At 62.9% G+C, this 51,434-nt stretch carries 69 protein-coding genes, 1 tRNA gene and 2 pseudogenes (2 of these 72 cut by a window edge); 21 read left to right on the top strand and 51 right to left on the bottom strand.

The genetic code is table 11. From position 1 onward, the window contains the following. Nucleotides 1–412, top strand: the final stretch of a protein-coding gene (locus B5V02_RS07840; RefSeq protein ID WP_111543546.1) for an HAL/PAL/TAL family ammonia-lyase. 1,106 nt of this gene lie to the left of the window's left edge; 412 of the gene's 1,518 nt are visible here — the last part of the coding sequence; the start codon falls outside the window, past its left edge; its stop codon occupies nucleotides 410–412. Here the strand turns inward: B5V02_RS07840 and B5V02_RS07835 are convergent. From B5V02_RS07835 to B5V02_RS07785, 11 genes are all read right to left on the bottom strand, one after another. Then, nucleotides 377–1,177 carry a 3-methyl-2-oxobutanoate hydroxymethyltransferase gene (locus B5V02_RS07835; RefSeq protein WP_111543545.1) on the bottom strand — a complete coding sequence of 267 codons (801 nt, stop codon included), beginning with the start codon at nucleotides 1,175–1,177 and terminating at the stop codon, nucleotides 377–379. The genes B5V02_RS07840 and B5V02_RS07835 overlap by 36 nt on opposite strands. A gap of 34 nt (nucleotides 1,178–1,211) precedes the next feature. Further along, nucleotides 1,212–1,526, bottom strand: a complete 315-nt coding sequence (locus B5V02_RS07830) for a MocE family 2Fe-2S type ferredoxin (protein ID WP_111543544.1) — start codon at nucleotides 1,524–1,526, stop codon at nucleotides 1,212–1,214. Nucleotides 1,527–1,537: 11 nt separating this feature from the next. Then, nucleotides 1,538–2,632, bottom strand: coding sequence for a fatty acid desaturase family protein (locus B5V02_RS07825; protein ID WP_111543543.1), 1,095 nt, complete (start codon nucleotides 2,630–2,632; stop codon nucleotides 1,538–1,540). Between the two features lie 61 nt (nucleotides 2,633–2,693). Beyond that, nucleotides 2,694–3,878: an aldose 1-epimerase family protein gene (locus tag B5V02_RS07820; protein WP_111543542.1), complete on the bottom strand. Its 1,185-nt coding sequence runs from the start codon at nucleotides 3,876–3,878 to the stop codon at nucleotides 2,694–2,696. A gap of 58 nt (nucleotides 3,879–3,936) precedes the next feature. Next, complete coding sequence (locus B5V02_RS07815) at nucleotides 3,937–4,851, bottom strand: sugar phosphate isomerase/epimerase family protein (protein WP_111543541.1); 915 nt, start codon at nucleotides 4,849–4,851, stop codon at nucleotides 3,937–3,939. A 42-nt stretch (nucleotides 4,852–4,893) separates the two neighbouring features. Next, nucleotides 4,894–5,982, bottom strand: a complete 1,089-nt coding sequence (locus B5V02_RS07810) for a Gfo/Idh/MocA family protein (RefSeq protein ID WP_111543820.1) — start codon at nucleotides 5,980–5,982, stop codon at nucleotides 4,894–4,896. Nucleotides 5,983–6,017: 35 nt separating this feature from the next. Further along, complete coding sequence (locus tag B5V02_RS07805; RefSeq protein WP_111543540.1) at nucleotides 6,018–7,079, bottom strand: ABC transporter ATP-binding protein; 1,062 nt, start codon at nucleotides 7,077–7,079, stop codon at nucleotides 6,018–6,020. Nucleotide 7,080: 1 nt separating this feature from the next. After that, nucleotides 7,081–8,172 carry an ABC transporter ATP-binding protein gene (locus B5V02_RS07800; RefSeq protein WP_111543539.1) on the bottom strand — a complete coding sequence of 364 codons (1,092 nt, stop codon included), beginning with the start codon at nucleotides 8,170–8,172 and terminating at the stop codon, nucleotides 7,081–7,083. After that, nucleotides 8,169–9,128, bottom strand: coding sequence for a carbohydrate ABC transporter permease (locus B5V02_RS07795; RefSeq protein ID WP_111543538.1), 960 nt, complete (start codon nucleotides 9,126–9,128; stop codon nucleotides 8,169–8,171). Before B5V02_RS07795 ends, B5V02_RS07800 begins: the two co-directional genes overlap by 4 nt. Next, on the bottom strand, nucleotides 9,125–9,985 hold the full coding sequence (locus B5V02_RS07790) for a carbohydrate ABC transporter permease (RefSeq protein ID WP_111543537.1): 861 nt from the start codon (nucleotides 9,983–9,985) through the stop codon (nucleotides 9,125–9,127). The genes B5V02_RS07795 and B5V02_RS07790 overlap by 4 nt, the downstream gene beginning before the upstream one ends. Nucleotides 9,986–10,066: 81 nt before the next feature. Beyond that, nucleotides 10,067–11,680, bottom strand: a complete 1,614-nt coding sequence (locus tag B5V02_RS07785; RefSeq protein WP_111543536.1) for an extracellular solute-binding protein — start codon at nucleotides 11,678–11,680, stop codon at nucleotides 10,067–10,069. Nucleotides 11,681–12,009: 329 nt separating this feature from the next. On the opposite strand from B5V02_RS07785, the gene B5V02_RS07780 reads away from it, so the two are divergent. Beyond that, entirely contained in the window at nucleotides 12,010–13,038 is a 1,029-nt protein-coding gene (locus tag B5V02_RS07780) for a LacI family DNA-binding transcriptional regulator (protein ID WP_111543535.1), read from the top strand. A gap of 52 nt (nucleotides 13,039–13,090) precedes the next feature. On the opposite strand, the gene B5V02_RS07775 is transcribed toward B5V02_RS07780, so the two are convergent. The 10 genes from B5V02_RS07775 to B5V02_RS07725 all read right to left on the bottom strand — a co-directional run bounded on the left by B5V02_RS07775 (nucleotide 13,091) and on the right by B5V02_RS07725 (nucleotide 22,166). After that, nucleotides 13,091–13,543, bottom strand: a complete 453-nt coding sequence (locus tag B5V02_RS07775; protein WP_111543534.1) for an aconitase X swivel domain-containing protein — start codon at nucleotides 13,541–13,543, stop codon at nucleotides 13,091–13,093. Next, on the bottom strand, nucleotides 13,540–14,790 hold the full coding sequence (locus B5V02_RS07770; RefSeq protein ID WP_111543533.1) for an aconitase X: 1,251 nt from the start codon (nucleotides 14,788–14,790) through the stop codon (nucleotides 13,540–13,542). Before B5V02_RS07770 ends, B5V02_RS07775 begins: the two co-directional genes overlap by 4 nt. A gap of 237 nt (nucleotides 14,791–15,027) precedes the next feature. Then, nucleotides 15,028–16,089 carry an ABC transporter ATP-binding protein gene (locus tag B5V02_RS07760; protein ID WP_111543532.1) on the bottom strand — a complete coding sequence of 354 codons (1,062 nt, stop codon included), beginning with the start codon at nucleotides 16,087–16,089 and terminating at the stop codon, nucleotides 15,028–15,030. After that, on the bottom strand, nucleotides 16,089–16,877 hold the full coding sequence (locus B5V02_RS07755) for an ABC transporter permease (protein ID WP_111543531.1): 789 nt from the start codon (nucleotides 16,875–16,877) through the stop codon (nucleotides 16,089–16,091). The genes B5V02_RS07760 and B5V02_RS07755 overlap by 1 nt, the downstream gene beginning before the upstream one ends. After that, complete coding sequence (locus tag B5V02_RS07750) at nucleotides 16,877–17,740, bottom strand: ABC transporter permease (RefSeq protein ID WP_111543530.1); 864 nt, start codon at nucleotides 17,738–17,740, stop codon at nucleotides 16,877–16,879. Before B5V02_RS07750 ends, B5V02_RS07755 begins: the two co-directional genes overlap by 1 nt. A gap of 67 nt (nucleotides 17,741–17,807) precedes the next feature. Next, nucleotides 17,808–18,869: an ABC transporter substrate-binding protein gene (locus B5V02_RS07745; RefSeq protein ID WP_111543529.1), complete on the bottom strand. Its 1,062-nt coding sequence runs from the start codon at nucleotides 18,867–18,869 to the stop codon at nucleotides 17,808–17,810. 58 nt (nucleotides 18,870–18,927) lie between these two features. Then, nucleotides 18,928–19,902, bottom strand: coding sequence for a PfkB family carbohydrate kinase (locus B5V02_RS07740; RefSeq protein WP_111543528.1), 975 nt, complete (start codon nucleotides 19,900–19,902; stop codon nucleotides 18,928–18,930). Continuing rightward, complete coding sequence (locus B5V02_RS07735) at nucleotides 19,899–20,939, bottom strand: ADP-ribosylglycohydrolase family protein (RefSeq protein ID WP_111543527.1); 1,041 nt, start codon at nucleotides 20,937–20,939, stop codon at nucleotides 19,899–19,901. The genes B5V02_RS07740 and B5V02_RS07735 overlap by 4 nt, the downstream gene beginning before the upstream one ends. 3 nt (nucleotides 20,940–20,942) lie before the next feature. Then, entirely contained in the window at nucleotides 20,943–21,668 is a 726-nt protein-coding gene (locus tag B5V02_RS07730) for a GntR family transcriptional regulator (protein WP_111543526.1), read from the bottom strand. 228 nt (nucleotides 21,669–21,896) lie between these two features. Continuing rightward, nucleotides 21,897–22,166 (bottom strand): DUF982 domain-containing protein, encoded by a 270-nt coding sequence (locus tag B5V02_RS07725; protein WP_111543819.1) that lies wholly within the window; start codon nucleotides 22,164–22,166, stop codon nucleotides 21,897–21,899. Between the two features lie 74 nt (nucleotides 22,167–22,240). Between B5V02_RS07725 and B5V02_RS07720 the strand changes: the two genes are divergently transcribed. The 3 genes from B5V02_RS07720 to B5V02_RS07710 all read left to right on the top strand — a co-directional run bounded on the left by B5V02_RS07720 (nucleotide 22,241) and on the right by B5V02_RS07710 (nucleotide 24,208). After that, nucleotides 22,241–22,498 carry a hypothetical protein gene (locus B5V02_RS07720; protein ID WP_111543525.1) on the top strand — a complete coding sequence of 86 codons (258 nt, stop codon included), beginning with the start codon at nucleotides 22,241–22,243 and terminating at the stop codon, nucleotides 22,496–22,498. 161 nt (nucleotides 22,499–22,659) lie between these two features. After that, on the top strand, nucleotides 22,660–22,947 hold the full coding sequence (locus B5V02_RS07715) for a hypothetical protein (RefSeq protein WP_111543524.1): 288 nt from the start codon (nucleotides 22,660–22,662) through the stop codon (nucleotides 22,945–22,947). A gap of 190 nt (nucleotides 22,948–23,137) precedes the next feature. After that, nucleotides 23,138–24,208, top strand: a complete 1,071-nt coding sequence (locus B5V02_RS07710) for a sensor histidine kinase (RefSeq protein ID WP_111543523.1) — start codon at nucleotides 23,138–23,140, stop codon at nucleotides 24,206–24,208. Nucleotides 24,209–24,214: 6 nt separating this feature from the next. On the opposite strand, the gene B5V02_RS07705 is transcribed toward B5V02_RS07710, so the two are convergent. From B5V02_RS07705 to B5V02_RS07695, 4 genes are all read right to left on the bottom strand, one after another. Continuing rightward, the gene (locus B5V02_RS07705) at nucleotides 24,215–24,700 is read right to left on the bottom strand and encodes a pyridoxamine 5'-phosphate oxidase family protein (RefSeq protein WP_111543522.1); all 486 of its coding nucleotides are present in this window, start codon (nucleotides 24,698–24,700) and stop codon (nucleotides 24,215–24,217) included. A 19-nt stretch (nucleotides 24,701–24,719) separates the two neighbouring features. Continuing rightward, on the bottom strand, nucleotides 24,720–24,893 hold the full coding sequence (locus B5V02_RS40490) for a hypothetical protein (protein ID WP_167458398.1): 174 nt from the start codon (nucleotides 24,891–24,893) through the stop codon (nucleotides 24,720–24,722). 271 nt (nucleotides 24,894–25,164) lie between these two features. Further along, nucleotides 25,165–25,329 carry a DUF3309 family protein gene (locus tag B5V02_RS07700; RefSeq protein ID WP_111543521.1) on the bottom strand — a complete coding sequence of 55 codons (165 nt, stop codon included), beginning with the start codon at nucleotides 25,327–25,329 and terminating at the stop codon, nucleotides 25,165–25,167. Nucleotides 25,330–25,570: 241 nt separating this feature from the next. Then, complete coding sequence (locus B5V02_RS07695) at nucleotides 25,571–26,251, bottom strand: methyltransferase family protein (protein ID WP_167458397.1); 681 nt, start codon at nucleotides 26,249–26,251, stop codon at nucleotides 25,571–25,573. A 39-nt stretch (nucleotides 26,252–26,290) separates the two neighbouring features. Between B5V02_RS07695 and B5V02_RS40485 the strand changes: the two genes are divergently transcribed. Next, nucleotides 26,291–26,731: a hypothetical protein gene (locus B5V02_RS40485; protein ID WP_167458396.1), complete on the top strand. Its 441-nt coding sequence runs from the start codon at nucleotides 26,291–26,293 to the stop codon at nucleotides 26,729–26,731. A 102-nt stretch (nucleotides 26,732–26,833) separates the two neighbouring features. On the opposite strand, the gene B5V02_RS07685 is transcribed toward B5V02_RS40485, so the two are convergent. Next, nucleotides 26,834–27,751: a LysR family transcriptional regulator gene (locus B5V02_RS07685; RefSeq protein WP_111543519.1), complete on the bottom strand. Its 918-nt coding sequence runs from the start codon at nucleotides 27,749–27,751 to the stop codon at nucleotides 26,834–26,836. A 145-nt stretch (nucleotides 27,752–27,896) separates the two neighbouring features. Here B5V02_RS07685 and B5V02_RS07680 point away from each other — a divergent pair, with 145 nt between their 5' ends. Further along, nucleotides 27,897–28,634 (top strand): SDR family oxidoreductase, encoded by a 738-nt coding sequence (locus B5V02_RS07680; RefSeq protein WP_111543518.1) that lies wholly within the window; start codon nucleotides 27,897–27,899, stop codon nucleotides 28,632–28,634. A gap of 186 nt (nucleotides 28,635–28,820) precedes the next feature. Here the strand turns inward: B5V02_RS07680 and msrA are convergent, their stop codons facing one another. Together msrA and B5V02_RS07670 are read right to left on the bottom strand one after the other, a co-directional pair. Continuing rightward, nucleotides 28,821–29,339, bottom strand: coding sequence for a peptide-methionine (S)-S-oxide reductase MsrA (gene msrA / locus B5V02_RS07675; protein ID WP_111543517.1), 519 nt, complete (start codon nucleotides 29,337–29,339; stop codon nucleotides 28,821–28,823). A 133-nt stretch (nucleotides 29,340–29,472) separates the two neighbouring features. Beyond that, nucleotides 29,473–31,017: a glycosyltransferase family 39 protein gene (locus B5V02_RS07670; protein ID WP_245445768.1), complete on the bottom strand. Its 1,545-nt coding sequence runs from the start codon at nucleotides 31,015–31,017 to the stop codon at nucleotides 29,473–29,475. Nucleotides 31,018–31,210: 193 nt separating this feature from the next. On the opposite strand from B5V02_RS07670, the gene B5V02_RS07665 reads away from it, so the two are divergent. Further along, the gene (locus tag B5V02_RS07665; RefSeq protein ID WP_111543515.1) at nucleotides 31,211–31,918 is read left to right on the top strand and encodes a hypothetical protein; all 708 of its coding nucleotides are present in this window, start codon (nucleotides 31,211–31,213) and stop codon (nucleotides 31,916–31,918) included. A gap of 74 nt (nucleotides 31,919–31,992) precedes the next feature. On the opposite strand, the gene B5V02_RS07660 is transcribed toward B5V02_RS07665, so the two are convergent. The 10 genes and pseudogenes from B5V02_RS07660 to B5V02_RS41460 form a co-directional block, all read right to left on the bottom strand. Further along, complete coding sequence (locus B5V02_RS07660; RefSeq protein ID WP_111543514.1) at nucleotides 31,993–32,466, bottom strand: hypothetical protein; 474 nt, start codon at nucleotides 32,464–32,466, stop codon at nucleotides 31,993–31,995. A 602-nt stretch (nucleotides 32,467–33,068) separates the two neighbouring features. Then, on the bottom strand, nucleotides 33,069–33,392 hold the full coding sequence (locus B5V02_RS07650) for a hypothetical protein (RefSeq protein ID WP_111543818.1): 324 nt from the start codon (nucleotides 33,390–33,392) through the stop codon (nucleotides 33,069–33,071). Further along, a complete protein-coding gene (locus B5V02_RS07645; protein WP_111543512.1) occupies nucleotides 33,392–33,577 on the bottom strand; it encodes a hypothetical protein in 186 nt (61 codons plus the stop codon). Before B5V02_RS07645 ends, B5V02_RS07650 begins: the two co-directional genes overlap by 1 nt. After that, nucleotides 33,562–33,789: a hypothetical protein gene (locus tag B5V02_RS07640; protein ID WP_111543511.1), complete on the bottom strand. Its 228-nt coding sequence runs from the start codon at nucleotides 33,787–33,789 to the stop codon at nucleotides 33,562–33,564. Before B5V02_RS07640 ends, B5V02_RS07645 begins: the two co-directional genes overlap by 16 nt. Nucleotide 33,790: 1 nt before the next feature. Continuing rightward, nucleotides 33,791–34,012: a hypothetical protein gene (locus B5V02_RS07635; protein ID WP_111543510.1), complete on the bottom strand. Its 222-nt coding sequence runs from the start codon at nucleotides 34,010–34,012 to the stop codon at nucleotides 33,791–33,793. After that, nucleotides 34,012–34,428: pseudogene (locus B5V02_RS41080) on the bottom strand (putative peptidoglycan-binding domain-containing protein); the annotation flags it as partial. The pseudogene B5V02_RS41080 and the gene B5V02_RS07635, both read right to left, overlap by 1 nt. A gap of 33 nt (nucleotides 34,429–34,461) precedes the next feature. Further along, nucleotides 34,462–35,127 (bottom strand): annotated as a pseudogene (locus B5V02_RS41075) (phage terminase large subunit family protein); the annotation flags it as partial. A gap of 236 nt (nucleotides 35,128–35,363) precedes the next feature. Beyond that, nucleotides 35,364–36,059 carry a terminase large subunit domain-containing protein gene (locus B5V02_RS07625; RefSeq protein WP_245445766.1) on the bottom strand — a complete coding sequence of 232 codons (696 nt, stop codon included), beginning with the start codon at nucleotides 36,057–36,059 and terminating at the stop codon, nucleotides 35,364–35,366. Beyond that, on the bottom strand, nucleotides 35,998–36,405 hold the full coding sequence (locus tag B5V02_RS07620) for a hypothetical protein (RefSeq protein ID WP_245445764.1): 408 nt from the start codon (nucleotides 36,403–36,405) through the stop codon (nucleotides 35,998–36,000). Before B5V02_RS07620 ends, B5V02_RS07625 begins: the two co-directional genes overlap by 62 nt. Beyond that, nucleotides 36,398–36,880 (bottom strand): hypothetical protein, encoded by a 483-nt coding sequence (locus tag B5V02_RS41460; RefSeq protein ID WP_245445762.1) that lies wholly within the window; start codon nucleotides 36,878–36,880, stop codon nucleotides 36,398–36,400. The genes B5V02_RS07620 and B5V02_RS41460 overlap by 8 nt, the downstream gene beginning before the upstream one ends. Before the next feature lie 630 nt (nucleotides 36,881–37,510). Between B5V02_RS41460 and B5V02_RS07610 the strand changes: the two genes are divergently transcribed. Both B5V02_RS07610 and B5V02_RS07605 read left to right on the top strand, forming a co-directional pair. After that, complete coding sequence (locus tag B5V02_RS07610; protein ID WP_111543506.1) at nucleotides 37,511–37,780, top strand: hypothetical protein; 270 nt, start codon at nucleotides 37,511–37,513, stop codon at nucleotides 37,778–37,780. Nucleotides 37,781–37,890: 110 nt separating this feature from the next. Beyond that, nucleotides 37,891–38,196 (top strand): hypothetical protein, encoded by a 306-nt coding sequence (locus tag B5V02_RS07605; RefSeq protein WP_111543505.1) that lies wholly within the window; start codon nucleotides 37,891–37,893, stop codon nucleotides 38,194–38,196. Nucleotides 38,197–38,208: 12 nt separating this feature from the next. Here B5V02_RS07605 and B5V02_RS07600 read toward each other — a convergent pair whose 3' ends face one another. Further along, a complete protein-coding gene (locus B5V02_RS07600; RefSeq protein ID WP_111543504.1) occupies nucleotides 38,209–38,667 on the bottom strand; it encodes a DoxX family protein in 459 nt (152 codons plus the stop codon). 285 nt (nucleotides 38,668–38,952) lie between these two features. Between B5V02_RS07600 and B5V02_RS07595 the strand changes: the two genes are divergently transcribed. From B5V02_RS07595 to B5V02_RS07575, 4 genes are all read left to right on the top strand, one after another. Beyond that, nucleotides 38,953–39,321, top strand: a complete 369-nt coding sequence (locus tag B5V02_RS07595) for a VOC family protein (RefSeq protein ID WP_111543503.1) — start codon at nucleotides 38,953–38,955, stop codon at nucleotides 39,319–39,321. A gap of 166 nt (nucleotides 39,322–39,487) precedes the next feature. Then, entirely contained in the window at nucleotides 39,488–39,667 is a 180-nt protein-coding gene (locus B5V02_RS07590; RefSeq protein ID WP_111543502.1) for a DUF3606 domain-containing protein, read from the top strand. A gap of 142 nt (nucleotides 39,668–39,809) precedes the next feature. Then, nucleotides 39,810–40,256, top strand: coding sequence for a GFA family protein (locus tag B5V02_RS07585; protein WP_111543817.1), 447 nt, complete (start codon nucleotides 39,810–39,812; stop codon nucleotides 40,254–40,256). Between the two features lie 352 nt (nucleotides 40,257–40,608). After that, on the top strand, nucleotides 40,609–40,854 hold the full coding sequence (locus B5V02_RS07575) for a DUF982 domain-containing protein (protein ID WP_111543501.1): 246 nt from the start codon (nucleotides 40,609–40,611) through the stop codon (nucleotides 40,852–40,854). Between the two features lie 21 nt (nucleotides 40,855–40,875). Here B5V02_RS07575 and B5V02_RS07570 read toward each other — a convergent pair whose 3' ends face one another. The 3 genes from B5V02_RS07570 to B5V02_RS40030 all read right to left on the bottom strand — a co-directional run bounded on the left by B5V02_RS07570 (nucleotide 40,876) and on the right by B5V02_RS40030 (nucleotide 42,776). Continuing rightward, complete coding sequence (locus B5V02_RS07570; protein WP_111543500.1) at nucleotides 40,876–41,172, bottom strand: hypothetical protein; 297 nt, start codon at nucleotides 41,170–41,172, stop codon at nucleotides 40,876–40,878. A gap of 169 nt (nucleotides 41,173–41,341) precedes the next feature. Further along, nucleotides 41,342–42,418 (bottom strand): sensor histidine kinase, encoded by a 1,077-nt coding sequence (locus B5V02_RS07565; RefSeq protein ID WP_111543499.1) that lies wholly within the window; start codon nucleotides 42,416–42,418, stop codon nucleotides 41,342–41,344. 154 nt (nucleotides 42,419–42,572) lie between these two features. Further along, complete coding sequence (locus B5V02_RS40030; RefSeq protein ID WP_146606026.1) at nucleotides 42,573–42,776, bottom strand: hypothetical protein; 204 nt, start codon at nucleotides 42,774–42,776, stop codon at nucleotides 42,573–42,575. Nucleotides 42,777–42,884: 108 nt separating this feature from the next. Between B5V02_RS40030 and B5V02_RS07560 the strand changes: the two genes are divergently transcribed. The 4 genes from B5V02_RS07560 (at nucleotide 42,885) to B5V02_RS07545 (ending at nucleotide 44,265) form a co-directional block, all read left to right on the top strand. Continuing rightward, nucleotides 42,885–43,178 (top strand): hypothetical protein, encoded by a 294-nt coding sequence (locus tag B5V02_RS07560; protein ID WP_111543498.1) that lies wholly within the window; start codon nucleotides 42,885–42,887, stop codon nucleotides 43,176–43,178. A gap of 135 nt (nucleotides 43,179–43,313) precedes the next feature. Further along, nucleotides 43,314–43,604: a hypothetical protein gene (locus B5V02_RS07555; RefSeq protein ID WP_111543497.1), complete on the top strand. Its 291-nt coding sequence runs from the start codon at nucleotides 43,314–43,316 to the stop codon at nucleotides 43,602–43,604. 106 nt (nucleotides 43,605–43,710) lie between these two features. Next, nucleotides 43,711–43,784: transfer RNA gene (locus tag B5V02_RS07550), tRNA-Gln, on the top strand. 148 nt (nucleotides 43,785–43,932) lie between these two features. After that, a complete protein-coding gene (locus B5V02_RS07545) occupies nucleotides 43,933–44,265 on the top strand; it encodes a hypothetical protein (RefSeq protein ID WP_111543496.1) in 333 nt (110 codons plus the stop codon). Nucleotides 44,266–44,456: 191 nt separating this feature from the next. Here B5V02_RS07545 and B5V02_RS07540 read toward each other — a convergent pair whose 3' ends face one another. Both B5V02_RS07540 and B5V02_RS07535 read right to left on the bottom strand, forming a co-directional pair. Continuing rightward, entirely contained in the window at nucleotides 44,457–44,687 is a 231-nt protein-coding gene (locus B5V02_RS07540) for a hypothetical protein (RefSeq protein ID WP_111543495.1), read from the bottom strand. Then, nucleotides 44,684–45,127 carry a hypothetical protein gene (locus B5V02_RS07535; RefSeq protein ID WP_146606025.1) on the bottom strand — a complete coding sequence of 148 codons (444 nt, stop codon included), beginning with the start codon at nucleotides 45,125–45,127 and terminating at the stop codon, nucleotides 44,684–44,686. The genes B5V02_RS07540 and B5V02_RS07535 overlap by 4 nt, the downstream gene beginning before the upstream one ends. 91 nt (nucleotides 45,128–45,218) lie before the next feature. Between B5V02_RS07535 and B5V02_RS07530 the strand changes: the two genes are divergently transcribed. Further along, a complete protein-coding gene (locus tag B5V02_RS07530; protein WP_208647050.1) occupies nucleotides 45,219–45,443 on the top strand; it encodes a helix-turn-helix domain-containing protein in 225 nt (74 codons plus the stop codon). Between the two features lie 10 nt (nucleotides 45,444–45,453). Here the strand turns inward: B5V02_RS07530 and B5V02_RS07525 are convergent, their stop codons facing one another. Then, nucleotides 45,454–45,759, bottom strand: coding sequence for a hypothetical protein (locus B5V02_RS07525; RefSeq protein ID WP_095081959.1), 306 nt, complete (start codon nucleotides 45,757–45,759; stop codon nucleotides 45,454–45,456). On the opposite strand from B5V02_RS07525, the gene B5V02_RS07520 reads away from it, so the two are divergent. Beyond that, nucleotides 45,758–45,937: a hypothetical protein gene (locus B5V02_RS07520; protein WP_111543493.1), complete on the top strand. Its 180-nt coding sequence runs from the start codon at nucleotides 45,758–45,760 to the stop codon at nucleotides 45,935–45,937. The two genes, B5V02_RS07525 and B5V02_RS07520, sit on opposite strands and share 2 nt — an antisense overlap. A 211-nt stretch (nucleotides 45,938–46,148) precedes the next feature. Here the strand turns inward: B5V02_RS07520 and B5V02_RS40475 are convergent, their stop codons facing one another. The 3 genes from B5V02_RS40475 to B5V02_RS07515 all read right to left on the bottom strand — a co-directional run bounded on the left by B5V02_RS40475 (nucleotide 46,149) and on the right by B5V02_RS07515 (nucleotide 47,121). Next, nucleotides 46,149–46,316, bottom strand: a complete 168-nt coding sequence (locus B5V02_RS40475) for a hypothetical protein (protein WP_167458394.1) — start codon at nucleotides 46,314–46,316, stop codon at nucleotides 46,149–46,151. Nucleotides 46,317–46,433: 117 nt separating this feature from the next. After that, nucleotides 46,434–46,571, bottom strand: coding sequence for a hypothetical protein (locus B5V02_RS40470; protein ID WP_167458393.1), 138 nt, complete (start codon nucleotides 46,569–46,571; stop codon nucleotides 46,434–46,436). A 253-nt stretch (nucleotides 46,572–46,824) separates the two neighbouring features. Then, nucleotides 46,825–47,121 carry a hypothetical protein gene (locus B5V02_RS07515; RefSeq protein WP_111543492.1) on the bottom strand — a complete coding sequence of 99 codons (297 nt, stop codon included), beginning with the start codon at nucleotides 47,119–47,121 and terminating at the stop codon, nucleotides 46,825–46,827. Between B5V02_RS07515 and B5V02_RS07510 the strand changes: the two genes are divergently transcribed. Continuing rightward, nucleotides 47,120–47,617, top strand: a complete 498-nt coding sequence (locus B5V02_RS07510; RefSeq protein WP_245445760.1) for a GYD domain-containing protein — start codon at nucleotides 47,120–47,122, stop codon at nucleotides 47,615–47,617. The genes B5V02_RS07515 and B5V02_RS07510 overlap by 2 nt on opposite strands. Before the next feature lie 503 nt (nucleotides 47,618–48,120). On the opposite strand, the gene B5V02_RS07505 is transcribed toward B5V02_RS07510, so the two are convergent. From B5V02_RS07505 to B5V02_RS07495, 3 genes are all read right to left on the bottom strand, one after another. Continuing rightward, nucleotides 48,121–48,555 carry a hypothetical protein gene (locus tag B5V02_RS07505; protein ID WP_146606024.1) on the bottom strand — a complete coding sequence of 145 codons (435 nt, stop codon included), beginning with the start codon at nucleotides 48,553–48,555 and terminating at the stop codon, nucleotides 48,121–48,123. A 72-nt stretch (nucleotides 48,556–48,627) separates the two neighbouring features. Next, complete coding sequence (locus tag B5V02_RS07500) at nucleotides 48,628–50,934, bottom strand: hypothetical protein (protein ID WP_146606023.1); 2,307 nt, start codon at nucleotides 50,932–50,934, stop codon at nucleotides 48,628–48,630. A gap of 170 nt (nucleotides 50,935–51,104) precedes the next feature. Then, nucleotides 51,105–51,434 carry the 3' portion of a hypothetical protein gene (locus B5V02_RS07495; RefSeq protein ID WP_111543489.1) on the bottom strand. 84 nt of this gene lie beyond the right edge of the window, so 330 of the gene's 414 nt are visible here — the last part of the coding sequence; the start codon falls outside the window, past its right edge; it ends in the stop codon at nucleotides 51,105–51,107.

The following is a 51,434-nucleotide window of genomic DNA, read 5'->3' as shown; positions in this document are numbered from 1 at the left end:
CGGCGCCTCGGCCGGCTTCGTGCCGCTGCAGAAGACGGCGACATCGATCCTGGCCGCCATCCGCCACAGGGCCAATCCGGTGATGCTCGACTTCCTGCCCGTCTCGGAAGGCGTCGAGGACCATGCAACGCAGACACCTCTGACTGTTGCGAAATGCGCCGGGATGGTCGCGCTGTGGCGGCGGCTGATCGCCTTCGAATTGATGGCGGCCGCACAGGCGATCGACCTGCGCGACCGGTTCACGCCAGCGCCCCGTACCGCCGCTGTTCACACGGCGATACGCGCGCTGGTCCCCGCCCTGAAAGAGGACCGGCCGCTCGGCATCGACGCCGAAGCACTCTATGCCGCCCTCGCCGGCGGAGGCTGGCAGGTGAATCTACGCCCGGCCGACCTTGTCCAGGAACAGGCGTAGCTCACCCGGATCCATGTGCACCACATGCCTGTCCTCGGGATAGGCAAGGTTGTTGACGTCGGCGACGTACTCCGAGAACGCGGCGATGCGCTCGGCCTGCAAGCGATCATATTCGGCGGCGAAATTGCGATAGACCTTGGAGTGGCGGGGCATGTGGCCACGGTTCTGGCCGAGGATGTCGTCGGCGAACAGATACTGCGCGTCGCAGCCGGTGCCCGCCCCCATCGACAGCATGATCAGCGACGTCCGCTCCGAGATCGCCTTGGCCACCTCGACCGGCACCACTTCGATCTCGGCGCCGATGGCGCCGGCGGCCTCCAGTTGCTTTACCGCTGCGAAGACCTCCATGGCGGTGTCGGCGGTTTTGCCGACCGCCTTGAAGCCGCCCGTCCAGGTGGCGCGCGACGGGATCAGGCCAACATGGCCGATGACCGGGATGGCGTCGTCGGCCATCCGCTTGATCGTGGCGTAGCCGGCGCTGCAATAGACCGCGTCGGCGCCGGCCTTGTAGAGCCGGAAGGCCCAGCGCAGGAAATCGTCGGCGGTGCCGATCTCGAAAAAGTTCTCGCCCGGCATGGTGAACAGGCTGGGCGCCGCATCGCGGTATTGCGGGTTGAGCACCAGTTCGGGCGGCACCGAGACGATGTCGACCCCTGCCCGTTCGGCAGCCTCGGCCTCGTCCATCGTCAGCACACGCAGCATGGTCAGCTGGCGCTTGCCCTTCATGGCGCGCAGGTCCGCCACCGTCGGTCTTTTTCGGCTCATCGAAAGAATTCCCTCTGTTATGTGCTGCGGCAGGTCAGCCGATCTGGATCATCACTTTGCCAGCCTCGACCTTCACCGGATAGGTTTTGAGATTGACGCAGACCGGTGCGCCCTTGGCGGCACCAGTTTTGTAGTTGAAGCGGCCATTGTGCTTGGGGCATTCGATGATGTCGCCCATCACCAGCCCGTCGGCCAGATGTGCCTTCTCATGCGTGCAGTACCCGTCGGTGGCGAAGAACTCGTCGTTCGGGCTGCGATAGATGGCAAAGGTGCGTCCGCCATGGTCGAACCGGATGACGTCCTCTTCCTCGACATCATCGACGCCACACGCTTCAACCCAGACGGCCATCTGGTTCTCCCCTATTCCGCTGCCGCCGGGACGGTCAGGGCGTGGAACTCCTCCCGGTACGGCCGCGCCGTCGGTGGCAGCTCGCGCTTGAGGAAGTAGTCCTCGTACTGGAGTTGTTTGATGAGCACCGGCCAGACTTCGCGATAGGCATGCCACATCGAAGGGTTCGGCTCCGGCAGATCATGCTTGATCAGTTCATGCAGCTTCGGCAGCGCGTGATAAGGCACCATCGGGAACATGTGATGTTCGACGTGGTAGTTCATGTTCCAGTAGATGAAGCGGCTGATCGGGTTCATGTAGACGGTGCGCGTGTTCAGCCGGTGGTCGGTGACATTGTCAGCCAGCCCGATATGCTGCAACAGCCCGGTCAGCACCATGTGCCAGCTGCCGTAGAGGCGCGGCAGGCCGATCAGCACCAGCGACAGGAATGACCAGAGGTAGAGGGCCAGCGCGATCGTCGCGACATAGATGGCGACATGCCAGCGCGCGGCGATCACCGCCTTGTGCTGCTCCATCTCGGGTACGAAGCTCTTTTCGTCGGGCGAGAGGTTGCCGAACGCGTTGCGCACCAATGTCGGCAGCGAATAACGGAAATCGAGCACGCCGGTGAAGGCGAGTGCGGCGCGCAACAGGTCCGGCGGACGCATCACGGCGATCTCGGCGTCGCGGCCGACGATGATGGTGTCGGTGTGATGACGGGCATGGCTCCAACGCCAGGTCACCGGATTGCGCATCAGCATGAAGCTGGCGATCTGGTACACGACGTCATTCATCCAGCGTGTGCGGAAGGCGGTGCCGTGGCCGCATTCATGCCACCGCGAGTCGCTGGAGGAGCCGTAAAGCACGCCGTAGACCAAGAAGAACGGCACGCACCACCATGTGCCCCAGAACCAGATGCCGCCGGCAGCCGAGCCGAGGATGGCGGCGATCCAGATGATGGTGTCGCGGATCGCCGGCCCGTCGGAGCGCTGCATCAGCTCCTTCATCGTCTTGCGCGGCACATCGGTATGATACCACTCGGCCGAGGCCAGCCCGGTCTCGATCGCGATCCGCGTGCTTTCGCCAACCAGGCTGTAGTCGCGCTTTGTCTTGCCAGCCGTCATCATGGCCTCCGGATAGTGAACCGGGCGGGCTGATCAGCCTGCCCTTCCTGGCGGCACGCGCCCGTCATCGACCTGTGCCCCCGAGGATCGGAAAATTACCTGATGGCATCGGGTAATCCTCTTGCGGCTGTGTGGCGATCGCCGCGATCCGTCGCTCGCATGCAGCGATCGCGCCGGCGCCGTCGAGCACCCGAAACACCGCATCATAAGAGCGGCTGTCGCCATGCTCCAGCCAGATCATCTCGCCACGTTCGCGGGCAGCGAGATTGCCCAGCACATGATGCGTCGAGGGCTCTATTCCCAGCGCATACTGCCCCGCCTGGAAATTCTGCCATTGATAGGCGCAAGGCAGCTGGTCCTTGCGCGTCACCAGTTCAAGGCCAAGCCCGATGCGGTCGTTGACCACCGCCACAGGCACGTCGCCATTGGCATCGGCCGCCATGTCATGCTGCCAGACCTGTTCGCTGAAACCCAACTGTGGCGCCGGCATCGTGCGGTAGCCGACCTTCTGTGCCCGGTAGCGCTCGCCCTCATGGCTGGCCCAGACGACCTCCCGGATCGGCGCCAGATAGCGCGAGCCTTCGTCGAGCAAGGGATGGCTGATATTGACGTGGTAGAAATACATATGCGGCGTGCGGTTGAAGCCGTGATTGACGACACGGTCGAAGAGCCGGATCTCGTTGCCGCCGACATCGGCCTCGATGCGCCGCAGCAGATGCAGGTCCTCGCCGAACACCGCCGACTGCTGGATGATGCCTTCGGCCCACAGCACGCAGCGGTCGCCGTCCCAGGTCTCGCCATAACCGGTCAGCCTGGCCGGAATGGTGCCGACGCGGCCATGCAGCGAGTGGACCACGGCCTTCTTGCCTGGGTAGTTGTAGTTTTCGGCCGGCACTTCTTCCTGGCCCAATATGTGGTCGAGACCGCACGTCACCAGCAGACCGGAGAACGACCGAGCCCAGCCCAGCCCCCCTTCCCCCTCATACTCGTGCAGACCGGGGCTGCGAAAACCGCTCGGCGAATGCCAGCCGATGGCCTGGCCCTTGAAGTCGCAGTCGGCGATATCGAGCGCCCGGTCGACCAGCGCGGTGAAGCGCAGGCCCGAGCCGGTGCGGAACTCCAGCATGCGGACGCCGCGTTCCACACCGTCGCCGAGCGTCATCAGCCGCACGCCGGCGAATTGCGACAGCATGCCCGAGCGTTCACGGACCTGCCGGCGCGACAGCGTCTTGCCGTAGAGCTCTACCATGTCACGGCCGCTTCTTCACTTCACTGTCGTCCCTTCAACCGGCGGCGCGGAGTGACTATCACAGGCCGTTGGCGCGGAACTTCCCGTCGAGGAACTTCTTGGCGCGCGGCGCGTCGTCTTCGGCCAGATGCTCGATGATGACCGGGATGTTCGGATGCTTCTCGGCCAGCCGTTGAAGGTAGAGGTCGTAGTTCAGCGAGCCGAGACCAGGCGCCGGCAGTTCGATCTCTCCGACGCCACGGAAGGTGTGGCTTTCCATGGCGTTGTCGTCACCGATATCGGCGTGCTTCTCGGACTTGTCGCTGCCCGAACGCTTGACGTCCTTGGCGTGGGCAATCTTGATCTTGTCGGTCAGCGTGTCGAACACCTGATTCAGGATCTGGTCCATCCTGTCGATGTTGTGCGTCTCGAAATAGTTGGTCGGGTCCATCAGCAGGCCGAGGCCGGGATGGTCGACCTGGGCGAACATCCTCACCGTCTCCTCGACCGAACCGACGACGTTGTTGACATAGGTTTCGAGCAGGAAGACCGCGCCATGGTCATAGGCCGTCTGCGCGAGGTCGGCGACCACCTTGCGGCATTCCTCGAAACCCTCCTCGGTCTTGTTCTTGGGGTGATGCACCCAGTCGGATTCGGTGTTGTAGGTGCCGGTTTCCGAGATCACATAAGGGCTGCCGAAATGGCGGGCGTTGCGGATGATCTCCTTCAAATAGCCGACACGCTTGTCGCGCTCGGCCTTGTCCGGATGGATGATGTTGGTGTAGCCCGACACGCAGCAGATCGGCAGATTGTGTTCGCGAAACGCGTCGCGGACTTTTTTGGCCTTGTCCTTGGTGATCTGCCCGGCCGACAGGTCGACATCCCTGAAATGCAGGTCGAGTTGCACCGTGTTGAAATCGAGCCCGCGGATCTTCTTCGCCGTCTCTTCGAGACCGTACGGGAAATAGCCCGTGAAAATACCTGCCTGCATCATGGTGTGAATTCCTCCCTATAAGCGATTCAGTTGACTGGTGTTTCAGTTGATCGGGATTTCGGAAAGCTTGACCGTGCGGCCCTCGTCGATCGAGCGATAGCCCGCCTCGACCAGCGCCATGGTCTTGACGTTGTCGGCGACGGACAGTGCCGGCGGCGTGCCGGTCTTCACTGCATGCTGCAGCTGTTCCATCACGCCGATGAAGGCATGCGGGAACCACATCGTGTCCCAACGGGGCGTCACCCACGCGCCACCGGTCGTCTCGGTCGAGGCGTAGGTCAACGTCGAGGCAGAGCCCGTCGGCCAGCCGATGGTGCCCTTGGCGACACCCTTTGTGCCGTCGACGCGCCAGTTGATGTGCTGGTCGTCCTTGTAGCCATCCTGGCGCGGGCCGGACCAGACATCCTCTAGCGACACGGCGAGCACACCGGACGGAAAGCGCAGCGTCGACACCGTGATGCCGTCGGAATGGTCGAAGCGCGTGCGCGGGTCCTTGCGCGTCAGCGTAGTGATCTCGTCGGGATCGCCGAACAGAAAGCGCAGCACGTCGAGGTGATGCACGCTCATATTGGCGAGCGTCAGCCGGTCGTAGTCCTCGAGGAAGCTCTGCCAGTGCGGAATGGCATGCATGTCGATCTGCGCGAAGACGATGTCGCCCAGCGCGCCACTGTCGATGATCTGTTTCAGCACGCGCATCGACTGGTCGTAGCGCATGTTCTGGTTGACCGAGAGGATCTTGCCGGCCTTCGCCGCCTCATCGCGCAGCTTGACCGCTTCCTCGACCGACAGCGCCAATGGCTTCTGCGCCAGGATCGCCTTGATGTGCTTCTGCTTCAGTGCGTGGCGGATCAGCGCCGGCTGCTGGTCGGGCGGAAAGGCGAGATCGATGATCTCGACATTTGTATCCTCTATCAGCTTTTCCGGCGTGTCGTGGACGGTCGGGATGCCCCAGCGCGTCGCCACCTTCTCGGCGCTGGCCCTGGTGCGCGAAGCGATCGCCACCACCGGAAAACCGGCCTCCTTGTAGGCGGCGAGATGGCACTCGGCCATGATCATGCCGGCGCCGACGCAGCCGATCCTGTATTCTTTCGTGCGCACCTTCACGTCCGGCTCGAAGCCATTGTCTGCCATCTGATCCTCCCGAAGCTCTGTCCTTGCGGCCGCCGTCATCTTGCCAGCGCTCCCCCGCTTTGCCCGAAATAATGCACTCTGGCCGACTCGCAGGATATCGCCACCATGGCATCGGGCCTGATGTCAGGCTGGCCGCGCAACAATGCCTTCAGCCGCGCCTGCCCGGCAGCGAGCGTCACCACGGTGTAGCCGCCAAGCGGCTCGACCTCGAACACCCGCGCCGGGCGGCCCGAGCCCCCGTCTGCCCACGGTCTAACCTTGATATCTTCCGGCCTCAGCCCAATCTCAACGACATCGACGGGAGCGGCCTTGTCGGCAATGCGGATCGTGCCTTCGGCCGCTTCGACGCCGCCCTCGCCGCGCACTGACCTCAGGATGTTCATCATCGGCGAGCCGAGCAGCCGCGCCACATAGGTGCTGGCCGGGCGGTCATAGATCTCGGCCGGGGCGCCGATCTGCCTGATCCTCCCGTCCTCTAGGATGGCGATGCGGTCGGCGACCGACATCGCTTCTTCCTGGTCGTGCGTCACATAGATCAGCGTCTTGCCAAGCTCGCGCTGGATGCGCTTCAGCTCGACGCGCGTCTCCTCGCGCAGTCTGGCGTCGAGCGCCGAGATCGGATCGTCCATCAGGTACGCATTGGGGTCGCGCACCAGTGCGCGGGCAATCGCCACGCGCTGCCGCTCGCCGCCCGAAAGCTGCGCCGGCGGCTTGTGCAGGATATGGCCGATATGCAGTTTCGCCGCGACGTCGGCGACCCGCCTTTTGATCTCGAGCTCGGCGACCCTGCGTTCAACCAGGGGGAAGCGGACATTGTCGAGCGCGCTCATGTGCGGGAACAGCGCCAGGTTCTGGAACACCATCGCCACGTTGCGCTCGGCCGGCGACACCGTGTTGACCGGCTTGCCGCCGATCAAGATTTCGCCGGTGTCAGGCGTCTCCAGCCCGAGCACCAGGCGCAGGATTGTCGACTTGCCCGACAGCGGCGGACCAAAGAAGCAGAAGAACTCGTTGTCGTTGACCGTGAACGAGGCGTCATCGACAGCGAGTGTCTTGCCGTAGCGCTTGGTCACATTGCGGAAGACGATATCGGCCATCTTAACCTGCCTTGATCGCAAGGCCGGTCGCGGCGTCGAAGATACGCACCGACGATGCGGCGGGAGCGACGACAGCGATGTCGCCGATCGCCAGGCCGACATCATTGTCGAACACCGTCTTTACCGCGCTTTCGCCCTCGCCGAGATGAACGATGGTGCGCGCACCGATCCGTTCGACGAAGCTCACCGGCATGGCGAGGCCCCGCCCATCTTGCACAAGCGTCGCCTGTTCGGGCCGAAATCCGTAAAGCACCTCGCCGCGCGCGCCACGCAAGGCCGCCGCGAGCGCGTCCGGCAGCCGCGGGGTGATGCCCAACGGCCCGAGATCGACGACCAGCCCACGGTCGCTCTCCGCCGGCCTGCCCTTGAGCAGGTTCATGCCCGGCGCGCCTATGAAGCGAGCGACGAAGACATTGGCTGGATCGTTATAAACCTCGAGCGGCGTGCCGACTTGCTGCAGCACGCCGTGATCCATGACAGCGATGCGGTCGGCCATGGTCATCGCCTCGAGCTGGTCGTGGGTGACATAAACCATCGTCTGCCTGAACTGGCGCTGCAGTTGCTTCAGTTCGGTGCGCATGACGGCCCGGAAAGCGGCGTCGACATTGGACAGCGGCTCGTCGAGCAGGAAGATCGCCGGCTCCATGATCGCCGAGCGGCCGATTGCCACCCGCTGCAATATGTTGACCGACAGCCGATCGGCCTTGCGGTCGAGCAGCGGCGTCAGCTGCAGCATCTCGGCAATGGCGCCGACGCGGCGATCGATCTCGGCCTTCGCGGCACCACGCATCTTCGGCCCGTAGGCGAGGTTCTGGCGCACCGTCATATGGGTGAAGATGGCATAGTTCTGGAAGACGAAGCCGACGCCGCGCCGCCCCATCGGCACCCCGGCCATGTCGCGCTCGCCGAACAGGATCTTGCCGCCGGTCGGCTCCTCCATGCCGGCGATCATGTTCATCGTCGTCGATTTGCCGCAGCCTGACGGCCCGAGCAGTGCCATGAACTCGCCGTCCGATATGGCAAGATCCATCGTCTTCAGCGCAGTGAAGTCGCCGAACTTCTTGACCAGGCTCTGCAAGTGGATCGCACTCATGCCGGCACCTCGCGCGACCGCGCCATGCGCCTCATGGCCAACACCGCGACGATCGACAGCACGATCAATATGGCCAGCGCGATTGCCGCCACATAGCCCCAGATCAGGTCCTGCGTGGTGAGCTTGTAGATGTAGACGGAGATGGTCTCGGTGGCGACGCCGGGGCCGCCGCCGGTCATGATGTAGAGCGTGTCGAAGATCTTGAAGTTCTCGATCACCCGGATCGCCAGCGCGATGATGATGATCATCTTCATCTTCGGCAGCACGATGGTGACGAAGCGCTGCCACGGATTGGCGCCGAGCAGCGTCGCCGCCTTGATCTGATCCTCCGGCACGCCGACCAGACCGGCAAGCAAGATGAGGAACATCAGCGGCGTCCACTGCCAGATGTCGGCGACCATGACCGCAAACAGCGCCAGCGTCGGATCCGACAGCCAGGCAATGGTGACGGGAGAGCCGGTGAGCGACGACAGGATATCGTTCACCGGTCCGCCCGACTGGAACAGCATGAAGAACATGTAGCCGGCCACCGCCGGCACCACCATCATCGGCATCAGCAGGATCGAGTAGAAGATGCGCTTGCCGGGAAAATCGTCGGCAAACAGCGTCGCCAGCGCCAGCCCGAGCAGGAATTCCGCCGGCACGCAGACGATCATGACGATGGCCGTACGCTTCAGTGCGCTCCAGAAGCGCGCGTCGGCGGCAAGGTCGGTGTAGTTGGCGAAGTTGTTCCACAGCGACCAGGCGTTCCACCAACCAAGGCCCGACAGCGGCGACCAGTCGGTGACGCTGATGTAGAGCTGCATCAACAGCGGGAAGGCCGAGATGAACAGCACGAGGATCTGCGCCGGCAGCGTCAACCGGAAGCCGAGCCTTGCCCCTTCGTCGCGCAGGTCCGGTCTTGCCTGGGCGGTTTTCATCGCGTCCTCTGAAATCGTCGCCATCACCGCGCTCATTGCTTGAGCGCCCCGAAAGTCAGCCCGCGCACCAGATGGCGCTGGATGGCGATGCCCATGATGACAGGCGGCACGGCGGCGATGAGGCCAAGGGCTGCCTTGGCGCCATAGAGCTGCCCGGTCATCGAGGACGACAGCGAAGCCATGTAGACCGGGATCGTCACCCATTCGCGCGTCGTCAAAAGCAGCGCGATCAGATAGTCCGACCAGTTGAGGATGAAGACGAACAGCGCGGCACTGGCGAGCGGCGCGCGCATCATCGGCAGCGTGATGCGGGTGAAGACGCGCAGCCGCGAACAGCCCTCGACAAGTGCTGCCTCCTCGATCTCGCGCGGCATGTCGTCGAAGAAGGTTTTCATCAGCCAGAAGGCGAAAGGCAAGGTTACGATGCCATAGATCAGAGACAGCCCCCACCAGCTGTCGGTGAAATTGAGGAAGGACCACATGATCATCACCGGGATCATGACCGCCATCGGCGGAAACAGCCTGAGCTGGATCAGCGCCAGCGGCAGGTTCTGGCCGGAGCCGAAACGCGACAGGCCGTAGGCGGCGGCAGTGCCCGCCGACATCGAGATCACCGTGCCGAACACCGCCGACAAGAGCGACGAGGCGATCGGCTTCAGAGCGGTGCGGTCGAGCGCGACGATCAGGTTGTTGGTGGAGTCGCCGAAGACGAAACGGAAATTGCTGAGCGTCGGGTTCTTCGGCCACCATGTCAGGTCGGCTCCGGTCGCCGACCATTCGGCGATCGGCTTGAACGCCATCGACACCATCCACAGGATCGGCACCAGCGTCACCGCCATCGCCGCGAAGATAGCGGCGTAACGGAATATCTCGAAAGGGATGGAACGCTTCATCTGGCGGCTTTGCTGGTGGCGTCGTTGGCGGAGGGGAGAAGCAAGCTCCTCCCCTCCTTCGATGTGATCCCGGGAGGAGGATCAGGCGATTGGATCGAGAACTGTCGGCCAGGCTTCCTTGTTGGACTTGATGGCTTCTAGCAGCTTGTCCTCGCCGGTGCGCCTGGCGATCTTCTTCCACTCGGCTTCGGTGTCGGCCATCGCCTGCTCGGCGGTCTTGGCCTTGGTCAGTGCCGCCATGAGGTTCTCGTCCAGCGCATTGTGGAAGGCTGTCGCGCCGGGATAATTGATGGTCGGCACGGTGCGGGCCACCGTCTCGCGCACAATGTCCATGTGGTAGGCATGGTAGGTCTGGCGCACCAAAGGATCGGAGAAATCCGAAAGCCGGAACGGATCCAGATAGCCGCCAGGGTTAGCGCTCATCCAGGCGTAGATGCGGGCGGAGCCCAGCCATTGCAGCAGCAGATAGGCGACCTCCTGGTTCTTCGACTGTGACGAGACCATTCCGGTCAGCGAGAACCACAGCACGGAACGGCTGATCAGCTTGCCGTCGATCTCGCGGCCGGGCGGCAGCATCGAACCGATCTTGCCGGTGACAGCTGAATCCTTGTTGCCGGCATTGTCGAGGAATTTCGGCAGGTTGGAGAAGGCGCAGGTCATCGCCGCACCACCCTTGGCGAAATTGCCATACTGCTCAGGCCAGCCCCACGAGATCGCATCCGGCGAATGATGCGACAACGATGCGATATATTCGTTGGTGGCGGCGATGCCTTGCTCCGAATTAATCAGCGGCTTGCCGTCATCGCCAAACAGGAACTGGTTGGGCGAGGCCATCGAGACATAGCGCTGGTACCAGTTGGTGTAGCCCCAGCCCTGGTTGCGCAGGTCGGTCGAGCCGAACAGGCCCTTGTCCGGGCGCTGGAAAAAGGCGGCGATGTCGCCGTGCTGCTTCCAGGTCTTCGGCGGCGCCAGATCGTAGCCATACTTGTCCTTGAAGGCCTTCTTCTCGGCCTCGTCGCCGAACAGGTCGGTGCGGTAGACCCAGGTTTGGAAGTCGCCGTCCAGCGACACGCCATAGTTCGAGCCGCGATATTTGTTGAGCAGCGACACGCCCTTGGCGCCGTTGACATAGCCGGTCACCGGATCGTCCCACTCAGGCTTGTACTGCGCGACAAAGTCGTCGAGCTTGGCGATGCCGCCGGTTTCGGCGAGGTCGCCGAGGCGGTTCCATTCGGTCGAGTAGATGTCGTACGCCCCACCCTTGGTGGAGATGTCCTGCATCGTCTTGGTGAATTCCTGGCCGTTCGGCAGGCCGACGATTTCGATCGGAATGCCGGTCTCCTTTTCCCACAGATCCTTGATCGACGGCGCGCCGGCAGGGAACGGCTGCGTCAGTTGGCCGATCGAACCGTCCGACAGGCCAAGCACGATCTTGGCCGGCGCCTTGCCGGCACCCTTCAGCGCCTTGGCCGCCTCGATGGCGCGGCCTTCCGGTGTGTCGGCGCCATATTGGTAGCGCTCGGCTCCATCGAAGCCGGTCGGGCCACCGATCATGCCTGGCGCCAGCGCGTCGGCCGCATAGGCGCGGCTCGGACGAATGAATTTCGGCGCAATACCAGCGGCGGCCATGATCACGGCCGCTTTTCCTCCGGACGCCAGCAAGCGGCGCCGCGACATGCGGATCAAGTCAGACATTGAAACTCCTCCCTCAGGGCCACGTTTCCTCCACGGCCTTATGAGGGATATTGACGGCAGCATGGGAACGATGTCAACATCATAAATAATCAAAATACCTCACAACATTGCAAACAGAGCGAGAAAATGCGTTATATCGGATCCATACATCACTCCTGATGCCTAGATTTGAGGGGAAATGCATCTTGCCAGCCTCGTGCAGCCCTGCCGGGCGATTTGATTTAGCCCGGCGGCTTGCGCATCGGCCAAGGGCGGATACATCATTTCCCATCAGAATCGCGAATGGCAGAGAAGCCACCCGACCTGACGCATGCAGGAGATGAAAGACGGTGCGGTCCACCCTGACTGACATAGCCCGGGAAGCCGGTGTCTCGGCCGCCACGGTCGACCGAGTGCTCAACAACCGCCCCGGCGTGCGGGCGCGCACGCGTGAAATCGTGCTCGAAATGGCGCAGCGGCTCGGCTACATCGCCGAAGGCCCGAACGGGGCGCCGCCGGGACACTTGCCCAGCGATGTCATCCGGCTCGACTTCGCGCTGCCGGCCGGCACCAATTCCTTCATCAAGATGCTGCACCGCCACATCGAGGCGCAGGCGCAGTCACGACCCGACCTCGATGTGCACATCGCCACCATCGAAGGGTTCAACCCGGACGGCCTCGCCCGCCTGCTGCAGGAATTGCGTGGACGGACGCAAGGCGTCGGCGTCATTGCGCTCGACCATCCGACGGTGCGCGAGGCGATCCGCTCGCTGTCGGCCAACGACATCAAGGTGGTGACCATCGCCTCCGACATCCTGCATGTGCCGAGGGTCGCCTATATCGGCATCGACAACCGCGCCGCCGGGCGGCTGGCCGGCTATCTGCTCAACCGCTTCATGGGATCGGGACGTCCGGGCAAGGTAGCGCTGTTCGCCGGCTCGCTGTCCTATCGCGGCCACGAAGAACGCGAGATGGGGTTCCGCCATATCCTGACGGAGGAATCGCCCAATCTGCAGATCGTCGAGATGCGCGAAATGCTCGACGACCGCGAAAAGGCCTATTCGGAGGCGTCCGCCCTCCTGGAGCGGCATCCCGACCTTGCCGCGATCTACAATGTCGGCGCCGGCAACACCGGCATCGCCCGCGCACTCAAGGAGCGCGGCCGCGCGCAGTCCATGGTTTTCCTCGGCCATGAGGTGACCGACGGCACCAAGGACCTTCTGCTCGATGGCACGCTCGACGCGGTCATCGACCAGAATCCGCGCGTCGAGGCGCGTGAAGCGCTCAACACCTTAACCCATGCGGTCAGAGGACTGCCCTATGAATTGCACCAGCCAAGGCTGCAGGTGATCTTCAAGGAGAACATCCCGGAGATCTGACCCAGCCGAGCGGGGCAGCGCTGCAAAGGCCCGCCCCATCAGATGCTTCCACTCAGTCTGGGAGACTCCCGATGCTGACAATCGCCCGGCCATCCGCTCCGAGGCCGACCGCGATCCGGTCGCCGGAGGCGACACCGGCAATGTCGCACACCACCAGCGGCATACGGATGTCGTAGAGGAATTCGGCGACGATGGCGCCCACCGCAAGGATCGGGTCCGGCCGCTCCAGAAGAATGCCGGCCGGTGCCGTGCCCCTGCGGATCGCTTCGGCCAGGACCGAGGATGAGGATGACGAGCCGCGCCCGCTCGGCATGACCAGGATTTTGCCGGCGACATTCTGGCTGAGGCCCGGATGCGAATGGTCAATGATGTCGCCAGTCTCGGCGTCGATGCCGCCCCAGAAGCTGAGCGGCTGCGAAAACACCAACGCCTGGCCCTCGGCCTCGCCGGCCAGCTGGAAGGTGCCGAACCGCTCGACGGCCCCGGTTTCTGTCGACCAAATCATGGCGCACCCCGCACGACATGCCCGACTGCAGCCGAGCGGATGCAATCCTTCATGTCGGCGAAGGCGACGGACACGCCGATATTGCCCGGCGCATAGTGCGCCCATTTGCCCGAATTGGTCATCACCACGCCGTCGAGCCGCTCGAGGATCGAGGTGACGTAGGTGCAAGTGTCGGCGACCGGGATCAAGCCGAACGCCTCCATGCCGGCCAGCGCGCCCTCCTCCTGCAATCGCGTCAGCGTTGCGCGGCCGGTGTTGACATAGATCGGGATGCGCCTCCCCGGCGCAACGTCGCGCAGCATCGGCAACAGCCGCATCCATTCGTCATGCGAGAAATGCGGAGTACCAAGCGACACGGCCGCCAGCGGCGCGCCATCGGGCACACTCGATAGCTTCGCCAGCGCGTGATCGATATCAGCGCGGGTGATGCGGATCGTCTCTTCCGCCGCGTAGCCCTGGAACGCCTCATAAAGCGTGCTTGCTTCCGGCGTAATGCCGACCGCATGGAACAACGCCACTGCGCCGGTGGTTGCCGCGGCGGCGCCTAGCGCCTTCAACTGGTCCTCGTCGCGCGGTTGTGGCAGGCCTGCAATCACCGGAATCCGGTCGCCGCTCGCTTGCCCGATGAATAGCCCAACGCCGACGAACAGGCTGTCGTTCGGCTCCGGGTCAGGAACGGCCAGCTCGAACAGGATCCGGCCACGCCGGTTCTCGCTCAGATGCAGGCCCCAGGCCGGCGCGCGCCCGGTCATGGCGCAACACAGGTCGATGAAATCGCCATAGCGGTTGGTGCGCGCGCCGATGACCGAATTGGCAAAGACGATGGCGTTGGATTCACCCCAGGCGATCTGCTCGCCGAAGCCCGGCCGGAACCGTGTCTGGTAGGGTGCGCAGGTGAAGGTCGCCTGGCAGCCGAGCTCCACATGCGCCTTCATCAGCCGCCGCGCCGGCACTTCCTCCGCCGCCGGCATCTTCACCATGCCGGGATGGATGAGATCGAACGAGCCGACATTGAGCGTCGTCGGCACCTGGACGCGGCCGCCGCCCTCGACCAGCCGTTCGACGAAATCGAGCCCGGCCTTGCCGTGGTAGAGACAGCCATCGATATGCGCGCCAGCAATGTCGAGCAGGCAGCCCGCGCCAACCGCATTGGAAAACGCGACCAGGATCTTCATCGCGGCAGCTGCGGACGGGCCTTGCTCGCCGTCGAGCATGGATCGGTCCCTGGCCGTCAATTCCAGCGCCATCGATGTGCTCCGGCCCTTATTCGATCTTATGGAGGGACAGCACCCCCCTCTGCCCTGCCGGGCATCTCCCCCGCAAGGGGGGAGATCGGCTATCATAGCTGTTTCGCAAATTCTTGCGTTGCTGGAGAGGCTAGAAGGGTGAAGCGGACAATCTCCCCCCTTGCGGGGGAGATGCCCGGCAGGGCAGAGGGGGGGTGGGACGGAACGCCAACCTCCCCCATCCGGCGACAGCGCCAACTAGCCCGCGATCAGCACCGTGCTCTCCGGCGACCAGCACAGCACCACGTCCTGCCCCTCCGCCAACCGCTCGATACCGGTGTTCTGCACGATGACCTTCAGCGTCTGGCCAGCACGTTCAACGAAGTAAGTGCTGTTGTTGCCGGCAAAGATGCGCTTGGAGACCTGCCCCCGGAGCATATTGGCATTGCTCTCCGAAGCCCCGACATCGGTGGCGATGCGGATGCGTTCAGGCCGCACGGCGCAGCTCGCCTTGGCACCGGCTGTAAGCGTCGCGCCCGCTCCCGCAGCGATCGCCGTGCCGTCCGCCAGCCGGATGCCGCTGCCCGTACTGTCGCCGCGAAAGATGTTGGCGTCGCCGAGGAAGGTGGCGGCGAACTCGCTCTTCGGCCGATCGTAGATCTCCTCGGGCGGCCCTTCCTGCACCAGCCTGCCGTCGCGCAATATGCCGATGCGGTCGCTCATCGTCAGCGCCTCTTCCTGGTCGTGGGTGACGAAGATGGTGGTGATGCGGATCTCGCGCTGGATGCGCTTGAGTTCGATCTGCATGTCGACCCGCAGCGCCTTGTCGAGCGCGCCCAATGGTTCGTCGAGCAGAAGCACGCGCGGCTTGGTGACGATGGCACGCGCCAGCGCCACGCGCTGGCGCTGGCCGCCCGACAGCTGGTGCGGCCGCCGGCCGCCGAGCTTGCCGAGTTGCACAAGGTCGAGCGCGCGCTGCACTTCCGTCGCAATCACCGCCTTGGCTTCGCCGCGCACCGACAGGCCGAAGGCGACATTGTCGGCAACGCTCATATTGGGAAACAGCGCATAATTCTGGAACACCATGCCGATGCGCCGCTTCTCGACCGGCACCCGCTCGACACTCTCGCCGCCGATCGCGATGCGGCCACTGTCGGGAAAGTCGAAGCCGGCGATCTGCCGCAGCAGCGTGGTCTTGCCGCTGCCCGAGGGCCCAAGCAGCGCATAGAAGCCGCCATCGGCGAAATCGATGGAGACGTCGTCCAACGCCTTGTGCGCACCAAAGCTGCGCGACACGTTCGATACCTGCACGCCGGCCATTATTTCTCTCCGCCGAATTTGAAGAAGCGCGCCGTGAGCAGCATCAGCGCCATCGACACGACGATGATGATTGTCGAGACCGCATTGATCTCGGGCGTGAACCCCTTGCGGATCGCCGCGTAGATTTCGACTGGCAGCGTCGTCTGCCCTGGCGTCGCCAGGAAATAGGACACCACGAACTGGTCGAACGAAACGGCGAAGGCGAACAGCCCGCCGGCAATGACGCCGGGCATGATCCACGGCAGCGTGACGCGCTGCGTCACTTGCCACTGATTGGCGCCGAGCGAGCGCGCCGCCTCTTCCAGTTCCGGCGCGAAGGTCTGCAGCCGCGCCGAAACGACGACGATGACATAGGGCAGCGCCAGCGCCACATGGCCAAGCAGGATGGCATGCAGCCCGCGACCGATGCCGACGCCAAAGAAGAAGATCAGCATCGCCGTGCCGGTGATCAGCCACGGAATGGCGATCGGCGGAAACAGCAGCGCCTGCAGGAATTTCTTGCCGCGAAATTCATTGCGATAGAGCGCCAGCGACGCCGCCGAACCGAGCACCGTGCAGATGATGGTGGTGATGACCGCGATCTCGACGCTGTTCCAGGTGGCGGCGATCAACTGGTCGTTCTGCCACAGCGAGGCGTACCATTCCGTCGTCCATTCGAACGGCAATTGATAGAAGGGAGAGACGTTGAACGACATCAGCGCCATGATGATGATCGGCAGGTATAGGAAGGCGAGCAGCAGCCAGATGTAGAGGCGGCCGAGCCATTCGAGGATGCGGGTCGTCGCCATCACGCAGCCCTCTTGAGCACTGGCGAAGCGACCGCCAGGATCACCAGCACGACGGCCAGCAGGATGAAGGAGAGCGCCGCCCCAAGCGGCCAGTTGAACACCGCGACGAACTGGTCCTCGATCACCGTGCCGTAGAAGGTTCCGGTGCGGCCGCCGAGGATGCGCGGCTCCATGAAGGAACCGACAACGGGGACAAAGATAAGCGCCGCGCCCGCCACCAATCCGGGCATCGATAGCGGAATGATGACCCGCTTCAGCACCTGCAGCCGCGAGGCACCGAGCGAGCGCCCGGCCTCGATCAGCGAGTCATCGATGGCCTGCAGCGTCAGGTAGCAGGTCAACACCATGTAGGGCACATAGGAATGCACCAGGCCGATGATCACGGCCGGGTAGGAATACATCAGATCGATGTTGATCTTGAACGGCAGCACGGCGTTGAGCGCCGTGTCGAGGATGCCGCCTTCGCGCAACACCATCGCCCAGGAAAAGATGCGCACCAGCCCATTCGACCAGAACGGCAGGATGACGAGCAGGAAGATCGCTTCGCGGCTGCGGCCCTTCAGCACCTTGGCCAGCACGTAAGCCGCGGGATAGCCGATTACGATGCACCACAGCGTCACTTCGAGGCCAAGCCGCAGCGAGGCGAGCAGCAGCGTCAGATAGAGGCTTTGCGAGAAGAAGGCGGCATAGTTGCCGAGCGTGAACGCCCACGGCTTCCCCGACAGCGGCAGCTCGGTCATGAACGAGAAGAAGACCATGGCCGACAGCGGCAGGAAGATCGCCACCGTCATCCAGAGATAGGCAGGCGCCAACAGCGGCAATGCCGATCTCAGCCCGCTTCGCGACGCTGTCGCAGCTGCCATGATACCTTCCTCCCCAGGATCGGAACGACCGGCCGGCGCGGACCGCCGGCCGGCCCCGATGTCGGCCTTATTTCACGTCGACCTTGAGCTGCTGCCACAGCGCCAGATAGGCCTCGCGCTGCGCATCGGTGATCGGCGCCTGGAACTGGATGCGCTTGGCGACCTCTGGATCGCCCATAACCTTGCGGTTGAAGGCATCCTCGGGCAACGCTTCCACCGCCTTGGTGTTGGCGGACACCGGAGCACCGACCTTGGTGACCCACTCGACGTAGAATTTCGGGTCGATCATGTAGTTGATGAAGGCCTCGGCGCCGGCGACATTCTTGGCGCCGACCGGGATGGAAAAGGCATCAAGCCAGGCGACGGCGCCTTCCTGCGGCACAACCAGCGAGACCGGCAGCTTGAAATGCGTCTTGGCGCGATCGGCCGAGCCGCTCCAATAGGTGCCGATGTCGATCTGGTTGGAGGCGACCATCTGGTTCCAGTCGTTCTCCGAGCTCCAGAACGTCTTGATCTGCGGCATCAGCGAGGTGAGCTTCGCCTTGACGGCGTCCATATCCTTGATGTCGTTGATGTTCTGGCCGGTGGCGATGGCGCCGAACTGAATCGCCTCGACGGCATCGTCACGAATGACGACGCGGCCCTTGTGGGCGGCATCCCACATCTCGGCGATGCTCGTTGGCGGCTTGTCGAAGGATTTGTCGTTGATGGCGAGCGCCGTCAGGCCCCACACCCACGGCACGCCATAGACCTTGCCGTCATGGACGAGCATTGGCGAGCCCGCCTTGTCCTTGCTGATGTCGGCGTAATTCGGCAACTTGGAAGTATCGATCGGCTGGATCAGCTTTCCGTCCATCGCCTGGTCGTTGAAGGCGGCGTTGATCATGACGACGTCGTAGAGGCCGGGATTGGTCCGGATCTTGGTCAGCATTTCCTGTTCGGAATTGAAGAAGTCGTTGATGACCTTGTTGCCGGTCGCCTTTTCGAAAGCCGCGACGGCCCACGGCTCGTCGGTGCCGTAGCCCTTCCAGTTGAGCACATGCACGTCGTCGGCCTTGGCGGCGAAGGCGAGTGCGGAGGTGAAGACGGCGGTCGCCGTCAGCAGAGCAGTCAAATCAGGCATGCGCATGGTTGGTTCCTCTCTGTGGGTTTGCCCGCTTTCCCGGGCTTGTCAGGCTTTCTGGCAGTTATGCATTGGCCTTCTGTGTCCGGCCCTGTGCGCCCGACGGGTCAGCGACATGGCTCAGGAATGTCTGGATCTCGTGATCGGTCGGCGCTGACGAGCCGCCATGGCGGGTGACCGAAATCGCCGCCGCCGCATTGGCGTAACGCGCCGCCTCGAACGGCGGGATGCCGCGCGACAACGCGCTGACGAAGGCGCCGATATGGGTGTCGCCGGCGCCGTTGGTGTCGATGGCGGTGACTTTGAAGCCGGCAACGGTCTGCACCGAGCCATCGGCCAGCCGTACGTAACAGCCCTTGGCGCCGGCGCGAATGACCACGCCCGCTGCCTTCGGGCAATGGACTTCCAGCAACCGCGCGGCAACCGTTTCAACGTTGCCCGAACCGGCGATCTCGGCCGCTTCCGTCGTGTTGCAGCTCAGCCATGTGGTGCGGGCCAGCACCCGCGACAGGATGGGGCGCGGAATGTCCGATATCACCGGCGTCGGATCGAAGACAAAGGGAATGTCTGCCGGCAGTGCCTCGATCCAGTCGGTGAGCGCGTCGCGGCTTGCCGGATAGCTCAGCGTATAGCCGGAGGTAAACACCCAGTCTCCCGGCGCGGCCGAGACGGGCGCCATCATGTCGAGGCTGAGCACGCTCTCCGCACCAGGCCACGACACGAAGGTGCGTTCGGCGTCACCGCTGATCATGGCGACGCAATTGCCGCTGTCCATCAGGAGCGATGGCGGCGTCAGCGTCTCGATGCCCTCGTTGGCGAAAGCGGCACGCAGGAAGTCGCCGTTGGGTCCACTGCCTAGCTGGCCGCCGAACACCACCTTCATGCCGGTACGGCTCGCCGCGACCATCATGTTGAAGCCGCCGCCGGCGACCTGGGCGAAGCTCGATGCGGTCTTCTCCGTGCCGGGCGCCGGCAAGGCATCGATGCGGTAGACATAGTCGACCACGGCACTGCCGATATGGACGAGGCGCCTGCTCATGCCGCAGCGTCCTTGCCGGAACTTTTTTTCGCCACCCTTGCCGCCACGAGATCGGCGGCAAGCGAGCGAACCTCCGACATGTCGATGCCGACAAGCCTGGCGATGTGCTGCTGCGGCAATCGGGAAAAGCCGGTGCAGGCGCCGGCCATGCCGGCCGCGATGGCACCGATCGTGTCGGTGTCGCCGCCGAGATTGGCGCTGATGACGGCCGCTTGCCATGGATCGCCGCCGGCGACCTCAAGTACCGCGAAGGCGGCCGGAACCGATTCCTGGCTGGCGACGCCGGTGCCGACCAGATCGGTGATCAGCCGGATCGCGTCCTTCGCCGCCTTGCCGCGCACGATGTCCTGCGCCCAGACAATGCGCGCGGCGATATCGCCGCCGGTCACCCAATGGCCGAGCGTGGCCCCGCGCCTCGCCGCCGCAACGGCGCTGTCGGACGCGGCGCGCCAGCCGCCGCCGGCGACGCCGCGGCTGACGGCGGCAGCAACGGCGGCGGCCGAAGCGATAGCGATCGAAGTGTTGTGCGTCGCCCGGCAGGTCTCCGCCACCTTGGCGACCAGCGCGTCGAGCGGCGCCACCGGCATCATGATGCCGACAGGGGCAATACGCATCGCCGCACCATTGGTGTCGCCGCCGCGCCCGGCCTTTTCCGCCGGCACGCCATTGTTGATGGCGTCGATGGCGCGTTTGGTCGACGGCCCCAGCAGATCGTAGCTGCCGCGCGCCTTGACCTCGCGCTCCCAGTCGAGCAGCGCGTTGACCCAGCGCGCATGGTCGAAACGGTCACCGGACTCCACAAGGATGCGGCCAAGCAGCAGCGCCTGTTCGGTGTCGTCGGTGATGGTGCCGGCCAGAAGCCCTTTCGACACTGGGTGGTCGGCCACCGGGGCGACGAAATCGTCGACATGGCCATAGAGTTCGGCGATGCGGGCCGGCGACAGGAGTTGCGTCGGCATGCCCAGCGCATCGCCAAGCGCCCCGCCGACAAGTGCGCCCATGGCGCGGTCGATCGCCTTGCTGGCTGCATCCGACATCGCTCAGAACCTCATATGCAGCGCGAAATGCGCCGGGTTGAGCAGGCTGGTGACATATTCGATCGGCCGATCGTCGGCGGCACGGGTCAACCGGCGGCCGCGCAGGAACGGCGTGCCTTGCGGGCAACCGAGGATGGCGGCATCGTCGGCATTGAGCATCTCGATCTCGACCCATTCCTCGCCATGGTCCGGAATGAGACCAGCGCCACGCAGCGTCTGGTGCAGCGAACCCTCGCGCAGGCCGCGCAGCGGCACGTCCTCCAGCTCCGGCGACAGCGGCAGCCGGCTGCGCTCGATGGAAATCGCATGGCCGTCGCTGGCGTTTGTGCGCACCCGGTCGACGGCGATGAAAAACGGGCTCTCGATGCCAAGCCAGGTAGCCAGGTCGGCGTCCTCGATCACCTCCAGCCGCAGCGTCCGCGTCTCGGCATTGGCGCCCGCATTGGCGAGCGCCCGCGACCATCCGATCGCGTCGTCGACCGGCTTGCCGTCGAAGGTGACGAACGAGCCGATGCCGACCTTGGTGGTGATCAGCCCGCGGCTGGACAGTTCTTCGAGGCCCTTGCGAACCGTGTTGCGGCTGACGGAGAAGCGCTGGACCAGCTCGTTCTCGCTCTGCAGGCGGTCGCCGAAGCCGAGCACGCCGGACCGGATTTCGTGCTCCAGGACAGTGGCGATCTGCTCGGGCTTGCCCGTGCCGGGAGACAGTTGAACAGCGCGCCGCTTCATATGCGTACCTGTCTAGTGAACCTGTATAATCCTGTTCAATATATGGGTGCGGATACCGTGTCAACGGGATGCCGAAGACACGCCAAATGGGCAGCGAACGGTGCGGAAATGCCTGCAAAGCGTCGATCGGCAGGCAATACGGATCCGAAAATCTGACCCCAATCGTCGAAAAGACCTCAATCAATCAATAGGATAGAGCCAGATCTTGTTTCAACTTTTCTGGGCAGGCTACGGCATCGACACTTCACGGGGTTCAACGAGGATGTCCGCCTCGATTGCGGCGCTGATGAACGCCGCTCGTGCCGCCGAAGCTTCTTTCTTTCCCTCAAGCACGGCCAGGCAGACCTTGCGGGCTGCCATGTGCCTTTGCCCTGTCGCCACCGGCCAGCGGTTCATCAGAATATCGGCGGCCTGGGCAACCCGCTCCACGTTGAAGATCGAGTTTCGCGACCGGCCGAGCGCAATCCTGACCGGCTCGTCGAAACGCTGGTCTTGCACCACGTCACCTCCCGAGGTCGAACGTGCCGACCTAATTCCCTGCAATGTGATAGATTCTCTGAGGAAGGTGCAAGATGTCCGATTCCAGTGGCCAGAAAAGTCCCAAACTGATTGTCGTGGTCGCGTTCGACCGCGGCGGAGACGGCGAATTGTTTCCGGCCTTCGGCCCTGCCGACCAGCAGAGCGAGGACCGCGCCATCCGCACCGCCAGGGCTCTGGCGGCAAAGCATGTCGGCGTCATCGCCTGGAGCCGTGATGCCGACCCCATGCTGGGCGACTACGGCCCACCGACGACGCTGTTCGTCAGCGGCGACGTGCCGGACATGGAGTAGGTCGACCGCCACAGCTCCAGTTGACTCGGCGGCGTTCCACACAGGGCCGGTAAAATAAAACGTCGTTTTAATATATGTTCATTTCAAGGAACTGTTTTCTCTCGATTCCGTTTGTCTGCAGGTCGTTTATTTTAATGACCTCCACAGAGAGGAATATCCAGATGAACTTCAAGATGCTCACCATGGGCGCGATGGCGCTTGCAATGATGACTGGCTCAGCGCTTGCGGCTACCCACACGTCCGCGCTTGACGATCCGGCAAAGATGTCGCCGTTCTTCACCGATGCCGGCATGAAGACCATGAAGTCCGAGGCGGAATTCAAGACCGCCTGGATGGCCATGAAGGAAGAAGACCGCGCAGGCATGACGAAGGAATGTGGCGACGAGGCCATTGCCAAGTCGCATGACAATTTCTGCAAGATGACCAAGCAGCTCGGCGGCGCGAACTGACGCACCACGATTTGGGCGCATACCCAAATCGAACAGCTGGATGAAGGCGGGCCAAATGCCCGCCTTTTTTCAGCGGCGATGTGAGGCATCACATCACCGTGCCTGCGGATTCACTTCGCGACAACGGTCGGGCAAATGTATAATGTCCCTATTTGGAGTGGCAGAACGCCGCTCATTTGGCTTTGTGCCCATGTTTCAACCCATTGCGAATATCGAGGACGCACAGACGCTGGCGCAGGCGATCGTCAACACGATCACCGAGCCGTTTCTCGTGCTCGACGAGCAGTTTCGCGTGCTGGCGGCCAGCCGCTCCTTCTACAAGACATTCGAAGTCGACCCCGCGCAGACCCAGGGCTCGCTGCTCTATGCGCTCGGCGACGGTCAGTGGGATATTCCCGCACTTCGCCTGCTGCTGGAGACAATCATTCCCGAGAAGACCGCCATGGACGGCTTCGAGGTCGAGCATGATTTCCCGCGCATCGGCCGCCGCACCATGCTGCTCAACGCCCGCAAGGTGCTTTACGACCACAGTTCGGCCATCACCATCCTTCTCGCCTTCAACGACATAACCGCCCGTCGTGTCATCGAGCGGGAAAAGGAAGAACTGCTCAGCCGCACCGAGGATCTGCTTCGGCAGAAGGACGTCCTGCTGCGCGAGATGGAGCATCGGGTCGCCAACAGCCTGCAGATCATCGCCAGCATCCTGTTGCTGAAGGCACGCTCGGTCACATCGGAAGAGACGCGCCAGCATCTCAAGGACGCCCACCAGCGCGTTCTGTCCGTGGCCGAAGTGCAGCGCCACCTCCACACCTCGGCCGGTATCGACGAGATCGATGTTGGCTCTTACCTTCCGAAATTGTGCAGCAGCCTCGCCTCGTCGATGGTCGGCGAAGCTCAGCCGATCACGGTCACCGTGACGGCCGAAGGCGGCAGAATGGACTCGCAGCGAGCCGTCAGCCTCGGTCTGATCGTCACCGAACTCGTCCTCAACGCCATCAAATATGCCTTCCCCAAGGAGAAGACCGACGCCCGCATCCAGGTGAGCTACGAGACCGCGGGCAGCGACTGGAAACTGACGGTTTCGGACAATGGCGTCGGCAAGATCGCCAACGACGTACCGGCTACCGGCCTTGGAACAGCCATCGTCGAGGCGCTGGTCAAACAGCTGGAGGCCAAGGTGGAAGCTATAAGTGACACCGACGGCACCAGCGTGTCGGTGACCCGGGCGACGTTCACCTCACGGGTGCCGCGAGCGGCGTAAAAACCGCTACCACAATGCCTGCCTTCCCGATATCGCCTCGATCCTGATCTGATAGAAGAGATGGCTGCCCGAAACCGTTGGCGTAGCGCCTGGCTTCAGGGATCCCGGTTCCCACCAGTTCGCATGCTTTGCAAGAAGCGACCAGGCAAATTTGCGGTCACTGTCGATCGGAGCAGTCATTCTTTCGACGCCGGCAGCGCTGTCATCCAGGTCGGGCCCTTTGGGCAATTCCTCGAAGAGGCCATCCACGACGACACTCCTCCAGCCATGCGGGCCACCTACATCATCGACCTGAAGGCAGACGTGGGGGTTGGCCTGCATCCACTCGACCTTCCTGCCGGGAAGCGAGAAACTGAAAATGGCGTTGTCGCCGAAGGCAAAATGGATCGGCACCACATAGGGTTTGAGGTCACGCACACAGGCCAGGCGGCCAATGCGTTGCGTCTTCAGCAGGGCAACGCAGTCCTGCCGCGTCATCTCCTTGACGTTCATCGCAAATCCTTCTTTCTGTTCAGGCAGCGCGATCGATGCGGCGGATGACCTTTATGGCCTCTGCTTCCGCCAACCCAATCAGCGAATCGATTCCCTGGATGGTCTCGATATGGCCGCGAGCCGCCACCATCCGTCGCAGGATGTGAAGATCATCGCGAATTTCGCAGAGTGTTGTCCGGAGCGTCACAGGCATTTGGCAGCCTTCCGCAACTCAACTGTCTCGACGGCAAGCCGGTTCCCTCGACCGCCAAGCAAAAGCCCGCCACGGCGAACCGGAGCGGGCCTTGGAGGAGGACAAGGAGTGGGACCCTTTCCTCTTGTTTCCACGGGGGGTGTGGACCGCAATCACCTTACAAAAGTTTCCAAACAAGCCGGATCACAAGCCGGCTTGCGAACATCACATTCCGGTGCGCGCCGGTATCGACGCGGTCACGGGATTGAGATCGTTCCGGCGAGCAACGCGGCTAGATGCGTCCGAGCACGACAAGCACGATGATGACGAGCAGCACGAGCCCGAGGCCGCCGCCGCCATAATAGCCGGTGCCATAGAACGGCCCGCCGCCGAAGCCGCTGAAGCCTCCAAGCAACGCTATGACAAGAATAATGATGAGTATGGTTCCGAGGCCCATGGCTTTCCCGCTCCTGTAGACGCTGACGCGCCGGTTTGAACATCGTCGCACGCGATGTTTCGATGACGTAAACGTTCGAGCAGCCTTACCGTTCCGCGAGATTGTCATGGGGTGCATGCATGAAGAAGATTCGCCGGCAAAGTGAAAAGGCCCACCACCTTGCGGCAGCGGGCCCTTAGCGTTTTCCAGCTTCAGCGGCGCGAGGTCGGGTCGTAGCTGCCTCCGTCCACAGGCCCTGTTGTCAGACGATCCCGTAGTACAGCCTGTAGTGGACGCGCTTCATATAGTCCCGATATTCCGGCGTGGCGGCAAGGAGCGCCTCTTCGCGCAGGATGCGATGCATCTGGAAGAACGTGATGACGGCGTAGACGGCGAGATTGTAGAAGGAAAAGGCGGACAGCAGGAACAGGAGATGGCCGACCAGATAGCCGGAATAGATCGGGTGTCGCACCAGGCGGTAGGCACCGCCGGTCATCACGCCGCGATTGCCCGGCAGAATGGCGAACGAACGCCCCAGCGATATCTTTCCCCAGATCACGAAACCCAACGCCAGGGCTTGCAGCGGCGCGGCGACATAGACCGTGATGATGGCAACGCCGGGCTCAAAGGTGATGAAGCCGACACCGAAGCTGGCGATCACGGAGACGATCACCGTGAGCGGGTTCCAGTCGCGAACCTGAGGCCGCCGCGACAGAAGCAGCCAGGTAAAGGTAAGGATCTCGGAAGTCGCCACCAGCGCCACGTTGAGACGGGTCGGGTCGAGCATGAGGTGAGATATGCCGCGATAGACAAACAGCCCCGCGAAAACCAGCGCGCAGGTCCGAAAGAAGCCTTCCCGCAAGTCGACTAGGATTTCCGGCTTTCGGGCTACGGACAAAATCCCATCGTCGTTGACGTGCGAAAGGGTTTCACTTTTTGACATGAACAAGGCCAAGCACCCGATTATCCCTCGGGGCGACCTTTGCATGCAACCATTGCCGGACGGTTAATCAACAATGCCGGATTGGCATTAAACCGGGCCGAGAGTGACCATCAAGGATTGCTGCGCAGCCTGGATGCAATCCTGAGATTATGCGAGGGTCGGCAATCGCTCGCTCCTTTGGTTGGCGAGGCTCCCTACCCCAGATACGCATTGCTGAAATACCCCCGCGAAATCCAGGCGTTGCTTGACAGCATCGTTATTGGCATCGCGCAGAATGCCGGACGCGAAGAGATAGTCGCCGATCGCGTCCATCCGGGCCGGATCCATGGTGCCGATGGCGCCGCTTTGGCTGCGCAGGTAATGACCATCGATCAGTGCCCTCAGCGAGGCCTCGATCAGCGCCGCTTGCCGCCCCCGTCTCAGACCCGACGGTACGGAGCACCCCTGTGGATGCGCGGGTTAAAGCGCCATTCGAGCTGAAGCGAAAGCCGTTTTTTGGTGCGCTGCGCCAAGGCATTGCGCCAGGCTCAGGCCCTGAGCCGAAGCAATCAATGCTGCCGAAGCGGAATTTATCGGGAACCTTCACTGCCGCGGCGTCTGGCTGCCGGTATGCGCATGGCGCAGGAAATCGACGAAAGCCCGTACCGCCGGTGATGTATGACGCTGCTTCTGATAGCAGAGGAACCAGCCGGGAAAGACCGCGCACCAATCATCCAGCAGCGACACCAGCTTGCCGGCATCGATCAGCGGGCGCACGAGGTCTTCCGCCCAAAAGGCGATGCCGACGCCCTGCACGGCGGCGGCAATCGCCATGTCACGACTGGAGACGACCAGCGGACCATTGACCGCGACCGAGAACCATCGACCATCCCTGGCGAATTCCCATGTGTAGAGCCCAGCACTGCCCGGCCGGCGCCAATTGATGCAGCGGTGCTGGAGCAGATCGGCCGGTGCTGACGGCGATCCGCAACGGGCGATGTAGTCCGGCGAAGCCACGGCGAGTTGGCGCTGGGTGCCACCAAGTGCCACGGCAACCATGTCGGCTTCGAGAAATTCGCCAAGCCTGGCGCTGACATCATAGCCGGCCTCGACAATGTCGACGGCGGCATCGTCGATCGTCACGTCCAGCACGATGTCCGGCCATGCCTCATAAAAACGGCCGAGCACCGGCTCCAGATAGGTGGTGGCGGCAACGCTGGGCATATGGACGCGCAAGATGCCGGCCGGCGTGTCGCGCAAGGCGGCCGCATCGCTGACCGCCGCCTCCATCTCGGCCAACGCCGGCGCGAAGCGCGCATGCAGGCGCGCGCCGGCTTCGGTCAAAGAGAGGCTGCGGGTGGTGCGGTTGAGCAGGCGCAGGCCAAGCCGCGTTTCGAGCTGACGGATCGTCTGGCTAAGCGTCGACGCCGAAATCCTGAGATCTTCAGCGGCACGGGCGAAGCTGCCATGCGCGACGACAGCGGCAAAGGCCTTCAGCTCCGCATAGTCGCTACCACGCATTATGCCATATTCTCCAATGAGTATGATGGCAGTCTATCGTATTTTCCGCAAGGCGTCTGCTGCCTAGCTTGAGGACATGTCTCGAACGGCGCCGATCATCTGCATCGAGCACATCTGAATCTCCCTCTGAGCAGGAGCAACGAACATGCAGAAACTCAACGGAAAAATCGCGTTGGTGACCGGCGCCTCCTCGGGAATTGGCGCGGCGACCGCGCTGGCTCTGGCGGAGCAAGGCGCGGTCGTCGCCATCGCGGCGCGGCGCCGGCAGCGCCTCGATGATCTGGCCACACGCATCCGCGACGCCCGCGGTGAGGCGCTCGTGATCGAGGCCGACATTGCCGACGAGGCGCAGGCCACAGCCATGGTCCGGCGCGTGCTGGAAAGCTATGGCCGGCTGGACATGCTGTTCAATGTTGCCGGTGTCGGCGTCGCCGCCCCCTTCCGGAACACCACCACCGGCGAATACCGGGAGATGGTCGATATCAACATCCTGGGTCTGCTCTACACGATCAATGCGGCGCTGCCGGCAATGAAACGGCAGGGATCAGGCCACATCATCATCGTGTCGTCTGGTACCGGCCGCTACATCCACCCATCGGTGGTCTATTCCGGCACCAAGCATGCGGCCAGCGCCATGGCGGAATCGCTGCGCCGCGAAATCGGCAAGGACGGTATCCGCGTCACGGTGATCGAGCCGGGCGCGGTCAGGACAGAGTTCACGGCCAACATGCGCGACGAGGTGCGACTGGCGGTCGAGCAAAGGTTGGGCAACATGGAGCAGCTGGAGAGCGAGGACATCGCCGCCGCCATGCTCTATGCGGTCTCGCAGCCACCAAGGGTCAACGTCAACATCCTGACCCTCTATCCAACGCAGCAGTCCTGAAAACTCCCGCAGCCCGTTCCCCGCCGCGATCGATTGCTCCGTGGCGCTTTTGCTCCGAATCTCAAGCGAGTTATAAGAAAATTGCGAAAACCTTATAACTGCCGGACCGGCACCACACTCATACGCACGATGCCGCTCGACGAGGTCGTCGAGCGGCATGTCCGGCGGAACCGGGAACTGTGAACCTTAGGAAACCGCCTTCTCGCGAACCGGCAGCTTCCAGCCCGGCCTGACGAAGTGGCAGGTGTAGCCGTTGGGGTATTTCTCCAGGTAGTCCTGATGTTCAGGCTCGGCTTCCCAGAAGGGACCGGCCGGCGCGACTTCGGTGACGACCTTGCCCGGCCACAGGCCAGAGGCATCGACATCGGCGATGGTGTCTTCGGCCACGCGCTTCTGTTCGTCGCTGGTGTAATAGATTGCCGAGCGATAGCTCATTCCGACATCGTTGCCCTGGCGGTTGCGGGTCGTCGGATCATGGATCTGGAAAAAGCGCTCCAGCAGCGTGCGATAGCTGATGATGGCCGGATCGAAATTGATCTCGATGGCCTCGGCATGGGTGCCATGGTTGCGATAGGTGGCGTTGGGCACGTCGCCACCGCTGTAGCCGACACGGGTGGAGATGACACCGGGATAGCGCCGTATCAAATCCTGCATGCCCCAGAAACAGCCGCCGGCAAACACTGCGCGTTCGGTCGAAGTCGCCATATCACGTCTCCTCAAAAGCAATTCCGGGAAAAGTGCGTAGCGACTCTCCGTCTGGAATTGAGCAAAAGCAAGTTGGATCTCCCCATAAATGGGCATTGTCTCTTGCTTCGTCCAGCGGACCGGCCGACCTGCTTCAGTTGCCAGGTTGGGCGAGGCTGTCGATCACACTCGGCAACTGCGGCGCACTAGGCGGAACGGCGGCAAAGCTGACCGCCACCGGCGGCGCCTTGAGCGACCAGTCGAAAAGAACGGTTTTGACCGGGATGTTGCCCAGCCACGCCTGCAGATAAGGTGGCACGTCGCGTCCAGGCCAGACCAGGAGTATGCCGTGGTCACGCAGCCGCTCCTTGGTGATCCAGGGGGCGTACTGCATGTTCAGGTCGGTGAAGATCGACGGCTTGTCATAGGCATTGAGGCCCGCCAGCGGCGCAATAAGGGCATGGCCGCCGACGATGTCGAGCCGATCGGGCGTCGCCGCGTGCCAGACGGCCTCGGCCTCATCCGAGATCTTCTGCGCCGGCCAACAGACGGCGTCCATGCGCCCGCGCAGATTGCATTTCGTCCAGCGGATGCCCGCATAGGCACCGGAGATGCCAATAATGCAGATGAGCGCGCCGATCGCCAGCTTTCGCATCTCGACGGTGCCAAGGCGGTGGCCCAGCAAGGCGAGCGCCACAACGCCAGCGAGATTGTACATCGGCGCGCCCCAGGCCTCGCCTGCGCCGGCGAACAGGGACGCCACCATGACGAGGATCGCCGGGCCAAGCCCCATCCACAAGAGATAGACCAGCGTACCGCGCCCGACGGGCTCTTGCGGCGGGGGCGAGCGCCGCAGCAGCCCTGATATCGCCAGCACCAGAAGAAAGCCGCAGAGCCCGGCCATCTGGACGCCGATATAATAAAAGCGGGAGCGATGGGCCTGCACCCACTGATCGCGCCAGGCGGCATAGGTCAGCGGCAGGAAATCGACGCGGTAGAGCTCGATGGCCAGCGGCGCAGCGACAGCGACGAAAACCGCAAGCCCAAGCCATGGCCAAGGCGTGGCGAGCCGGCTGCGTGCCCGCGTGTCGGACAGCAGCCAGATGGCGCCAAACAGCAACAGCAGGCCGGTGGAAAACTTGGCGTAGAGCCCGACGCCAGACACCATTCCGAGCGCCAGCCACCAGACCGGCCCACCGCCACGGCCCGCACGCCACAGCAGCCAGCAGATAGCGGCCCAGAAGGGCATCTGCGCGTAGTCATGATTGAACTGCGGGGTCGGCCAGCCGAAGAAATAGAGCGACGGCATCAAAAGCACGGCGGCCAGCGCGCGGGTTCGCCCGAGCATGTCGCGGGCCAGCAGATAGACCAGGACGAAAGTCGCCGAGATCGTCAGCTGGGCCACGAAATATTGCGGCCAGCGGAACGATCCGGTCAGAAGATGGCTGGTCTCGAGCAGCCATGCGGGAAGTTGTGGATGCTTGTAGGTCAACAGCACCCATTCGCGTCCCCACATGAAGCCTTCTACGACATCGTTGGGCGGTGAGACGTTGACAAGCGCCGGCGCCACCGTCCAGCAGAATATCTGCGTCAGGCACAAAATCGCCAGCAAATACCAGGGACGACGGATCAGACTGGACAAACCCGATGGGGAATCGACGCCGGCGGCAGGCAATCCCGCCGGCACCCAGTGATCCATGGATCCATCTATCCCCGCCATGCGGCGCTTAAATCACATAGTCCGGTTTGACGAACAGCCCCAAACATCGAAGCTTACGAAAAAGTATAGCTGTGTGCCATTGCAGCACCAAGATCGAGCAGGAGTGTCGGCGCTCCTCTCTCCAGGCAGGGCAGCGCTGCACGTCTGACCCTGTCTGAAAATCCGGGTCCCAATGCGCCACCAGCATGCCGTCATCCACTACCGTGCGCTCGACTTCTGGATGGCGCGTGCGGCCGTCCTCGTCATCATCTGCCTGCAGCTGCTGGTCATCAACAACCTCTCATTCGGGCCGCGCTGGCTGGCGCCGGGACTGGAGGCCGCCCTGCTGCTGCCCCTGTCGGTGGCCACGGCCTGGACACAGGCCGCCACCAGAAAGGCGGTCGAGGATCACGAATGGCATGCGATCGGTCAGTTTCGCGTCATGATCCGCAGAACGGCCCTGACTATGACCGCCATCATCAGCGTCATGAATTGCGGCTCTCTGGTCTTGCTGGTGCGCGCCTTGCTGGAGGGCCATGCCGGCAACAGCGGCACGACGCTGTTGATCGACGCGCTCAACATCTGGGTGACCAACGTCATCGTCTTCGCCCTGTGGTTTTGGAGCACCGACCGGGGCGGGCCGCCGACCTGCGGCCTCGTCAAGCTCGCGAAGGCCGATTTCCTGTTCGCGCAAATGACGCTGAACGACCGTGAACTCAAGAATTGGCTGCCCGGCTTCGTCGACTATTTCTTCCTCGCCTTCACCAATGCGACAGCTTTCTCTCCGACCGACACGCTGCCACTCAGCCAACGCGCCAAGCTGCTGATGATGGCCGAGGCCATGATCTCGCTGCTGACCATCGCGCTGGTCGCGGCACGCGCCGTCAACATCCTGGCTTGATCGCGCCGGAAACGTAAAATAGTCCGCCCGGCGAACCGGAGCGGGCTATTCTGCGTCTGCCGGCGACCAGGACTTCAATACCGGGGCCTTTTGTCGGAGACCACGACCAGCCTCCCCCCGACATTTTGGCACCGTTTGCATACCAGCTTCGACGCTAGCCGCCTTTCGGTGACGAAATCATAGTGGGTACCGTAGATTTCGATCAGGGCATCGAGATCAAGCGAACGCAAATGACCACAGCGCGGATTGCCGCAATATACGCTGAGGCCCATGCCTTGTTCGCGAAGCTCGCCAAGCTTTGTAGTCAGGGCGACGGGGAAAACGATAGCTTCGGGCATCGCGGGGTTCGCCACCACCACGAGAATGGGTTTTCGAAACGCGGCCCGGTCAATGTCGCCGATCGCGTGGACTGCCTTGTCTTCCGCGACGCCTATGAGGGAATCGATCTCCTCCATGGCTTCGATATGCCCGCGGACAAACAGAGCCCTTCGCAGCACGTGCAACGCATCTCTCGTTTCGCAAAGTGTCGTCCGCAGGGTGAGAGGCATTTCGCGCTCACTTCCTCATGTAGCTGTCGGGAAGACAATCGGCTTCAACCGCCGCGGCAGTGAAGGCTCGGTGGACGTCCCTTGTGCTGCAACATCCCACCCTTTCCCCAACCAGGGCAGCAAGTGCTGCTAAAAACATTGGGCCATCGGATGGCCAGTCGTCTGCCAAAGCGTCGGCCATCTGGGGAAGTGTACAAAGAGTCGAGATAGTGCCATCACTTCTCTCGATGGGGATTCCGGAAAACATATGGGCTGGCTGACTGTCACTGCATAGCTCCCGCTGGGGCGGGAGAATGTTATGCGCTCTCAAGCACCAGCGCCCGCGCAATAGCCGATGACAATTTTATGCAAGCACTTAAACAAGGTGCCGTCTATTAACTATGACATATCAGACAAGCAATATCCTCTTTTGAGCTGAGCTGCACAATTTACTTGGCGTGTAAACTGTACGATTACGACAGTTCCTTGGCACGAATATTGGCACGAAACCGACAAACACAAGCCCGCCACCATAGGCAGCGGGCATGTTCTGGGGTGCTGCCAGGGATCAACCCAGACCAACGTCAACGAGCGGCGGAGAGGATGGTTGCGGCTGGCAGGGTTCACTCTTCCGGCGACGGCTTGAACCTGCGCACCACAAATTCGAACAGGATATCCGAGATCCACATCGCCGAGACGCCGATCAGGAAGGCAGCGGCCAGCGTGGTGGTGTCGTCGGCCGGATCCGGCATCGGCAGGCCGGTGATCCTGGCGTAGGACACCACCGGCAGCGTCAGGTAGGCCGCGGCTAGCGCGCCGCAGATCGGCGAGGCCACCATTTCGCGCAGCTTGTAGCGATGCCGCGACAGCGCCCGCAGGACGCCGCCGGCAAGGCCGGCGGCGACGACCGGTCCCTTGATGCCGAGCAGGTCGAAAAGGTCGTGCATCACGGCCTCCATCCACAAATCGTCTGGCCCTTTTCATTGTGCGCCAGGATCGCCGCCACCGACGCGTCGGAAAGGGTCGCCACCTCTGCCTTTGTCGGCCGGATGGGATGTTCGACCGCGCAGTACGGCCCGCCGGCGGCGGTGCAGCCAGCCAGCATCAGCGAAAGCGCTATGATCTTGACCATTTGGCCAGCCTCCCCCTGTTTTTATCAGGCGCCCGGCCGGCGACAGCGTCGTCGATCTTCCGGGCTTCGCTGCGCGCCGCGGCGTCGACGGCTTCCTGCCTTGCCTTCTGGCCAGCCTTGCCCTTGGCATAGGCCGTCCACAGACCGGCGAGCGCGGCACCCGTTGCAAGCAGATACGGCCAGAACTGGCCAAGCAGGGCGAGCGCTCCCATCTCATTTCTCCTCGGCCGGCGGCGGCGCGACCATGCCGCGCGGACCGTCACGCACCGCGTTGACGATGATCTTGGCAAGGGCGATGGCCCCGCTGATCTGCAGCGCGGTGCGATCGGTGACGCCGAACATCGTCCAGTCGAAGCCGACCAGGGCGCCGCCGCAGATGATCGCGATCAGCGTGTTGAGGAGATTGTGCAGCGCGTTGGTGTTGACCCATTTCATCAGAAGAGGCTCCCGAAAAGATCGCTGACGTGATGCCGGAAGGCCGCGAGCGCTCCAGCGATGAGGACGAGGATGCCGGCCGCGGCGGCAGTCTTGCCGACCGGCGGCACAGGCTGGGCCGCCGGCACCCCGCCAGCCGGCTTTTCGACGCCGGGCGATGGCGCAGCCGGCACAGGCGCCGGCGCGGCCACCGGCGCCGCTGGTTGCGCCGACATCAGCAAGGCTTGAACCCGCACCGATTTGACACGATCGGACCAGCCGCGCCCGAATGTTGCCCATGTCGGCAGCCGTTTGAGAAACGCCAGCCGCGCATCGCAGAGCGCATCGATGGTGACATCGGCCGGCTTTGCCCTGGCCGCCGCGAGGGTCGCCGGCCCGATCCGGCCATCCTGGGCAACGCCCAGGGCCGCCTGCAGGGTTTTCGCCGCCCGGCCAGGCCCGCTGTTCACGGCGAAATCGAACACAGCATGGTCGACGCCGTCGGGCAGCTCGGCGCCGAGCACCGCGTCCCAGTAGAAGCGGCGGTAGAGCCGGAACTCCTCGAACCAGGGGGCAAGCGTCGAGAAAACCTTGAAGCGGCCGGATTGCATGCGGTCCAGCATCTCCATCAGCCCGGCCTCGACCGAAACCGAACCGTCGGGGAATTGCGCATGGCGGGTCAGCATGTTCAGCCCGTGCGCCGAATATTGCCGGGCGAGCGCCACGCCCGCCCCTTCCAGCGTCTCGCGGCGGCCGTCGCGCGGCCACGCCCAGGGCAGCCATTCGCCCCACGGTTTCAGGGTCAGCGTCTGCATCGCCGGCGTCTGCTGCGACGCGCGGCAGGCCTTTGCGACATAGACGACGTCGGCCTCGGTATCCCAGGCGAGTTCGACCGCGGCCGACGGATGGTCCCAGCCGAAATCCAGCGCACCGATGCGCGGCCAGTAGCGCGGCAGCCGGAACGGCTCGCAGGCAATCAGTTCCTCCGCCACCGGAAAGATGCGGCCGGACCCCAGCACCGGAATGCCGCGCGCACGGGCCTCGCGCTCATGCGCCGGATAGGCGGCAACGATCGCGGCGCGCTCCTGGGGGGTGTAGTGCTCGGCATCGTCGATGGTCATGAAGGTGACGTGACGGGTCAAGGGTTTGCCCTCGCAAGACCTGGGTTCCTCGCCCCCACTGAGGTGGGGGGTCCGAAGGACGGGCGAGACCCGTGGCTCGCCCCGGCAAGGTGGCGCGGCAAAGCCGCGACGGTGCCAGACAAGCGAACCTCACCTTGTCAGGCCGGCGCCCTACGAAAGCCCCCTCTCCGGCCGTTTCGCGGCCACCTCTCCCCCGCTTCACGGGGGCGAGGAACCCAAGTCCTGAGGCGTCACCCCTTCCCCATTCCTCCCACTTCCTCCGCCGACAAGAACAACAGCACCACATCCGACATGCCGAGCAGCGGCGTGAAGGTGACGATGGTGATGCCGCCTGTCGCATTGGTGCGGGTCAGGCCTTCGGAATAGATGTCGAGCGGCGGTTCCTCGTCGAACCAGACGCCGTGCAGCGTCTCGCCCTGCCATTTCTCGCGGCCCTTCTCGAAACTCTTGAACGACAGCACCGATTCATCGGCCTGCACGTCGCCGCCGCCGCCCCAGCGCACCACGACGCTGTCGAGCGCACCCGGTGCGCCGCGTCCCATGGTGGTCTGCCGAATAGCGTCGGCGGGGATCATGCCGGTGCCCCAGGCCGCCTGCTGCTGCGGCGGGCCGACCAGCACGCGCTGCGGGTTGTCGCGCGTGCCTTCGCCGGTGACGCCTGCCGCCCACAGCCGAACCGCGCTGTCAAAGACCTTGCCTTGCCACCACGAGGGATAGCGGCCGGTCAGGTGCATCGCCCATTCGGCACCGCCGGCCCTGGTCTTGCCGAGCTGGTTGCCGGCCATGAACAGCCGTTCGCGGTTTTGCGCGCCCGCGGCATGGAATTCGGCTTGCCTGGTATAGGGCCGGTAGGCGGCGAGCTGGTTAGTGCGGCGCCTGCGGTCCAACTCCGCCAGCAGCGCCAGATATTCCGTCTTCGCCGCCAAGGTCTTCAAGGAACGGCTTGAGGACGGCTTCGAGGCCGCGGATGCGGCTGCGGATTTCGTCATCGCTCAGCGCGTCCAGTTGGTTGATCGAAACATGCAGATCCTTGGGCAGCACCGAAAGCACGATCTTCAGATACTGGTCGGGCTTGTCGGCACGCACCTCGGCGATGACGCCGGCGCCATGGGCGCGGAAATCAGCGCGCACGGCGGCCAGGAAATCATCGCCCAGTGTCTTTCTCGCGCGCTTCGGGCGCGACTTCCGCACTGCGACCGCGCTGGCGGCGGGCGTCGCCGTCCGGCTTTTCCGCGATGGGCGGACCGGCCTGGCCGGCGGCTTGTCAACCATGCCCGGCCTCCGCTGGTTTCGCTGCGGATTTGGCCGTTCTGGGTTTCGCCATCCTTGATTTCGAGCGGGCGGATTTCGCCGCCTTGGATTTCAATCGGGCGGCGCGCTTGCGCGGTTTGCTGGCCGCCCGCGCCGGCTTTGCCGAGAGCTTCGCGTCCGTTGCGCCGGCCGGTCTTGCCGCTTCGGAGCGCCCCGCGCCGGAAGCCGCCGCATCGGATTGGCCGGCAAGGCGCAACCGGCTCATCAGCCGTGCCGCCCCTATCGCCCTGTCGCTGCTACCCAGCGATCCCTGGGCAAAACCAAAACCGCCGACCGCATCGACCGGACCGCCGCGCAGCATGCCGATCAGCACGCCGGGTACGACCTGCTCGACACGGCCCAGACGTGGCTGCGGCGCGGCACCCTCGAATTCGCCAATGGCGCTGACGACCTCGCGGCCGTCATCGTCGGTGATGATGGTGGCGTAGCGGACCATGGGATTTCTCGCGGGTTGCGAATGGGTCGTCAGGGCCGAACGATGGTGTTCCGTCACGCCCCCCTCTGTCCTGCCGGACATCTCCCCCACTTGGGGGGAGATTGGCAGCTTCGACGCCTCGCCATCCTTGCGGCGTAGGCGATTGGCGAAAGCGGGGATGACAGCCAATCTCCCCCCTCGTGGGGGAGATGTCCGGCAGGACAGAGGGGGGGCGCTGTCCCGCCAACACGTCTGATTGAGCCAAAAACAAAAAACCCGCCTCGGCGGCGGGTCGTTGGCGCAAATCAGCACCATGGACAAATATGTAGCATAGCTGCCCTCACCTGGTCAATGCTTTTCTGAGAAAAAATTCCTATCCCGCCTTTTCGGCACCACGGCCGAAGAAGTGATCGGCATCGCTGAAGGGGTGCAGGAAAACAAAAAAACCCGCCTGCGCGGCGGGCCTGGAGGTCATTGGCGCAAATCAGCACCATGGCCAAATGAATAGCACAATTGCCCTCACCGGACAACCCGATCGGCGGACGCCAAGGATCGGACTCTTCGTGCCGGCTGGCCATTAGCCGGCATCTGTGAGACCGTTAGCTGAAGCTCATGGAATGATTCCCGTCACGGCCTTTGTGGGAGAGGACGATGGACAGACCAGCCATGGCATCCGTGTTCAGGATGCGGCATGCTCCAGCCTCGGTTTCCGGTGTGCGCAGCACCGGCCAGGGCCAGGCCGATCCGATCGTCCGCGTGCGCTCGCTGGGCGAAGCGATCCGCTTCGTCGCCCACGCTTTTCCCCAATACGATATCAGCGCCGTCGCCATCATCTCAGGCGATCCCTCGATCCCGCGCCTCGGCGGTCTGGAGGTGAAGGCGCTGTGGCGCGAATATGGCGAGCGCTGGAGCGAGGAATAGGCCATCTTGTCCCCTGTCCGGCCATACCAGCCGAAACCGGTTCCACGCCGCCCTCCGGAGCGGAAACGCCGCTCGCGCGTTTTCGACCATAGCCACGGGAGCAAATCGCCATGAACGTCGCCAACCTGCAACTCGAAGGCCTGCTGATGGCCGTCGCATCGATCAACCACCTCCTGGTTAAAAAGGGGGTGCTGACGGCGGAGGAAATAGACCTGGCCTTGCGCAAGGTCGAGGCCGGCGAAACCAGCCAGGAGCGATCCGAAGGCATGTCCGCGTCAAGCCGTGACGCCGTCAGCTTTCCAATAAGGCTGCTGGAACTCGCCAATCAGTGCCAGCCGGAGGCGGACATGCCCTCCTTTTCAAAACTCGCCCGCATGGTCGGCCAGATCAAGGAGCCCTACAACGACCAGATGTGAGGCCAGCCCCTGCTACGCCCTGCCCGGCCATCCCAGGTTCAGCGAAAGCACCCGACCCGGGCCATGCACGGCCGCGAACAGCAGTCCGGCCATGAACGAAAAATGGTCGATGAAGAAGCCGAACTCGGCCTGGTTGCCGGCCCAGTGGCTGGGTCCGTGGAAGGAGATGCCGAGGAACAGCACGTAGGCGGCGGCGACCAGGGCTGCCGGCGTGAAGAACGCACCGGTCAGGAAGCACAGCACAAGGGCGGCTTCCAGGAGCGCCGCGCACCAGGCCAGGAACAGCGGAAACGGAAAGCCGGCGGCGGCGATGTAGCCGGCAGTGTCGCCCATGCCCATGAACTTGAAGGTCACGGCCATCAGGAACACGGCGGCAAAGATCAGGCGGGCGATGAGAAGGGCCGCGGTCTGCCACGGCGATTGAGTGATTTGCGATTGAGTGATTTGCGACTGAGTGATTTGCGACGACATGCTTGTTCTCCAGGATTGCAATGGGCTCCGACCCAAGGACGCGCGACCAGCGCCAGGTCCGACATCGGTCGCGAAAGTTTTTGCACGGATGGCGGCAAGCCCTGCAAGAGCCGGTTTTCCAAAGACGCCTCCGGATGGCTGGTCAAGTCCCGCTGGACGAACATCGGCAGCGCGACGTCGTCGCCACCTCGTGAACCGAACGACAGCGCCCGGACCTTGCCGCGGCCTGTCCCGGCGGCTATTTCTCTCGCCGGCGGTGCTTGATGGAGAGTGAGGAGCCTGCGGATGGCGTCATTCCGGTATCTCGTCAGCGATGTCGATCTGTCGATCGCGTTCTATACGAAGCATCTGGGCTTCGCCTTGCAGCAGCAATTCGGCCCGGCGATGGCAATCCTGACGCGCGGCGACCTCACACTTTGGCTGGCGGGTCCAATGGCTTCTGCCGCGAGACCAATGCCGGATGGCCGGACCCCGGAGCCAGGCGGGTGGAACCGCATTGTCCTGGAAGTCAGGGATCTTCCGGCACTGGCTGCAGCAATGCGCGAGGGCGGCGTGTCGTTTCGCAACGAGATCGTAGAAGGCCCGGGCGGGCGGCAGATTCTTTGCGAAGACCCGTCCGGCAATGTGGTCGAGCTCTTTGAACCTCGCGCATGACCCCGAAAATCGGCATCGATTTTCGAACGCGATGATGCGCCGGCGCGGGCCGGGCACGGCGTTATTGTCGTGGCTATGGAACCCGCGACGCCGATCTGTGTTATGTCCTGTTGATCGTGGAATCGGGCGCCGCGCGTTTCCCCGGCAACAGAAAGCGAGGCCTGAGATGGCTGACGACAAGTCGAAGACAAAGCAGGACCGCAAGCTGGTTTCGAGCGAGGAGCCTTACGAGGTCGCTGCCTTTGCCCGGAAATACGGCCTTCCGCCAAGCGAGGCGCAGACCATCATCAAGCGCTATGGACCATCGCGCAAGAAGCTCGATGCCTATATGGCGGCCCGCGGCTAGGTCCATTCGATGGGATCGGGATGGGGCTCCCGGACGAGCCGATGCGGCTCTGTTTCAGACAAGCATCTGTCCCGCCCGGCCCGCAGCGCCAGGCTGATGCCTTTGGTTCATGCCACAGACTGACAAGATGGAGGGTCGCATCATGTCCGACACCATACGCAGAACCGGCAGTTGCCTGTGCGGCGGCGTGCAGTTCTCGGTCAGCGGCGCGCCGCTCAGAATCGGGCTCTGCCACTGCAAGGACTGCCGCAAGGCCAGCGGCTCGGTCTATTCGGCCTATGCCATCTGGCCGCGCGAGGCCTTCGAGTCGACAGGCATCGTCAGCACCTATGGCACGCGCAGCTTTTGCCCGACCTGCGGCGGCCGTGTCGCTTTCGTCGGCGACGACGAGGTTGAGGTGACGATCGGCAGCCTCGATGTCGCGCCGACCGATGATCTCGTACCCGAATATGAGTTGTGGATCAGCCGGCGCGAGACCTGGCTGCATGCCTTGCCTGACACCGAGCAGTTCGAGCATGACCGGCCAACGACGAACACCGCCGAATTGCCGGCGCCGAGGCCGTTGTCGGACGTCGTCGCAGGCGACTGAAATTTGATCTCAAGGGTGGGGAACCCTGCCCTGTTGCTGACGTTATCCAACGCCGCGTTTGTTGCGCATGCCGTTGTCCCAAAACCGCTGCGCATTTTTGGGCGACATGCAGTGCCTTGGAGACGACCGTTGAATGACAAGATGTTTCCCCATCCGATCAGACTGAAATTTACCCCCGGGCGTGAGCGCGTGGTGTGCAGTGCCTGGGAGAGCCTGGAATGTCTCGGCGACTGGCCGGCGGGCCGGGGCCAATGCTACCGAGCGGCGTTGCGCCGCCGCCGGAAAAGGCAATGCGGGCGATGATCGACGCCGCGCGCGAAGCAAACCTCCTCCACTATTGGGAAAACAGGAGATGACCGAGCTGATGCTGTCGACGCCGATGCGGATCAGGCCGCATGGCTCGGACACGATCCGCGACATCACCACGCTGAAGGATGCCAGCGAAATCCTGATCGACTGGCCGCAGGCCGAGCGCGGCCCGTTCTATCAGACCGCGCGCGAGCAGGTCGAAGCCGCGCTCGAAAACAAGGCTGGTGCCTCCCGGGCACAGGAAGCGTTCGCCGCCCTGTGCAACCATGCCGGCGTGCTGGTTCGCTAGTCGTTTCGGCTGCCGCGCCTTCTACTGCGCCGGCGGCTGGGCCGGCAATTCGCCCGGCTTGATGACCGGTGTCTTGCCTTCATCCGGGGCCGGCGTGGCCATCCCCTGATCGCCGATGGCGGGCGGTTTCAGCACGCCGCCGCAGTCATTGAGCGTGTCCGTCAGATTGTCGCTGGCAGGCTGCTGTTTAGCGCCTTGCTCCGTCTGGACCCGGCATTTGTCGGTCTGCGGCGCCTCCTGCAACTGGTCCGTCTGTGCCGCGGCCGGCGCTGCTAGCGCCAGTATCAGGCTGAATGGCACGATGGCGAGGGTTCTCATCTCGGCCTCCTTTTCCTTTCACGGCCGCCTGCGGCGACCTTTCCCTTCACAGGGACAACGCCTGTCGATGAAAAAGGTTGGCCGCTTCCGCCAGCGAAGCCGGGCTGGTTCAAGCCCGATGCAGCGCCCGAAGGTTCTTGCCCGTAGGTGAAATGACCGCGCCGGACCCTCACGGGCCGAAAGACGACTCCGCGGCAGGCATTTCGGCGCCGAGCTGCGGAACGATGATCGATTCCAGCGGCGCCGTCAGCGACCAGCTGACATGGCCCGGGCTGCGCTCCAGGACGGCCGAGCCGTTCAGCGATTGCGGTGCGACCCGCTGCAGGACGACGGTGCCGAACCCCTTGCGCGTGCTTTCGTCTTGCCGTCCCCCTGGTCGGTTGCCTGCTTGCACCGGCATCGTCTCGTCCCAGACCAGATGGATCTCCCGCTTGCCCGAAACACCGGTGGCGATCTGCCAGGTGATCTCGAGCCGCCCGGCATCGCTCGCCAGCGCGCCATATTTGGAAGAGTTGGTGCCGAGCTCATGAAATGCCATGCCGAGATTTTGTACGGCGTTGGGCTGCAAGGTCAGCAACGGTCCGGAGAGCGATACCTGCTCCTCGTGGCTGAACGGCTTGAGCTGCTCCTGGATGAGGTCGAAGAGGCTGGCGCCCGCCCATTCCGAGTTCACCAGCAGGTCGTGCGACCGCGACAGCGCCATGATGCGGGAGCGGATGAGCTCTTCGAATTCGCCGGGATCGGTCGAGCGCTTGATTGTCTCCCTGACCATCGAGAGGATCACCGCGAACTGGTTCTTGACACGATGGTTCACCTCCCGCAACAAAAGCCTGATCCGGCGCTCGCTCTCCTTGGTCGCGGTGATATCGCGGGCGATCTTCGAAGCGCCGATGATCTCGCCCGTTGCGTTTCTGATCGGCGAGACGGTCAGCGATACGGTAATGATCCCGCCATCCTTGCGGCGCCGGATCGTCTCGTAGCTGGCCACGAGTTCGCCATTGCGAACCCGGCCGATGATGTCGGCCTCTTCATCCTTCAGGTGATCGGGAATGAGCATCAGCACCGATTGGCCGACAGCCTCCTCGGCAGTGTAGCCGAACATGCGCTGCGCCCCTCCGTTCCAACTGGTGATGACGCTGTTCAGATCCTTGCTGATGATGGCGTCGAAGGATGAATCGACGATCGCCGCCAATCGTGCGTCGGCGGTTGTGTCGATCAGACCATCGATGCTTGCCAATTCCACCATTGCCCCACCTTCCCCGTCACGTCGCCCTTACGGCCCGCGTGACAAATTCCACCCCTGCCCAGCAATGCGTGGTGGCGCGTTTGGTTGCAATCGGCGCACGACAATCCATGGCCGCCGGAGAAAACCGCCGAAGAGCCCGGACCCGGCTTCGCAATCAGGTCTGTTTGGGGGTGACGTCGTCCGGGGCGTCAGGCGGAAGATCGGCCTCGGGATCTCGTTGCGGACAATCCTCGTAGCGGTGGTCGCGGCCGCCGCAGAAGGAACAGCACATGGCTTCGCGATCCTTGTCTCCGGGTGGCCATTGCGGTGTCTCGTAGGGCTTCCTGCCGTCCATCCCCTGCAATGCGTGACGCGCCATTTGGTTGCACCGCAAGAAGACCGCCAACTGGCTGTTGCGGAACCGCTGGCCGGGATGCGAGTTTCGCGTGACACCTTGCTTGCTACGTGAAACGCCCGAGGAACCGCCATGCCCATCCGCCGAACTGCTTTGACGACAGCAGCGATCCTGCTTGCCGCGACCACCCTCACAGAGGCCCGGCCAGACACCCGCACGATGAGTTGCCAGGAGCTTCGGCAGCTGATCCAGAGCCACCGCGCCGTGGTGCTGACCACCGGCCCCAATACCTATGACCGCTATGTCAGGCAATTCGGCAACGAATGCGACTGGCCGGAGGTGCCGATGTCGGCCTATGTTCCGACCCGTGACGGCCACTGCCCGGTCTACCGCTGCGACCAGCCGATCGGCGATCTCCCGGGTTGACGGCGACGGCTTGCCGCCAATTGGCGATCGCCAGTTGCCGAACGCGGGAGGATCGCGCCGTTGCGGAACCGCCGGCCGGGGTGCGAGTTTCGCGTGACACGTTTGCTTGGTACTTGAAACGCTGAGGTAACCGCCATGCGCATCCACCGAACTGCTTTGACGACAGCAGCGATGCTGCTTGCCGCGACCGGCCTCACTGAGGCCCGGCCCGACACCCGCACGATGAGCTGCCAGCAGCTCCAGCAACTGATCCAGAGCCGCCGCGCCGTGGTGCTGACCACCGGCCCCAACACCTATGACCGCTATGTCAGGCAATTCGGCAACGAATGCGACTGGCCCGACGTGCCGATGTCGGCCTATGTCCCGACCCGTGACGGCCGCTGCCCGGTCTACAAGTGCGACGAGCCGGTTGGCCGTATCCCCTGACGGCGACGGCTTCCCGCCAATTGCCGATCGCCAGTTGCCGATCGCAGGAGGATCGCGTTGATCCCGGCGCGCGAACCGGCTAGGGGTGTCGGCGCAGGTTGCATTATCCCGCTTCGTCTAATGGTAGGACAGCGCCCTTTGAAGGCGTGAATCGTGGTTCGAGCCCATGAGCGGGAACCAAATAAATTCAATGGCTTAACTGCGCTCTGTCAAATTCCGTCGAATATTGATCGAATAAACCCCCGCGAATTTGGGCGAACGGCAACCGTTGCGTTCGCAGGAGTTCCTGCGACTATCGGCAGGTCCGACACGGACGCGAGGTGTTGCTATGCAAGGGTTTGCTGCGAAACTCGTTGTTCGCGCGAAGGAAAGAGCGCTCGCCCAAGCCGAGGACGGAGAAACACTGCGAAACCAAATCGCGGAAACCTACAAAAGTCTGGCTGAGTTGTCCGAGCATCTCAAGGCGTCAGATATGGCTGCCGAGCGCCTAAAAATTTACAAGCCGAAGTACGGAAGCGATTACTCCTGCCCAATCTGTTGGCAGGAACGCGGCGCTATCAAGTGGCTCCTTTTCGTGGAGGAGCCAGACCATGCTTACCATTGCAAGATCTGCGGCTTCAAAGAAGCCGACGATGGGCAATTGAAAAAGCCCGCCACCTGAGAGGGCAGCGGGCGCTAGTTCGGGAGGACGGGCTCCCCTTTGCCCGTGAATAACGGTACGCCCCGCTTAGCTCGATAATAAGCTCGCGCAGGTTGAAGCTCTGCATATTCAAGCAGCGTGACTTTTCTGCCACAAGATAAGGAAAGCCCGCCACCAGAGGCAGCGGGCCAAATCCGAAACGGTTTCGGATTTCAGTTCGCCTTCGCGCGGATCAGCGTGTCGAATAAGCAGCGGAAGTCCGCACCCATCTCTGGCGACATGCGGAACGAGCGCCCGCCGCTGGAGGCCTCAGTGATATACACGATGATCATATCCCCGTTGGCCGGATCGACCGTCGGGATGATCTTTTCCAGACGCTCGGCGGTATCCAAGTAATGAGCTACCCTGCCTTTCATAGGTCCGCACCAGAACGAGTCCTTCATGACTGCACCTCGAAATAGGCAATGGCAGCGGCAAGCAGCGGGCCGACGAGGGGGCTCGCCTCGTATGCGCTATTCTCTTCGGCGACCAGTCTGAGCGCTTCCAGGGCGCCCGCGTGCGTCTTTGCTGGCTGCTCCCATTCCTCCAGAACCTCCATCGGTGGCCCGTAGCTCACTTCGATATAGGCGACGGCCTCATCGTCATCGTCTGGCGAGTTGACGTTGTAGTCGGCCATGCCAGCGCGGAAAGCACGGACGGCATCGAGAAGCGGGTCGTCGATGGTTTCCGGTGTGGTAGAGCCGGAAGCCGCTGTAGCCGCCATTAGGGTCGGGACAGATGCAATGACGCCAAGCAGGGCGCGGCGGGAAAATCTCCCCAGGATGGGCATTACCTCGGTGGCAGGCACAGCTTCGCCGGCCGCCGGAACACGGGTGCTCGGCATGGTGATTTGCTCCTTGAGCATGTTTAGTAACAGGGTTACTATAGCGAAACGATCCGCTTCAAATCAAGCCAAAAAGTAACAGGGTTACTAAATGAACGCTGCGCAGTGCAAAATGGCGAGGGCGGCAATTGGCCTCGGCGTGAGAGAATTAGCCCTGAAAGCCGACGTGTCGCCCAACACAATTGCTCGCCTTGAGCGTGGCGAGGCAATGCGTGAAAGCACGGTTGAAGCGGTCCAGCGTGCCCTAGAAACGGCCGGTGTCGAGTTCATTCCAGAGAACGGCGGTGGAGCCGGGGTGAGACTGCGGAAGCGATGACCCTGGCCGGCTACCTTGCCACGAAGAGATTGCTCGCAATGCATTTATGGACCGGGCAATAATCTGTGTCGGTCGTCGGCACGCCTGCGCCAGTAGCCACCTCGCCAGGACCGCATTGCTTCTGCCCGCTGACATAGAGGTCGTAGCGCGTCAGGCTGAGGTTGAATATGGAGCGGTAGCGAATGACGGTGGTGCCGTCCTGCTTCAGTAGTGCCTGAACTTCGGCGCAACTCAGGCCGGCGATATCCCTGCGCTCTTGCGCTTGAGCCTGCACCACGAGGAAGAGTAACGGAATTGCAATCGCGATCGGCTTCATGGCGCCCCACCAGCGTTTTCGCCCGACCGATGGTGTAGACTTGACCAACCGATATGAAAAGCCCTCTGCCTTTGGCCTCGCCAAAGGACGACAGCGTTCTGTGTCGTCGATGGTCGAGAAGATTCTGACCACGTACCTGCGGGACAAAGGCTATCTGCCGAAAGGTGCGGCCGAATAAACTCCGGGAACAAACCGGGGATAACCCGAGCCATTTACCACCATTGCCTGTCGTGATTGCGGCGCTACCTCTCTGAGCGTAGGAGAGGCCCCAGTGGGGGAAGGCAAATGTCTGTTTTTTGGGTAGGTGGAACAGCCATCGTCGTTTTGGCGTTCGTCGCGGTCGTGGCCATGGATTACATGAGCAACCGACCGAGACCACACTGAAGGCGCTAGCGCTTTTTCGGCTTCGGCGTGATCTCCTCGATCCGCACCGTGTCGCCGATCTCCCTTGCCCAAGCCAGCGCCTTGGCCTTGTCTTTGGTTGTCAGCACCGTGCGCCAATGCAGCGCCTCAAACACGCTGACCACGTAGGTGGTTGTTACCGGCTCGTCGGCCATCTCTTCCCCTGGCCCTGAAAGCCCGCGCCTCTGGCGGAGAACGCGGGCCGATCGGTGGACCGATCTTCAGCAGGCGATGGAGTGAACCACCTGCCGCAAGCGAGAAACTTTTAGAAATCAATAATGTTCCGTCGCGGCGATGTCGTGTATTCCTTGGTGCGTTCTGGCGAACAGTAGTTGATTGGCGACCGAGATCGACAGCATCGCGATCAGAGCTGCCGATACCATGAGCAGGATTTTGTTTCTGTCAGTCATCGTCGATTTCCCCACGATTCGAAAATCATAATACTCGACGCGGCGCAAGGTTGCTCACGACCTTTAAAAACGCCCACAGAAAAGCGTAGGTGGTGCCTGTTTCGGTTATCTTCCCCCGGTCGTTAAAGCCCGCGCCGCTTGCGGGCAAGCGCGGGCCGATCAGGCGCGATCGAGGCCCGATCTTCGGCAGGCGCGCGGTGGACGGGCACCACCTGCCGTGAAGCACAAACATTTAGCGGTCGCTAATGTTCCGTCAAGCCGGTTTGGTCCGATCGAAAGTCGGCCTCCAGTCGCGATTCCGGTCCCGCTGTTGCCCTTCGTAGTCGGGAATGACTGTGAAGAACACCGGCCGGCGATCGCGGGCCGCGGCCTTGCAGTCCGAGCATCCAAAGAGCCCGACGAGATCCTGGTGCATCGAACCATGATCAGGCCCGAGCCTGTCGATCAATGCCTGAATGTCGAGCTTGGTCGATTTGCAGCACATCGGGTGCCCGCAGTTGACATAAAGGGATTCGCGGGCGGCCAGGGTGTCGGCGAGGGTCTTGGACATGGCGATCTCCGTTGAAGGGGTCGCCGCAACGCAGGATTATATTCCTGATCCGTTGGGTTTTTGCAAGGCGCAGCGCAGCCGGATTTCGCCCGAGAAGGCTGGATGTGCTATTGAATATTCGGCAGATCGTCCGATCTGCCCGATTATCGAGGGAGGATGTCATATGCCAACGTTCATAGTCACAGGCTCCTATTCCGCCACGGCAGCGAGGGGGATGATTGACAATCCATCGAACCGAGAAAAGGCAGCCCGTGCCATCTTTGAAGTAGCAGGCGGGAAAATGCATTCTTTCTACGTCACGACGGGCGAAACTGACTGGATGGCAATTACGGAATTCGACGACGGTGCTGACCTGATCCCCGCACTTCTCGTCGTCGGCGCATCGGGAGCGGTATCGAATGTCAAAACCGTGCGAGCATACACAGGCGCGGAATTCAAGGCGGCCCAAGAGAAGGCGGGCAAAATCGCTTCTACCTACAGATCCCCGGCAAAATAAGCAGACCAATGGTTGAAACATCTCTGGCAGCGGATCGAACCTCCGCTGCCAGAACCGGAACCGACCCAGCTCCGCTGGTCAGGCCCGGTACTTCTGGCCCTAGCAGCCTCACCAGCGCGCGTTTCCGCTGGCCGCTGTCCTGCAGCGGAGAAGCGCCCCGCGCGTCCTGGCGCCTGCCTGTGGCGTTCTGGCTATATGAAAGGACGCCGGCTTCGACCAGAGTCAACAGCGGTTGGCTCGGCCGGCCGGCGCTAAAAAAGGCGCGCGGGTGGGATTCCCCTCAGAAGCGCGCAATGAACATATTAGCATAAGCGAATTTACGCTGCGAGGCCGATTGCGTCTACATTAGCGTGAGTGCAGATTGTCGCCAGCCGGGGGAGTTCCCAAACCCGCTCCGGTCAGGCCCGGCGGCTGGCTGGTCACCCCCTTAAGGCTGTCGGGCCGCCTACACAGGCCACCACGCTTTATCGACCATCGATCGACCTAAAGCGGCCTGCTCACATTCACGCCGCCCGTTTCTCGCCTTCGCTGATCTTCACCTTGCGCATCTTACCACGGTCGGCCGGCTTGAACACGATCGGCGCCGACCTGAGTTGGCGGGCATAGAGGTAGATCATCCCGGCAAGCGCGTGGCGTTGGTGAACCACACCACGGAGCTCGTTGACGGTGGCCATCATCGGCCCCAGGGGGAGCGCGTCGAACATCTCAAGCAGATCCGACGTCTTTCCCTCGACCAGATCGGGACATGCCCGCAGTAGGTCACTGATGGCCCACAGCGACGTTTCGTCAATCAGGGCGTTGTTGCCCCGGCCTTCAGCCAGGATGCACAGCACAAGCCGCGCATGCTCGACGCCATGCCGATCGATGATCCGCCGGATGGTGCCCACGGCACGGGTTTCGCCCGGCAGAGGGTAGAGGTGCGCGCCGACGATCCGCACGTCGAACTCCTGGCAAAGCGCTTTCACGCGGGGATCTGGAACGGCGCCAGTCCTAACGACCATTGATTGACCTCATGGCACCACTATCGAAAGCCCTGGCAGATCGGCGTCGTCAACCGGCGCCAGCAGGTAGACCTTGCGGATGAAGGTGTTGTTGAAGCTCTCGACGTTGGGGTCGCCGCCGAAGGAGGCTGTTGCCATCGCATCCATGGAGATGGGCGAAACCACCAGCGTATCCACGCTGCTGCCGTCGCAAGACACGCTGATAAAATCGTTGGTTCTGGTCACCGCGATCTTATGGATCCCCGGTCCGTGCGAGGTGTCAATCTCCACATACCTAGTATTGAAGCTCCCCTCATTGACGTCGACGCGCAGATTGGCGAAGGCAGTGCTGCGCTCTATGGTGAGCGAATGCCCATCTCCTAGTGCCTCCAGGTAGAGCAGATAGGTGGCGCCGTCCGTCGTCAGCTCCTCCCATTCGATGACGACGGTCCAATCCATGGTGACCAGGTCGGCGAGAAAATCGCCGATCGCGGACACGACGCCATCGACATCCTCGAGCGGGATTTCCAAGCCGCTGTCGCCGACGCGATCCGGCTTGTCGATGTTGTCGGCAATGGCGACGGCTTCCCCAAGATGGGCGTAGGCCCCGGCCAGGAAGTCGAGAGCCCACACAGCACCGACGGCGGGGTCGATGGGATCTGGGTCCGGATCACCACCATCATCCGGCGGCCCAAACCCCTCGAATGTCAGCTCCTCGGGCGAATAGCCGCCAAGGAACATGACCTTGGTCAGCATCCACCGGAGGCTGACCTGCCCCGGCACCGTGTTCGGCTGCCGGTGAACAGTCCAGACATATTCGCCAAGGGCGCTGATCCAGAGTCCCTTGCCTTGGTCGGCGATCAGATACGAAAAGCGCGTGTCGTCGGTAAATGGCGACACTACATCGGTCGCGAAGGTCGAAAGCGCCTTCTCCTGGATGTCCAGGGAAATGATTTCGTAAACAGGCTCGTCGGGATCGCCATCAGACCAGAGCATCAGCACGAACCCAGGCTTGCTGATCAGCCGGTTGTGCAAGCGCGGGAGTTGGAACGAAACATTCGTCCCCATTTTCGCGGTGTCGAAGGTATCGATTACTGTCCCGGTTTCAGGGTCGACGTATATCCATCGATAGATCGGGCCGGTCAGGTCGTATCCCACGACGAGATAGCCTGTCAGCGGGTCGAACCAGAGCACATCCGCCGACAATCCGGTCAGCCCGGTTAGCGAGTGCAGCAGCGTCGATGTCCATGCATCACCGTCGAAGCGCAGCTCATATAGGTCTGCATCTCCCGTGAAGCTCGACGTGGCGGTAAAGAAGGATGTGAAGCCGGTTGTCACCCTGCCGTTGACAATCAGATAGCTGCTCGCGACGCCTTCGGGGTCGACATCAAATGTCCCCTTGGCGGGATCGAAAATGCCGGTGACGCCCATGCCGGCATCGAAGTTATGGCCGATGAACACCCAAAGATGACCGAACTGTTGCACCGTCAGCCAAGTCATATTCGCGGTGTCGATATAGGAGGCGACGAGATGGCCGGTGGCGGCGTTGTATATCGCCGACATGTGGTTTGGCATGGTCAGCGTGGCGAACTGGACGAAGACGAGGCCGGTGCCGTTCATCGCGATCGGCACGCTCAGTTGATAGTCGACGACGTCACGCCCCACGGCATAGGGTTCCGACCCCTCCAACGGCACCCGATAGCGCTCCTCCAGGGTGTCGACATCCAGCACGGCCAAATAGATGTGGCTAAGGCCGGGAATATCGGTCGGTTCCAGGATTTGATAGATCACATCCTCTGACGGATCGTAGGCCGACCCGTGCGGGAAGGCGTCGATCCCGCCGCTTGGCACCTCACCCGTCCACTCGATCGCCCCGCTTGCACCCGTGTCCGTTGCGGCGTTCGAAATGACCGCCTTCACCGATGGCGCGCTGTCCGCTTCATAGCCATCGAGGAAGAGCATCACGAACCCTTGCCATGCCCCGGCCTTGTCGCCCATGACACCGACTGTGATCGGATCGGGAGCAGTTTGCGTGCCGCCGTAGAAACGATAGTTCACCGACGCGCCGATGCCATGTTCGGCATCGAAAACGACCTGATCGTTGATTTCGAGACGGACCAACTTATACCCCTCGCCGAAAGGGTCGTAGGCCAGCAGATAGCCGAGCACCGCAACCTGCGACGTGGCAAAGGTCGGGATCAGTGCATCGTAGCCGGAGAACCCACCACCTATGAACGTCGTGCCTGGAGGATAGCCCGCTTCCGGTCCCCATCCGATATGCTCCGTCGTGTAGCCGGTCGGCGTCTGGACGGTTCGGGAACCGCCAATGCCGGGCAAGCCATCGACCTTGCCGGTGCCGATAACGATGGGGATCGAGCGGCCAAGAACTTTGCCCACCGTAAACGGGCTTGCCGCGGCAACCGGCTCGACAGGCTTGACGGTATCCGCTGGCGGCCCCAAATGGATTGTCGGGGCGCCTGGATTGCCCGGTGTCGCAAACCACACCATCAGGTGGCCGCCTTCCGGAGGCGAAGAAAGTGCGGACTGCCGGCAGGCTGGACCGCGACCGCCTTGTGCATCGCCACGACGTTGTGTCGCGGGATTGTCACCGTCGCAAACGGGTTAAGCTGCATGACCGTGACGGTGGAAGCGTCCTGCTTGAATAGGATCTTGACGATGCAGGCCTCGCCACGCGCCACGCGGTGACCGATGCAGTCCCCTTCGGTGCCATCCGAATAAACGCCAGGCTTCAGCCACAACACGACGATATCGCCGTCCCTGGGCTCCTCTAGTGCTGAGACCAACTTGACGGAGCCGCTTAGAGCAGCCCCGAGACA

This window comes from Mesorhizobium kowhaii, from assembly GCF_003253745.1.
Classification (GTDB): domain Bacteria; phylum Pseudomonadota; class Alphaproteobacteria; order Rhizobiales; family Rhizobiaceae; genus Mesorhizobium; species Mesorhizobium kowhaii.
Note: the sequence above shows the minus strand (reverse complement) of the source record. Positions and strands in the feature narration are given on the sequence as shown.

Bases quoted from the DNA above. Each gene is read 5' to 3' on its own strand.
- B5V02_RS07835 (WP_111543545.1), bottom strand. From the start codon at position 1,177: ATGAGCCGAAAAAGACCGACGGTGGCGGACCTGCGCGCCATGAAGGGC.
- B5V02_RS07830 (WP_111543544.1), bottom strand. From the start codon at position 1,526: ATGGCCGTCTGGGTTGAAGCGTGTGGCGTCGATGATGTCGAGGAAGAG.
- B5V02_RS07825 (WP_111543543.1), bottom strand. From the start codon at position 2,632: ATGATGACGGCTGGCAAGACAAAGCGCGACTACAGCCTGGTTGGCGAA.
- B5V02_RS07820 (WP_111543542.1), bottom strand. From the start codon at position 3,878: ATGGTAGAGCTCTACGGCAAGACGCTGTCGCGCCGGCAGGTCCGTGAA.
- B5V02_RS07815 (WP_111543541.1), bottom strand. From the start codon at position 4,851: ATGATGCAGGCAGGTATTTTCACGGGCTATTTCCCGTACGGTCTCGAA.
- B5V02_RS07810 (WP_111543820.1), bottom strand. From the start codon at position 5,982: ATGGCAGACAATGGCTTCGAGCCGGACGTGAAGGTGCGCACGAAAGAA.
- B5V02_RS07805 (WP_111543540.1), bottom strand. From the start codon at position 7,079: ATGGCCGATATCGTCTTCCGCAATGTGACCAAGCGCTACGGCAAGACA.
- B5V02_RS07800 (WP_111543539.1), bottom strand. From the start codon at position 8,172: ATGAGTGCGATCCACTTGCAGAGCCTGGTCAAGAAGTTCGGCGACTTC.
- B5V02_RS07795 (WP_111543538.1), bottom strand. From the start codon at position 9,128: ATGAGCGCGGTGATGGCGACGATTTCAGAGGACGCGATGAAAACCGCC.
- B5V02_RS07790 (WP_111543537.1), bottom strand. From the start codon at position 9,985: ATGAAGCGTTCCATCCCTTTCGAGATATTCCGTTACGCCGCTATCTTC.
- B5V02_RS07785 (WP_111543536.1), bottom strand. From the start codon at position 11,680: ATGTCTGACTTGATCCGCATGTCGCGGCGCCGCTTGCTGGCGTCCGGA.
- B5V02_RS07775 (WP_111543534.1), bottom strand. From the start codon at position 13,543: ATGATTTGGTCGACAGAAACCGGGGCCGTCGAGCGGTTCGGCACCTTC.
- B5V02_RS07770 (WP_111543533.1), bottom strand. From the start codon at position 14,790: ATGGCGCTGGAATTGACGGCCAGGGACCGATCCATGCTCGACGGCGAG.
- B5V02_RS07760 (WP_111543532.1), bottom strand. From the start codon at position 16,089: ATGGCCGGCGTGCAGGTATCGAACGTGTCGCGCAGCTTTGGTGCGCAC.
- B5V02_RS07755 (WP_111543531.1), bottom strand. From the start codon at position 16,877: ATGGCGACGACCCGCATCCTCGAATGGCTCGGCCGCCTCTACATCTGG.
- B5V02_RS07750 (WP_111543530.1), bottom strand. From the start codon at position 17,740: ATGGCAGCTGCGACAGCGTCGCGAAGCGGGCTGAGATCGGCATTGCCG.
- B5V02_RS07745 (WP_111543529.1), bottom strand. From the start codon at position 18,869: ATGCGCATGCCTGATTTGACTGCTCTGCTGACGGCGACCGCCGTCTTC.
- B5V02_RS07740 (WP_111543528.1), bottom strand. From the start codon at position 19,902: ATGAGCAGGCGCCTCGTCCATATCGGCAGTGCCGTGGTCGACTATGTC.
- B5V02_RS07735 (WP_111543527.1), bottom strand. From the start codon at position 20,939: ATGTCGGATGCAGCCAGCAAGGCGATCGACCGCGCCATGGGCGCACTT.
- B5V02_RS07730 (WP_111543526.1), bottom strand. From the start codon at position 21,668: ATGAAGCGGCGCGCTGTTCAACTGTCTCCCGGCACGGGCAAGCCCGAG.
- B5V02_RS07720 (WP_111543525.1), top strand. From the start codon at position 22,241: ATGTCCGATTCCAGTGGCCAGAAAAGTCCCAAACTGATTGTCGTGGTC.
- B5V02_RS07715 (WP_111543524.1), top strand. From the start codon at position 22,660: ATGAACTTCAAGATGCTCACCATGGGCGCGATGGCGCTTGCAATGATG.
- B5V02_RS07710 (WP_111543523.1), top strand. From the start codon at position 23,138: ATGTTTCAACCCATTGCGAATATCGAGGACGCACAGACGCTGGCGCAG.
- B5V02_RS07705 (WP_111543522.1), bottom strand. From the start codon at position 24,700: ATGAACGTCAAGGAGATGACGCGGCAGGACTGCGTTGCCCTGCTGAAG.
- B5V02_RS40490 (WP_167458398.1), bottom strand. From the start codon at position 24,893: ATGCCTGTGACGCTCCGGACAACACTCTGCGAAATTCGCGATGATCTT.
- B5V02_RS07700 (WP_111543521.1), bottom strand. From the start codon at position 25,329: ATGGGCCTCGGAACCATACTCATCATTATTCTTGTCATAGCGTTGCTT.
- B5V02_RS07695 (WP_167458397.1), bottom strand. From the start codon at position 26,251: ATGTCAAAAAGTGAAACCCTTTCGCACGTCAACGACGATGGGATTTTG.
- B5V02_RS07685 (WP_111543519.1), bottom strand. From the start codon at position 27,751: ATGCGTGGTAGCGACTATGCGGAGCTGAAGGCCTTTGCCGCTGTCGTC.
- B5V02_RS07680 (WP_111543518.1), top strand. From the start codon at position 27,897: ATGCAGAAACTCAACGGAAAAATCGCGTTGGTGACCGGCGCCTCCTCG.
- msrA (WP_111543517.1), bottom strand. From the start codon at position 29,339: ATGGCGACTTCGACCGAACGCGCAGTGTTTGCCGGCGGCTGTTTCTGG.
- B5V02_RS07670 (WP_245445768.1), bottom strand. From the start codon at position 31,017: ATGGATCACTGGGTGCCGGCGGGATTGCCTGCCGCCGGCGTCGATTCC.
- B5V02_RS07665 (WP_111543515.1), top strand. From the start codon at position 31,211: ATGCGCCACCAGCATGCCGTCATCCACTACCGTGCGCTCGACTTCTGG.
- B5V02_RS07660 (WP_111543514.1), bottom strand. From the start codon at position 32,466: ATGCCTCTCACCCTGCGGACGACACTTTGCGAAACGAGAGATGCGTTG.
- B5V02_RS07650 (WP_111543818.1), bottom strand. From the start codon at position 33,392: ATGCACGACCTTTTCGACCTGCTCGGCATCAAGGGACCGGTCGTCGCC.
- B5V02_RS07645 (WP_111543512.1), bottom strand. From the start codon at position 33,577: ATGGTCAAGATCATAGCGCTTTCGCTGATGCTGGCTGGCTGCACCGCC.
- B5V02_RS07640 (WP_111543511.1), bottom strand. From the start codon at position 33,789: ATGGGAGCGCTCGCCCTGCTTGGCCAGTTCTGGCCGTATCTGCTTGCA.
- B5V02_RS07635 (WP_111543510.1), bottom strand. From the start codon at position 34,012: ATGAAATGGGTCAACACCAACGCGCTGCACAATCTCCTCAACACGCTG.
- B5V02_RS07620 (WP_245445764.1), bottom strand. From the start codon at position 36,405: ATGGTTGACAAGCCGCCGGCCAGGCCGGTCCGCCCATCGCGGAAAAGC.
- B5V02_RS41460 (WP_245445762.1), bottom strand. From the start codon at position 36,880: ATGGTCCGCTACGCCACCATCATCACCGACGATGACGGCCGCGAGGTC.
- B5V02_RS07610 (WP_111543506.1), top strand. From the start codon at position 37,511: ATGGACAGACCAGCCATGGCATCCGTGTTCAGGATGCGGCATGCTCCA.
- B5V02_RS07605 (WP_111543505.1), top strand. From the start codon at position 37,891: ATGAACGTCGCCAACCTGCAACTCGAAGGCCTGCTGATGGCCGTCGCA.
- B5V02_RS07600 (WP_111543504.1), bottom strand. From the start codon at position 38,667: ATGTCGTCGCAAATCACTCAGTCGCAAATCACTCAATCGCAAATCACT.
- B5V02_RS07595 (WP_111543503.1), top strand. From the start codon at position 38,953: ATGGCGTCATTCCGGTATCTCGTCAGCGATGTCGATCTGTCGATCGCG.
- B5V02_RS07590 (WP_111543502.1), top strand. From the start codon at position 39,488: ATGGCTGACGACAAGTCGAAGACAAAGCAGGACCGCAAGCTGGTTTCG.
- B5V02_RS07585 (WP_111543817.1), top strand. From the start codon at position 39,810: ATGTCCGACACCATACGCAGAACCGGCAGTTGCCTGTGCGGCGGCGTG.
- B5V02_RS07575 (WP_111543501.1), top strand. From the start codon at position 40,609: ATGACCGAGCTGATGCTGTCGACGCCGATGCGGATCAGGCCGCATGGC.
- B5V02_RS07570 (WP_111543500.1), bottom strand. From the start codon at position 41,172: ATGAGAACCCTCGCCATCGTGCCATTCAGCCTGATACTGGCGCTAGCA.
- B5V02_RS07565 (WP_111543499.1), bottom strand. From the start codon at position 42,418: ATGGTGGAATTGGCAAGCATCGATGGTCTGATCGACACAACCGCCGAC.
- B5V02_RS40030 (WP_146606026.1), bottom strand. From the start codon at position 42,776: ATGGCGCGTCACGCATTGCAGGGGATGGACGGCAGGAAGCCCTACGAG.
- B5V02_RS07560 (WP_111543498.1), top strand. From the start codon at position 42,885: ATGCCCATCCGCCGAACTGCTTTGACGACAGCAGCGATCCTGCTTGCC.
- B5V02_RS07555 (WP_111543497.1), top strand. From the start codon at position 43,314: ATGCGCATCCACCGAACTGCTTTGACGACAGCAGCGATGCTGCTTGCC.
- B5V02_RS07545 (WP_111543496.1), top strand. From the start codon at position 43,933: ATGCAAGGGTTTGCTGCGAAACTCGTTGTTCGCGCGAAGGAAAGAGCG.
- B5V02_RS07540 (WP_111543495.1), bottom strand. From the start codon at position 44,687: ATGAAGGACTCGTTCTGGTGCGGACCTATGAAAGGCAGGGTAGCTCAT.
- B5V02_RS07535 (WP_146606025.1), bottom strand. From the start codon at position 45,127: ATGCCGAGCACCCGTGTTCCGGCGGCCGGCGAAGCTGTGCCTGCCACC.
- B5V02_RS07530 (WP_208647050.1), top strand. From the start codon at position 45,219: ATGAACGCTGCGCAGTGCAAAATGGCGAGGGCGGCAATTGGCCTCGGC.
- B5V02_RS07520 (WP_111543493.1), top strand. From the start codon at position 45,758: ATGGCGCCCCACCAGCGTTTTCGCCCGACCGATGGTGTAGACTTGACC.
- B5V02_RS07525 (WP_095081959.1), bottom strand. From the start codon at position 45,759: ATGAAGCCGATCGCGATTGCAATTCCGTTACTCTTCCTCGTGGTGCAG.
- B5V02_RS40475 (WP_167458394.1), bottom strand. From the start codon at position 46,316: ATGGCCGACGAGCCGGTAACAACCACCTACGTGGTCAGCGTGTTTGAG.
- B5V02_RS40470 (WP_167458393.1), bottom strand. From the start codon at position 46,571: ATGACTGACAGAAACAAAATCCTGCTCATGGTATCGGCAGCTCTGATC.
- B5V02_RS07510 (WP_245445760.1), top strand. From the start codon at position 47,120: ATGGCGATCTCCGTTGAAGGGGTCGCCGCAACGCAGGATTATATTCCT.
- B5V02_RS07515 (WP_111543492.1), bottom strand. From the start codon at position 47,121: ATGTCCAAGACCCTCGCCGACACCCTGGCCGCCCGCGAATCCCTTTAT.